The organism is Vreelandella sp. L-15 (assembly GCF_056857635.1).
Genome location: NZ_JBSXNN010000062.1, coordinates 1 through 56,409, shown reverse-complemented (window position 1 = coordinate 56,409; position 56,409 = coordinate 1). Strand labels below are relative to the sequence as shown.

Here is a 56,409-nt window from a genome sequence, read left to right as displayed (position 1 = left end):
CCGCCGCTACGACCGCGGCTACGGTCATTTTACGACGCGCCAAAACCTGCAGCTCAACTGGCCTGCGCTGGAAGACGTGCCAGATATCTTAGCTGAGCTGGCCAAAGTACAGATGCACGCTATTCAAACCAGCGGCAACTGTATTCGTAACACCACTAGCGACCAGTTTGCTGGTATTGCCAACGATGAAGTGGAAGACCCACGCCCCTGGTGCGAGCTTATTCGTCAGTGGTCTACCCTGCATCCGGAATTCGCCTATCTGCCACGCAAATTCAAAATTGCCGTGAGCGGTGCTGCCCAAGATCGCGCGGCTATTCAAGTGCACGATATTGGCCTGCGCCTGTGGCGCAACGATGACGGCGAGCTGCGCATTAAAGTGCTGGCCGGTGGTGGTCTGGGCCGCACGCCCATGATTGGCGATGTGGTGCGCGAAGACCTGCCCTGGCAGCACCTGCTGACGTATCTTGAAGCCTGCGTACGGGTTTACAACCAGTTCGGCCGCCGGGACAACAAGTTCAAGGCGCGCATTAAGATATTGGTGAAAGCGCTAGGCATTGAAGAATTCCGCCGCCGGGTTGATGAAGAGTGGGCCTACCTGAAAGATGGCCCGCAGACCCTTAACCAAGCAGCGGTCGAGGCAGCCAAGGTGCACTTCCCTGAACCCGAGCGTCGCCCGGTAGCAGCGGGCGCCACGGAAGATTTCGACAAGCTACGCAGTGAAAACCGCAGCTTTGCGCGCTTTGTGACCAATAACGTGACCGACCACAAAGTGCCGGGCTACAAAGCCGTCACGCTGTCGCTGAAGCGCCGTGAGCACGCACCGGGGGATGTCACCGCTGACCAGATGGAAGCCGTTGCTGATTTGGCTGACCGCTACAGCTTTGGTGAAGTGCGTGTTACTCACGAGCAGAACTTGGTGCTATCAGATGTGCCGGTTGACGAGCTAGAAGCGCTGTGGAAAGAGCTGGACGCGCTCGGCATGGCCAACCCCACGGTTGGCACGCTGAACGACATTATCTGCTGCCCCGGTGGCGACTACTGCGCCCTTGCCAATGCGGTCTCTATTCCAATTGCCCAGGCGCTTCAAGAGCGGTTTGAAGACTTAGACTTCCTTTACGACCTTGGCCCGCTGGACCTGAACATTTCAGGCTGCATGAACGCCTGTGGTCACCACCACGTCGGCCACATTGGTATTTTGGGGGTCGATAAGAAAGGCGAAGAGTACTACCAAATCTCGATTGGCGGTAACTCCACCGATGATGCCTCACTGGGTAAAATCTTGGGCCCCTCTTTCTTCCGTGAAGACGTGCCGGGCGTGGTTGAGAAAGTGCTGGAAGTCTACGTGGCCGAGCGTCACGAAGATGAGCGTTTCTTGGATACTTATCGCCGCATTGGCCTAAAACCCTTTAAGGAGCGTGTTTATGCCCAGCAATGACACCCAAACCGAAGTGGTTGAACAAACCCCGGTTCATGTAGATCATTTAATTGAAAACGGTGAGCTGGCCGCTGAAAATGCCTGGTGTGTCTCATACGATGCCGAGGCGCTACCCGAGCAGCGCCCTGCGTTTGTTCCATTGGCGTTATGGCAGGCGAACCAGGACGACAACGAACTCGCCCCTCTGCTCACGAGTGACACTGAACTCACTACCGAGCTTGGCAGCACGTTGAAAGGCGCTTCTGCCATTGCCGTAGACTTTCCGGCATTCACCGATGGTCGCGGCTACACCATCGCTCGCCTGCTGCGCGAGCGTTATGGCTATACAGGCGAAATTCGTGCGGTTGGCGATGTGCTGGTGGATCAGTTGGATTACATGCGCCGCTGTGGTTTCTCCGCCATGGCACTGCGTGATGACCAGCATCCAGAGGATGCCCTTCGCGCTCTGAACGCCTTTAGCGTACGTTACCAAACCGACGTTGAAGAGCGCCAAGCGCTATTTGAAAAGCGTTTAACGGCTAGCCATTAAACCGCTCTACTGCACTACAAACGCCGACAGGGGCCAGCCCTTGTCGGCGTTTTTGGTTTAACCACGCCGTTTCTGCTGGCGCTCGCGATTATTGGCTTTGGCGCGATCACTTTTACGCAGCATCACCCAGGTTGCGCCTAATCCCCCTTCGGAGGGCTGAGCCGATACATAGGCTTGCACCTCATCAAACTGAGTGAGCCACTTGGCAATATAAGAGCGCAGTACGTTGGCCGGGCTATCCAGCTCCCGCCCACGGCCGTGAACGATTAATACCGAGCGCAGGTCGTGCGCATAGGCCTCTTGGATGAAGGGAAACAGCATTCGCCGGCACTCTGCCAGCGGGCGCCGTAGCATGTGCAGTTGCGCCTGCACACTGTAGCCACCGTGCTTTAATTTATCGACGACCCCTTGTTGAATGCCCTCTCGGCGAAACTCAATAGGATCAAACGGGGGCAGCAGATCAACAAAGTCGTCGGATAAAAAATTACGCTCATCTAAGCGCTCTGCAGCGCTTTCACGTCTGGCCAGCTGGGCTTCTGAGGGCCGTTGACGTTGGGGGCCTGTGTCTGCACGGTTACGCTGGGGAAGTGGCTTCACATCGCCAACGAGTGCGCGGAAATCCATCTCATCACGAAGTGACTGGCTCATAACAGGCTCCTCCGATAGGGTCCGATGCTTAGTCTGATGCCTAAGCGACGATGCTTATCGTAGCAAAATCACCGACACTGCTTAAGACTTGTCTTACGGCGGTCAGTTCTTCACCCTAGATAGCCATTCGTTGCCTAGGACATCAGCATGATTTGGTTAAAGCGGTTAGTGGTAGTCTCGCTACTCTGCCTAATGGGAGTGGCCACTTGGCTATGGTTGACCATGCTTAGCCCATGGTTCTACGAACGCCCGGAAGAGCTGCCGGACATCGAACAGCGCACGCACCAGGTCTTTGTTTATGGCACGCTACGTTACTTGCCCATTCGATGGGTGGTGATGGGCACCTCAGGCTCGCCTAAGCCTGCCCGCCTAGACGGATTTGAACGCCAAGGGCTGGATCTTTCCCGCAACGCAGACAGTCATGTCGATGGCTTACTGCTGACCGTTTCGCCCGAGGCCTTGCAGCGGTTGGACCGCTACGAGCGGCTGGGCATTCGCTATGAACGCGTTGAACAGACACTCGCGGATGGTAGTACTGCCTGGGTATACGTGCGACTCCCCATGGTAAGTGAGCTCGACATCCACCCTCCTGCCCACCAGATAGCTCTGGTAACATACGACTAGTTTTTTGTGGCCGTAGAGTCCCACCGACGGTCGCCACCCCTACTGTTTAGGACACGCCATGAGTGAAGCCACGCCGTACGTATTAATTCTGTATTACTCCCGTTCAGGAGCCACTGCAGACATGGCACGCCAACTAGCTGCGGGCGTTGAAAGCATCCCTGGTATTGAGGCGCGCTTGCGCACCGTGCCAGCAGTGTCGCCAACCTGTGAAGCGGTGGATCCAGAGATCCCAGAGGAGGGGGCTGTTTATGCAGGCCTGGATGACTTGCGCCACTGCAGCGCGCTAGCGTTAGGTAGTCCGACGCGGTTTGGCAATATGGCAGCACCGTTAAAGTATTTTCTCGACACCACCAGTAGCCTCTGGATGAACGGTGCGTTAATTGATAAACCCGCCAGCGCCTTCACCTCCACGTCCAGCTTGCATGGCGGCCAAGAAAGCACGCTATTGACGATGCTGGTACCGCTACTCCATCACGGCATGGTGTATGCGGGCATTCCCTACAGTGAAACCGAGCTGCTGAACACTCAGCACGGCGGCACGCCTTACGGGGCTAGCCATGTGTCAGGGGCGCGCAGTGATCGTCCGGTAGACGAGCACGAACGGGCTCTGTGCAAGGCACAAGGTAAACGGCTCGCGAAACTAGCGCTGGCAATGCACAAGATGCGCCTGGAGGAAACACCATGAGGCAGTGGTTAGAGGGGCTTGAGGAGAAACACGGGCTCGATAAATTAACTCGACAAGCACGACAGTTAGTAATCATCAGCTTTGTGCTGCTACTGCTACTGGTGATTTATCGTGGCTTCTTTGTACAGGGCGATACGTTTAACTGGCGGCCAGTCGTGGCGTTTGTGCTTCCACTGGTGCTGTTCTTGCCGTCTATTATTGGCCAGAGAGCTCGTGGGCACGCTTGGCTTGCGTTCGTCAGCCTGCTCTACTTCACCCAAGGCGTTATGTTAGCCACGCTGCCGGGGCAAGGCATGCGCGGCGTTCTGGAGGCCTTAGTAGCCCTGGCGCTATTTACCGGCTGCATGGGCTATGCGCGCTTTCGTAGCCGCCGGCAGCGCCTTAACGGCTAGCCACTGCTAATAAAACCAGAGCCAGCCACTCACGCCTGCTGCTACCAGCAACGCGCCAATCGCATAGCGCCTTTGTGCACGGTAAGCGGCAGGCTTTTCATCCGCTGGCGCGTTTGAAAAGCGCTTCATACCCGTCAGCATAGCGGGTACTAAGCGCTCGCCCTGCAGGGTATGCCAAACCAAACCCACCAGATGCAAACCAATCAATATCAGCAACAGGTCGCTATTCAACGAATGCAGCCGGGCTAGCACGTCACCTACTGATGGGCCCAAAAGCCCATACAGCGGTGCCTGAAAGAAAATATCATCGCTCAGAAATAGCCCGCTAAGCGCTTGAAAACCCAGTGACACTAGTAATAGCACCACCATCCATCCGCCTACCGGGTTATGGCTTGCATAGTGCGGTGCGCGCCGTGTTATCAGCGCTTTGGCGTACCCGGCCGCTTTCTTCGGGCCGTATAAAAAAGTGCTAAACCGAGCGTAGGGCGAGCCTACCAACCCCCAAATAAAACGAAATACCAACAGGCCAATAATGATGTAGCCTGACTGAGCATGCACTTCGATAGGAAATAAAAACGGTTGCCCCGTGGTTTTGGTGGTGTAAAACGAAATCACCACCGCCGCCAACAGGGACCAGTGAAACAAACGAATTAACTTATCCCATACGGCTATGCGTGTCGTGCGACTCTGCATCAAGCTATCCTCTAACGTCATACTGGTAGAGTTTCTCATTTATTGCTGTTTTCTCATAGAACGATTCAGCGCGCCTGCTAACGCTTTGCTACTGCTCTTATCGTTTGCAACCACAAACCGAACAACACTTGAGCTTTATCGGTAGACCAGCGAACATGACAATAATGCAACTTATCACTGCAAGGGAGCTTCACCGATGACACGAAAGATTGCCGACGTCAGGCGTGACTATGAGGGTGGGCGTTTAGAAGAAGCGCAAACCCCAGATAACCCGTTTGTCATGTTTGATGAGTGGTTCAGCTTAGCGTTAGAAAACGAGGGCAAAGATGGTAATGCGATGACGCTTGCCACGGTGGATAGCCAAGGTCGCCCGCATGCTCGAGTGGTGCTGCTGAAAGGATTCGACGAGCGAGGAATGATGTTTTTCACCAACTACCATAGCCATAAGGGCAGCGAATTAAACAACGTGCCTTATGCTGCTTTGACGTTCTGGTGGCCCTCCTTATCACGCCAAGTACGCATCGAAGGTCCGGTGGAGCAAGTGTCTGCAGAAGAGTCGGATGAGTATTTTGCCAGCCGCCCGCGCGGCAGCCAGTTAGGGGCTTGGATCGCGACCCAAAGCGTGGTCATTCCAGATCGTAACTGGATTGAGGAGCGTCAAAAGCGCTTTGAACAGGCTTACGAAGGCCAGGATATTCCGCGTCCGATCCATTGGGGCGGCTACCGAGTAAATCCTGAAATGATCGAGTTTTGGCAAGGGCAACCCAGCCGTTTGCACGACCGCCTGCGCTATGAGCGCCGTGATGGCGGTGAGTGGAGCCGGTTCCGTTTAGCCCCCTAATCATCTAGCGCGACATGTCATTCAACAAATGGCCTGCCGGTAAATACCGGCAGGCCATTTGTTTGAGCGTGGCTTAGGCTTAATCCGGCTGGCTCTCCAAGCGGTGCCGCTGCCACTCGCTGTCGGGTTCGTTTAGCCGTAACACTGCATCAATCACCTGCTCTTCCATGTTGTACCGACAGCGGAAACCAAGGTGCTTCATCAGTGCCCGCATCGGGTGGTTATCCACCATGATCTTGCCGATCATTTCGAGCGTGCCGATGCTGGTGCAGTAGTCGATCATCTTCTTCATCAGCAGGCTGCCAATGCCCAGCCCCTGAAGATCATCCCGAATGATAATAGAGAACTCAGTGCGGATATTGTCTGGGTCATTCCAAACCCTCACCACTCCCAGCATCTCCTTACTGCCATCATCGTGCTGATGCTCGGCAATAAATGCCATTTGCCGGTCATAGTTGATATGCGACAGGATGGAGAGGTCCCGCTGGGTAAGGTTCGACTTGTTGTGGAAGTAGCGAAAACGAATGCTCTCTTCCGATAGCTGGCGGTGGAAGGTAGTAATGAGCGGAGCATCCTCGGCGCGAATAGGCCGCACCTCCACCTGCCAGCCGTTATTGAGTGTGACCCACTCCCTGAGCTCTTCCGGGTAAGGCATGATCGCAAAGCGTGCGGGGTGCCCCAAATCCATCGCAAAATCGACTGCCAGCATGCCGTCACGGTTTAGCAGCAGCGGGTTGAGCTCCAAACCACGCAGATCCGTCAGGTCAGAGGCCATTTGTGACAGCTTAACCAGCAGTTGGCAAAGGTGCTGAATATCTCGCTCGGGGTCGGCAGAGTGCTCACGAATCAATGACGCCGCATGAGTGCGGCCCACTACATCTGAGGCGAGGCTCATATTGAGCGGCGGCAGCGCCACTTGGCGGTCGGCAAGTACGTTAACCTTGTAACCGCCAATACCGAAGACGATCAGCGGCCCAAACACGGGGTCTCGCGTGATGCCTGCACAAATTTGCATAGAGTGTTTGCCACGCTGCATGGGCTGTAAGCAGTACTCACGAATGGCGTGTTCGGGAAATTTCTCTTGTACTTTATCGCCTAACCGCCGCACGCCCTCAGCGACTTGCTCCGGCGTTTCCAAGTCTTGCAGCAGCCCAGCGGAAATTTTATGCGGGTGCTTGCGATAGCGATAAGGCCGGCAGTTACCCTCATGAACCACTTTCAGCGCCTTGGGTCCCGGAAAGCGCTCGGCGACCACCAAAGCCTCTTCTGGCGAGTGCACATAGGCGCTGGTGGCGGTAGGAATGCCGTAAGCCTCCAACACTTGTGCGGTTTCAGAGTGGGTGAGTGTCTGCCTGCCCTGCTCTTTTGCTTGCTTGATCAGTGCCCGGCATTCTGCACGTATTTCCGGGCTGGTAGAAAACGGCAGGCTGGGGGGAATTTCATGCAGCAGCGCCTGCACACGCTGGTAATCCACCATGTGCATAAACGCCTTCACTGCCTTTTCAGGCGAGGTATAGGTAGGAATCCCTGCCAGGTTGCAGACATGGCGAGCATTTAGCGCTTCTTTCAAGCCCATCCAGCTAGTGAGTAAATTACGCTTAAAGGTTTTACGGTGATCGATCAGCGCTTGGGCGGTGACCTGGGAAGGCGCTAACCTCGTGGGGGCATGCACTACCAGCACGGCATCCACATTAGGGTCAGCGGTGACGATTTGCAGCGCCTCCACAAAGCGCTCTGGCGTCGCGTTACCGCCTAAGTCCACAGGGTTTTCACCCGGCTTACTCATATCCACTTGGCTTTTATGCAGCGCCGCCTGGGTGTCTGGGCTGAACTCAGCGAGCTTGCCACCCGCGCTAATCAGCTTATCGATGGCCAGCATGGCAGGCCCAAGCCCGTTGGAAACAATCGCCAAACGGTCGCCGTGTAGTGGCTTCATGCGTGATAGCGTTTCAAGCGCATCAAGCATTTCGTCAGAGTCGTTTACCCGAACCACGCCCGCACGGGCGAAAGCAGCATCGAACACCACGTCGCGATTGGCGATTCCCGGTGTAGGGGGCATGCTGGAAATATCCGACTGCGGCGTGCGGCCGCTTTTGATCGCCACCACCAAACGGTTACGGGAAGCATCCCGTACGGAGGTCATAAAGTGCTGGGCATCCGTTACCCGCTCCAGGTGCAATAAGATGGCCTGAGCAGGGGAAAACTGGTTCACATAGTCGATCAAATCAGGCAGCAGGACATCAACGCTGTCCCCTACGGTAATCAAATGGGAGAAGCCAACATCGCGACCCGCTGCCCAGTCGATCATCGCGTTGGCCAGCATCCCTGACTGGCCTAGGTAGGCGACCCTGCCGGCTTTAACCGGCTGGCTGGCGTAGGAGGCATTGAGCTTTTTGCCGGGCACAATCAGCCCCATACACTCCGGACCAAGCACACGAATGCCTGACTCCCGGGCAGCTTGCAGCATGCGTTGGCGAATAGAGCCTTTATTGTCCTCATCACGGTCAAGGTAGGCTCCACCAGAGAGCACCAAAGCTGCTTTTACGCCAAACTTTCCGAGCTTTTTAATCAGTTTGGGGACGCCCTCAATAGGCGAACACACTACTGCAAGGTCTGGCACTTCCGGCAGCTCATCAACCGTACGCACACAGTCAACGCCAAACACCGTCTCGTAGCCCCTCAGGTTAACGGCCCAGAGCTTACCTCTAAAACCACCCTCTTGAAGGTTGCCCAAAACCAAACCACCCAAGGACTCAGGCTTTTCAGAGGCACCGAACACGGCCGCCGAACGAGGTTCGAAAAAATGATGCAAAAAACGTGTGCTCACGAATGTGCCTCCCCTGGAGTGAATGACTACTGTGTACGACTTATTGACACTGTCGCGCAAGTCCCCGTGGCGATTAAGGTAGCTTTATTGTTATCGGAGCGCTTGCATGATCACTGCCTACCTTACCCACCCCGACTGCGCATTGCACCACATGGGGCCAGAACACCCTGAAAGCCCACTGCGGCTGGAGGCAATTCGTGCGCGCCTATCACTCTCTGGGCTATTGCAGCAAACCATGCAAGCCGATGCGAAAGAAGCCTGCGATGTGGCCTTGGCAAGAGTACACCCCCTTCGCCACCTAAATGCGCTGGAAAAGTGCCTTCCCAAAGAGGGGATTGTCACGCTGGACAGCGACACTATGATGAACCCAGATAGCCTAAAAGCCGCACGAGTAGCCGCAGGTGCAGTCGTGCGTGGTGTTGATCAGGTGTTTAAACGCCAGGCAGATAACGTATTTTGCGCCGTTCGTCCGCCTGGGCACCATGCAGAAGCTGCGGATGCGATGGGCTTCTGCTTTTACAACAACATTGCCGTGGGAGCCGCTCACGCAAAGGCCAAATACGGCGCTAAGCGCATCGCCATTCTCGATTTTGATGTGCATCAATGTAACGGCACTATCGATATTTTTAAAAATGACCCCGAAGTACTGATTTGCACTAGCTTTCAGTACCCCTTCTACCCGTGGCGTTACCTGCGCAGCGAATGGCAGAACGTAGTGAACACGCCGTTAGAAGTAGGCACGGCAAGTCAGGAGTACCGTCGCGTGATAGAGCATCAGTGGCTGCCCGCACTGCACGCGTTCAAACCCGATCTCGTGATGCTATCGGCAGGCTTTGACGCACATAAAGATGACCCTATGGGCGACATCTGCCTAGAGGATGAAGATTTCTACTGGGTAACACACTTGGCTATGGAAATCGCGGCGCTCTACGCCGATAACAGAGTCGTGTCTGTGTTGGAGGGTGGCTACAATCCCACGTCATTGGCTAGCGGTGCCGAAGCACACCTGAAAGCGCTCTTGGGCCTGCCCTTCACCAATGTTCCCTAGCCGCACCCGCGGTTAGGGAGCTGTGGTACTATGCAGCCACTATGTTGGCCTCCATTCTACGTGACCGTTATGACCGCCACTTCTGAAGAGCACGCAGCGCTGCGCATCGCGTCAGGGCGCAAACCTTTTGTCGAGCCGTTACGCCTGGGCGAGCGCCTCAAGCAAATTCGCCTTGCCAATCAGTGGACGTTGGAAGATGTGAGCCAGCGCACCGGCATTGCTCGCTCCACGCTCTCCAAAATCGAGAACGATCAGGTGTCGCCGACGTTTAGCGTGGTGCAGAAACTGATTAGTGGTCTCAATATCGACCTGCCCCAGCTCTTTACGCCACCCAAACGCGAACGCTACACCATGGGTAGGCGCGATCTCACGCGGAAAGGAAAAGGGCAGTTGCACCCTACTCCCACCTACGAGCATGAGTTGCTGGGCCATCAGCTTGCGCAAAAGCGCATGATTCCGTTTAAAACCATCGTACGGGCGCGTAGTTTCGAAGAGTATCACCAGTGGGTGCGTCACGATGGCGAAGAGTTTTTGATGGTGCTGCACGGCGACATCATGCTTTATACAGAATTCTATGCGCCGCTGGTACTGGCCGAGGGCGACAGCATCTACTTCGATAGTGACATGGGCCACGCCCTAGTCTCTACCAGCCAAGACGATGCTGTCGTGCTATCGGTGTGTACCCGAGGGGATTTGGTTTAGCGCTAAGGTTGCTTACTACAAGCAGTTCGTCGGCTTCGGCAACCCAGCAATACGAGCCAAACGTTTCGGCGGGCTGCCGGGGAATAGGCTCATTAAATAGACCGAGCGCCCTTTTTCCTCGCCTAATGCTTGCTTGGTGGCTTTGACTAGCGGTCGCATCGCTGGTGCCATTTCATAGCGGGCATAAAAATCCCGCACCACGCGAATGAGCTCCCAGTGCTCCTCTGTAAGTGTTAGCTCTTCATCCTTAGCTAACAAATCGGCAACCCCCTCGTCCCAGTCCCCTTGCTTTACTAAATACCCCTCAGGGTCGAGTTTGATTTGTTTATTAGCATCAAGATAACGGTATAAATTTTCATCACTCATTGATTTAGTACCATGACAGAATCTTAGTATGCTGCTCAGTCAGTTCGACAAAGCCTTCCATATCCACCAGGATTGCTTGGCTATTGAGCGCAGCTCCGCTTAAGCCGCGAGAAGCCGCATCCTCTTTTAGCACACACACGCTCACATCAGCCGCCGCATCCCAACCTTGCCAATCAGCATGCAGTAACGCCTGTACGGCATCTTCAATCAGTAAAATACCATCGCCCTCCGCAACGGTAGAGAGCATCTGCGCGGCCGCTTCGCTGTGCGGGGGCTTGTTCAGAATATGTAACATGTTGCTGCCCGCTTAAAAATTCATGACATAGGAGTGACGCTGTACCAATTCGGGTAAGGTATCGTCGGCCACCACCGTGGCCCCATCCACTAGTTGGGCTGCTTGCAAGTTCAACGCATCCAGCGCGCTTTGAGGCACTAGCAGCTGGTCGATATCATACATCTCCAGCATATCAATGGTCGGTAGCGTTGCCTTTTGTCCTGGCGCACCGGCTGCCTGCTCTTTGAGAAGCGCCAGCACTCCCTGGCCAAGAAACAATAGACTAACCGTTTGGCCAAAAGCCGCAGCGACCAGCGCTACATCTAGCCCTTCTCTCAAGGCATTGGAGCTATAGGGGGCATGGCGAATAATCACTAGCCGCTCGTGTTCATGACTCATTGGGCGCTCTCTCTAGGCAAATGTGATTAAACGGTCACAGCGCTGCTGAAGCGTCAGCAGTTGCCCTAACCCGGTTAACTCAAATGGCGCATCCAGATTAAAGTGCGCTTGCCCATGGCGTTTTGCCTCAGCTTCACTCATTACGCCACGGCGCAGCGCCGCCGCAATGCACACGTCCAGCATCACGCCATGCTCATGATGCAGCGCTATCCAAGCGTCGCGCATGTTGAGTTCATCCTGCGGAGGTGTCATTAAGCTGGAGGCGTTATGAATCCCTTCTTGATAGAAGAATACGCCCGCCACTTGATGGCCTCGGCTGATCACTGCTTTAGCAAAGCGCAGTGCCGAATGAGGTGCCGCACTTGTGTAGGGGGCACCCATGACTAATAAGCCGTACTCCATTGCATCATCTCGTGCCAATTCAACGAAAAAAAACAGACCCTACTGAGTAGGGTCTGTCATTGATGTCACTTCGATCAAGTGATCGCGTTCTTGCTACCCAATCAATCGTTGCTCATGATGCCCAGAATAGACAGCAGGCTGACGAACAGATTGTAGATAGAAACGTACAGCGTCACGGTAGCGAGGATGTAGTTGGTCTCGCCAGCGCGGTGCACAATTTCGCTGGTTTGATAGAGAATCGCGGCAGAAGCAAACAGCACGAAGCCTGCAGAAACCATCAGCGACAGCGCAGGAATGTTGAAGAAGATGCCTGCAACCATCGCCAGAATCAACACGATGGCACCTGCCATCAGGAAATTGCTGAGGAAGCTGAAATCTTTCTTCGTGGTCAACGCAACCGCAGAGAGGCCAATAAACGTCAGGCCGGTCATAGCCAGCGCATTCATAATCAGCGCACCGCCATTAGGCAACGTTAGGTACGCAGAAATAATTGGGCCCAGGGTAAAGCCCATAAAGCCAGTAAACGCAAAGGTCGACAGCAGTCCAACTGCGGAGTTAGCTGTTTTGTGAACCAGGAACATCAAGCCGTAAGCACCGATGAAGAATACAAAGATATTCATCTGCTGGATGCCCATCGCCACTGAGGCACCCGCGGTGACGGCAGAGAACAGCAGCGTCATTGCCAGCAGCGCGTATGTGTTGCGTAACACCTTATTGGCGCTCGCACTACTCACCGAACTGTGTGTTTGCGTTCTTGCCATATTCGAATCGTTAAAAGCCATGTATCTATGCTCCCTAGTAGTCATACTATCAACGGACAAGCATGCCGTTACCTAGTTCCAGACGCAAGTCTTTGTCTTCCACGCAATTCGCACGTTTTTACGCATCTCCTCTCGGCATGCTTTAACTCCCACATCGACTTGGACACTACAATGCGCTTTAAAATCCCCACTCCCCTCTCAGTAACGGGTATTTCTACACTTTCTGCCCTTACCTTTTCCACCTTATTACTTTCCACAACGGTCTATGGCTATACCCCTAGCGGCAAAGACATCACTTACGGCCTGAATGGCGAGAGTTTTGAAGGTTATTTGGTCTCCGCTGGAGAAGACGCTAAAGGCAGCGTGCTCATCGTGCCTCAGCGCTGAGTAGCTCGCCCCTCAAACGGCAACCGGCTGCCAGCCTTCTGGCGAATAGCGCTCAAGGCCGTTATCCCCCATCCGGGTGAGCCACAGCCAGCGGTGGTTGATTAAATCGGCCACCACCGGCTGGCGTTCAATAATCGCTTCGATGCGTTCTCTGGGCGCGTCGATCACCACGGTTAAGCGCAACGGCTCGTGATGAAGCTTCTCGCCATCGCGCAGCGACTGCTCCGGCAGGCCAATGCGCAGTTGGGGCGAATTACCTTCAATAACGCCCACATGGCCACCCACCACTGAATGCAGCAGCTTATTGCCAGCGCCGTACAGCCCAGGCACCACGGTAGACGCGTAGTACTGCAGGTTGATCCAACTGGCCACCAGCATCGGTGCCATCATCAGCCCTTCTAACACCTTGCCTTCTGGATCTTGCTCTGGGTGGTAGTCGTGCAAGAACGCGCGCCCTTCCAACGCTTTCCCTTGGGTACGCGCCCGTGGCGCTAAAATAAGCGCGGCGTTATTTACCAACCCCCACTCAGGCCGTGGTTGCGACCAGTCGGCACCGCGCGTAGCGAAGGTTTTCAGGCGCTCAATAGGGTCGGCGTCATCCACCCCCAGGTCAGGTGCCCGCTCTAGACGAGTAGCCTCACCCGCCACGTGTACACCGCTTTCAAATGCGGCCAGCGCGTCTTCTAGCGCTTCGGGCATCTGCTCATCCCGATAGACGTGCACGCGGTCGGTGAGCGTGCAGTGGGTGGCGGCCAATACGTGAAAAGGGCTGGGCAACGTCATACCTGCGTGTTGTACGGCCTGCTGTACTTCTAGGTCGTTCAGCAGCGCAGCGGCCACTCGCGCATTCATGCCGCCGCCCTGCCCGCCGCAGGCCCCGCAGGTCAGCCCGGCGTGATGCGGGTTGTTTTCGCTTTGGGAGTCGTGGCCCACCAGCACCAGCAGCGACGCCGTGGGGGTTCCCAGCAGCGTTAGCAGGTTTTTCGCCAGCGCTATTTTTTCATGGCGGGCAATTGGCTCGCCGTCGTAGGTGTGAAAAAGCCCGGCGGGCGCTTCGCACTGGGGCACGGTTGCCTGTTTACGCAGGCTGTCTTTAATCAGCTTCCAGCCCCAGGCAATGCCGGTTGTTTCCACCAGGGTAAAGGTTGAAAGCGGCGCGTACTTCGCATGGCGCACGCTTTGGCGCTGGCTCTCTTTTTGATAGCGCTGAACGCCCCGCTGCTGCGGCTGCAACGAGCCCACCCGATAAGTCGGTTTTAACAACCCCGGCACGCGGGGCTGGGCACGCCCAGGCCCTGTAGCCGCATCGGCCACCGGCATAGCGAAGAACCCCGCGACGCCTAATGTGGCAACGGTAGGGGTGGCCTGCTCTAAATGGCGACGGAACCGCTCAGAGCGTACATCGATACAGAACGCAGCCTGTACCTTGGGAGCGGAGGAAAACTCGGCACTCGGCGCGGCTAACGTTATGGCTAGCGTCCGCTGATAACCCAACTCATAGGCGTGCTGCCAGCACCACAGCGCCTCATGCGGAGAAGTAATGGCGGCACCGGCGGTTTGCCACTGGGCAAACCACTCGCTCTGTTGGGTGCTAGTGAGCTGCACAACGCCTATCCACTCCCATGCCAGTACCATGGCAGCCAGCTGGGTGATGCCCGCCTCTGCCTGCTGGTGGGCAGTATGCCAACCAATGCCTTGGCACCAGGAAGCCCAACCGTTAACCCGTAGCAGCAGCGTGTGGGCTAGCGCCTCAAACGCTTCTGGGGTGAGCGCCCAATCCTCGGCTATTTGCGCAACCGCTGCGGCGGGGTCATCTGGCAGAGTGTGTAGCGCCTGGCGCTGCGCTTTAGGCCAGCGCAGATCGTGCTGTGCCGCCGTTTTCCAGAAGTGATAAAGCGAAGGCACAGCACGGCTTGCCCAGCGCTGTTGATGGTGATCGAAGTAGCTCGCACAGCTCTCCGCCAGCGGTTCAAACCCGTCATGCCCTGCCAGGGAATCCCAGGCGCTGCGTAGCGGCGTTACCGGCTTCGGCGGTGTTGCCAAGTAGCTCACTAGGCTCTGCTCGGTATAAGCGTAGCCGCCTTGGCGCAGCGCCTGCTGTAGGTCTTGCGGGGTAATCCGGCCCGATTCCCAAGCGTTACGATAAAACTCGGCAGGCATGGTCATCGGCTGCCCGGCCCGGCGGCTGAGCGCTTGGCTCACCTGCTCAATGGGCTGATGCTTCAGGCCCCACCAGGGGTTGACCGCAATCCACTGGTCCAGCGGCCACACCGGGGCAATGGCATCGGTCGCGCGCTTTAGCGCATCGCGATACTGCTCTGGCGACGGCACTGACGAATGGTGTGAGGATGTGTCTACGGCAATAGGCTGACTCATGACCACTCTCCTTTTAAACCAGGGGCAAGCGATGAGGGACCCGTCCAGGCACGAATGGGGGCTACCGCATCCACCGCACGCTGAAACGGCAGTGCCAGGTAAAGCCCCTGGCTAAAGTGAACGCGCCAGCGGGCTACCCAGGCAGCCTGAGGGAACAGCGTGACGGCTACAGCGGCCAACACTAGGCTTGCCAGCATCAGTGTTCCTAAAAGTCCTGCCGTGAGTGTTAAGGGCGTGTAGGCGCTGGGCAGTGCAGGTGCCAACACGCTGTGTAGTAAGGCATACAGCGGCACCAGGGCAAGCGCCATTCCTACCAGCGCTAAACGCTTGGGTTTGGCGGTGCCCACCGGCATGCCCAACAGCGTGCTGCCCACCGCCAAGCTAAGCAGTGCACCCAGCAGCGGATTATGGCTAACCAGCGAGGGCCACAGCATCAGTACCATCGCCGCGACAGCGGCCGCAGGCAGCGCAAGAGAAAGACGCTGACGCAGCGGTGCAAGCGGCAGGCGCTCACAGCGCGAGGCCCTCACGGTACGGCCAGACGCCAAGAAGGAGTGGGCTTTGTAAAGCGAGTGCGCCAGCAGGTGGGCTAGCGCCAAGGTGTACGCCCCTACACCAATTTCAAACAGCATAAAGCCCATTTGCGCGCAGGTAGACCACGCCAAGGCATGCTTCACGGAGGTTTGGGTCAGCATTGTCATCACCGCGACCAGCGCGGTAAAACCGCCCACCGTAATCAGCAGGTAGTGGCCTAGCATTAGGCCATCAAACACCGGGAACAAACGCAGCCACACAAAGCCCCCCAGGTTAATCACCCCCGCATGCAGCAGCGCGGAGACCGGCGTGGGCGCTTCCATCACTTTGATCAACCAGCCATGCATCGGCACCTGGGCGCATTTGCACAGCGCCGCGATGGCCAGCGCCACCGAGGCAGCCTCCACCTGCCAGCCGCCAGAGGACGCCGCAGCGGCCGCAAACAGCTCAGGTAGCTGAAAGGTACCGAAACGTGCATATAAAAGCACTACCGCTACAATCAGCGCCGCATCGCCTATACGGCTAACCACAAATTTTTGCCATGCCGCCCGTTGGGCTTCCACACGCTCAGGGTAGAGCGTTAATAAGTGGTGCAGCGCCACACTCACGCCCACCCAGGCAATCAGCATCACGACTAGGTGATGGGTAAAGACCAGCAGCATCACGCTTGCCAGCACCACCAAACACCAGGGCAAAAACCGACGCTCGCCACGGTCGCCCTTTAGGTAGTTCTCTGCAAAACGCAGCAGCACCGTGCCTAACAGGCTGATGAGTAGCGCCATCCACACGGCCAAACCATCCGGATACAAGCCCAGCGGCTGCGCGGCTTCGGGCAGGCCAGTGGGTACACCCAGTGCATCCAGCACCAGCAGCCCGCCCACCGCTAGGCTCGCGACCAGCGCGCTTGCCGTTAACCAGCGGCCTATTTGCCAAGCGCGCTTCAGCGATGCGGGCGTGCTGGCCCGTGCGCTGACGCCCGCCATCACTAACAGCGAAACCGGGACCAGTAACCACAGCGCTAGCAGTGATAGCACCGTTATGTTGATGAAATGTGGCATAGCCTTTCCCCTTCAGTCGTATGCCACAAACTATGCCCAGCTCGCCACCATATAAAAAATAGTTTATTTTTAAAGAATCGTTCTTTAAAACAGAACAAATAGCCAACACGCAGCCTGAGGCCCCTCTGCCATGAAGCTCAACTACCATCACCTTTACTATTTTTGGCAAGTGGCGAAATCAGGCCACCTGACCCGCACGGCCGAAGCGCTGCACGTGTCACAGTCGTCGCTTTCCCAGCAAATTCGTCAGTTAGAGGAGCGCCTAGGCCAAGCGCTGTTTATTCGCGAAGGGCGGCAGCTGCACCTTTCCGAAGCGGGTAGGATGGCGTTTGATTACGCGGAAATCATCTTCACCCAAGGCGAAGAGCTGAGCGCGCTGTTTGCTGAAGGCGGCCACGCCCATCGCGAAGTGGTACGCGTCGGGGCAGTGGCCACGCTATCGCGCAACTTTCAGGAAGGATTTGTACGGCCGCTGCTGGGCCGAGACGACCTAGATTTGATACTGCAAAGCGGTGGTCTGGATGACCTGCTAAGGCGGCTTTCGGTCCACAAGCTAGACGTGGTGCTCTCTAACCAACCCGTGCGTGGCGATAGTGAACACCCCTGGCGCTCCCAACGGTTAGCGCGCCAGCCGGTAAGTTTAATTGCAGCACCCCACCTCTCGCCGCCCCCTGCTTTTCCCAAAGGCTTAAACGGCCACGCGTTTATTCTGCCTGGGGTTGAAAACGCCACTCGCCACGCCTTCGACCAGCTGTGCAGCCACTACCGGCTAACGCCCAAGATTGCCGCCGAAGTCGACGACATGGCAATGATGCGCCTACTGGCGCGGGACACGCAGCACATTGCCGTTATGCCCCCCGTGGTAGTACGTGACGAGCTGCACAACGGCACGCTAAAAGATTACGGCGCGCTGCCCGGCGTATGGGAAGAATTCTACGCCATTACCATTCAACGCCGGTTTGAATCCCCCAGCCTAAAAGCGCTGCTCACTCGCTCTGGCGAATCGCTGCTGGATTAGCGCGTAGGCAAGCGCTCTACTTAGCCAACAAGCCCGCCACACCCCGCTCGGCGGCTTCAATGGCACCGGCTAAATATCCGGCATACTGTTCGCCCCATTCGCTACCAATGCCAGTTAAGCAAAGCTGCCAAGGCCCATCGCAAGCGCGAGCAGGCGGTGCTATCCCATGATGCTCGCTGGGCTGTTGATCGGTGTGGGTAGCGGTGAACGTCTCCTGCGCCCAATCTTTAATCACATCCCGCGTTGGGTTAGCCACCTCAGGGCCAACAACCTGGCGAGCTGAGCGCGGCAGTGCTGGCGCAAGGCTTCATCGCCCACCTGCGCTCGTACACGCTCAGCCCCCGCAACACACTAAGGTAGGTGGGCGCTTTACCTTCCCCGGCTTGCCCGCTTTCAAGCGGTGGCCAGGCAGCCCAAGCTAATAACGGAATACCCTACCCCAGCAAACAACGGCGTAGCTATGACCCTAGCGCCAGCTAGATAGAACTTTCCTTTCTCTCTTTTTGTCCATACAATTAAATAACATGATAATCGACTTTGACCCGAACAAAAGCGCTCGCAATGAGGAGGAGCGCGGCTTACCTTTCACAGCGGTTGAACGCTTTGACTGGGACGGCGCGCTATTCCATGAAGATGACCGCTATGACTATCCAGAACAGCGCTTCATCGGGTTGGGCAAGATCGGGCAAAGGGTACACGTGGTGTGCTTTACGCCCATTGAAGGCGGCATACGGGTTATCAGCCTGAGGAAAGCCAACACACGGGAGGTAAGGCGCTATGAAAACGCGGCTCACGAATAAAGACGGTGAAGTAAGAGAACTCACAGACCAGGACGTTAAGCAGATGCGCCCTATGTCTGAGGTGTTGCCCACTAACCTACAACGCGCCATTGGTCAGCGTGGCCGCCAGCAGGCACCCACCAAGGTAAAGACCTCCATCCGCTTATCTCCGGAAGTGATCGAGCACTTCAAAGCGCAAGGGGAAGGCTGGCAACGGCGCATAGATCAGGCGCTAAAGACTTACATTCAAGAGCACAGCCACAGCCGCTAAGGTAGCGTGTGGCTGTAATTCCGACTCTCTGAAGGAATTACGCTAAATCAATATGTTGCCTACGGTGCCAGCGTAAAAGGTGTCTCAGTGACACAATTACGCCAAATCAATGCGTTACCCATCGTTTCAGCGTAAAAGGTGCGGATCGTCACCTTTTACGGCTGGCTATGGCCACCACCTCCACAGCGTCGAATGCGTGAGGCTTCGGCTAAACAACAACAATCAACCGCACCCGGTGCGGCTCGCTCACATTAATTTCAGCACTACTTGTCACCCGCGCGCACTACCCCCAGCGGGAGTTCGGCGGGGCGTGTCGGCTGACTAGCGGCGGGATCGGTGGCGCTCGCTACAGCGCGGCGGCCCATATCGGTTAGGTGCCCAGCAGAATGAAAGGCTAGAAAGAAGGTCAGGAGGGGAACCGACTTTTCACCATGAAACTGGAAATCTATCCAGTATAACTACCTGAGAATAGCTCTCAAAAAATGGTTAGAAAAAGTGGTTAGAATACAAAAAATCAAAGCCCGTAAGTCATTGACTCACGGGCTTTTTTGATAATGGCGGAGGGACAGGGATTCGAACCCTGGATAGGCTATTAACCTATGCCGGTTTTCAAGACCGGTGCATTCAACCGCTCTGCCATCCCTCCGGCTTATGGGTGCGTATACTAACAGCTTCTCCTTGTAAGTCAACGCCTTTTGAATAAATTAGTAGAGCCTTAAGCCTACCCGGGTAATGTCGCCGCCTTCCATTTCACTGACGACCCAGTGAATGCCGTGCCAGTCCACGTCGTCCCCCACCACTGGGTGGCCGCCTACCCGCAGAGAGACGAACTCGGCCAGGGTCATCTCCTGCTCGCCGGGGCTCAGAGTCAAGCCGTAGGCTTGAGCGATGTCTTGCATTTGGGCGTTGCCGTCCAAAGTAAAGGTGCCAAAGAAGGCGCGCTCTTGCTTGAGCTTGGCATCGCCATTGAACAAGCGATTCAGGGCCACCAGGTCTTCACTGCGACCAATCACGCAGACCACATCCCCCAGTTTCAGTCGGGTGCTGCCTTTGGGGTGGAGCATGACATGGTTGCGGAACAACGCCGAGATCAAGGCGCCGGAGGGAAACCGCAGCAGCCGGATAGGCACATCGTCCAAGTCCTGGTTTTCTACCGTGTAGACGAACATTTCAAAATCGTTTTCCGGCAGGATGCCCAGTGGACCGCGACGGTTGGGCATGGTACCCGCGGGTACTTCTACTTTCAGCCAGCGGGCCATGAGGGTGAGAGAGCCGCCTTGAATCAGCAGCGACATCAGCACCACCGCAAAGGCGACATTAAAGTAGAGCGACGCGTTTTCGACTCCGCCAATCACTGGAAAAATGGCGAGCACGATCGGAACGGCTCCGCGCAGGCCGACCCAGGCAATGAAGAGGGTTTCGCGCCAACGGAATTTGAAAAAGGGTTTAATGCTAATCAAGACGGCCAGCGGGCGAGCAACGAAGATCAACGCCAACGCAACGAAGCCAGCGGGCAGGGCCACGTCCCAAAGCTCGCTGGGCGTCACCAGCAATCCCAGCACCAAGAACAAGCCAATTTGGCTCAACCAGGCCAAACCATCGTGTACGGGCAGGATGAAATTGAGGTGGCGGCCTGGCTGATTACCAATCATCAGGCCCGCTAGATAAATCGCTAAAAAGCCGCTGCCTCCCAGCACGCTGGTCAACCCGAACACGCTAAAGCCAAGTGCCAGCGCCAGCATGGCATAAAGACCAGGTGCCAAGTCCAGCCAGCGGAGCAGTTTAGCGCTAAGCCATCCGCCCCCAATGCCGACGGCCAACCCAATACCAAACTGAGAAACGAAGAACAGCAACGTTTCGCTGACAGCGCCGATGTCACCGACCAGCAGCTCTACCAGCATCAGTGTTAGAAAGATCGCCATCGGGTCGTTGGTACCCGATTCGATTTCCAGCGTCGCCCCTACCCGTTCGTTAAGGTTCACTCCCCGTCCGCTTAACATGGAGAAGACCGCCGCAGCATCGGTAGACCCGACGATGGCACCTACCAGCAGCCCTTGCACCAAGGAGAGATCAAATACCCACATGGCAATGACGCCGACGATGGCGCTGGTAATGAAGACACCGAACGTCGCCAGAGAGAGCGCAGGACGAAACCCGACTCGGAATGTTTTGAGACGCGTGCGCAACCCACCATCGAGCAGAATCATGGCGAGCGCTAGATGGCCGATCGTAAAGGCCATGGAATAGTCATCGAACTCGACGCCTAGCAGGCCTTCCTCTCCGGCCAACATCCCGAGGCCCAAGAAAATCAGCAGTATCGGTACGCCCACCATGGAAGAGAGACGACTCGCGAGGATGCTGAGCGCCATTAGGGAACCACCCACTAGGAAGAACGTATAAATTGCGTCCATGTCTCTCCATCTCTACATTAATGCCGTTCTATTATTGCATATCGTTGCTGAATTTACTGAGCGTGTTCGCTAGGTTTATGCAAGGGACTAGCCAGATGCTTTGCCTGACAGCTAAACTCCGCCGTCCTACCATCGGGAGTTGAGGTTATGTTGAACGCTTTTTGGCGTGAACGTTCATTTCTAGCACTGTCACTGTTCTTTTTTTTATTATTTTCATTTTCAGCAACTTACGCAAACGAAGAGCGTGATTCAGGAAACCTCGACGCCCCTCTTTCTTTAGAAAGCGATGTAGCGCTTCCTGAAGGGCTGTGGCCCGCAGGCGATAACAGCGCAGCTGAAGTACCTGAAGAAGCGCCCAGTATGGCGGTGATTCCCCCGCCCCCTCTCGATCCGCCGCCACTGAAACAGCTAACGCTGATGCTAGATTGGTACTTAAGCCCCCAGCATGCCGCCCTCATCGTGGCGAAAGAGCGGGCCCTGTTTGCTGCCCAAGGGCTTGAAATCGAGCTATTAACCCCAGCCGACCCATCCATTGCGATTAAGCTGCTGGCGGCCGGAGAAGTTGATTTAGCGCTCACCCGCCAGCCGCTGCTACATTTACATGCCCACGATGGCGCGCCAATTACACGCATCGCCACGCTGATAGAAACACCGTTAAATGCAGTGATCGTGTCAGGTGAAGCGCCAGCACCCGCAGCGGTTGCCGACGCCCTAGCCGATTTACACTACGGTTATTCCACCCGCGAGGGGCGTGATGTGTTAGTGGAACAACTTCTGCCCCGTTCAGTGCGCCAAGTCGATGACTTCGTTGCGCCTGAAAGCGTCCATTTTGATGCCGCCGATGCACTACGTTCGAGCAGAGTAGACGCCGTGGCGGATGGTTTTTTTCATACGCTACCCCAGCAGCTCGCCTCCGATGGCATCGTCACTCATACCGTGCGCTACAGCGACATCGATATCCCGCGCCACGATGGGCTGATTCTATTAGCCAATAGCGACTCCGTTGCTCGTCAGGCCACCACCTGGTCGCGGGTGCTAATCGCTCTGGAAGAGGCCAGCAACTGGATGATTGAGCACCCTGAAGAAGCCTGGACGCTGCTGGTCACAACACACCCCGTACTGGATAACCCCATCAATCAAGAGGCGTGGGATGACCTGCTCCGCCGCGTTGCGTTAAGCCCTGCGGCACTAGACGAGCGGCGCTATGCGGCGTTTGAAAGCTACTTGCAGAGTGCGGGCGTCACAGAAAATTCAATTCCCGTCACGCGGCTGGCGGTGAACCCCCACTTACTGATGGAGCGCTAACCCGCACGCCGTAATTACGATTGCGCCGCTATAAAGGCGTCGATCGCTTGCTGAAACGCATCAGGCTGGTCGGCATGCAGCCAGTGGCCAGCGTTTTTGAGGGTGACCAGCCGCGCCCGAGGCAGCACTTCACGCAGCGCTGGCAGCATATCGTCGCTCACGTAGTGGGAATTGGCACCGCGCAGTACCAGCGTCGCGCCTTCAAACGGGGAATCACCATCGGGCTCACCGATAATGGCCTCGTAGCCGCGTTGGATTTCATCCAGGCCAACCCGCACGCCCATAATGCCCTGCTCATCGCGCACGAGGTTGGTGGCCAAAAACAGCCGCGTAGGGCGCGAATCGACGTGCTCTGCTAGCAGGGCGTCTGCTTCGCGGCGATCGGTTGGCTTGCCTTTTCGTACTTGCTCCAGGGCAGCAAACACATCGTCATGGCCGTGCTGATAGGCCACCGGGGCAATATCGGCCACCATTAGCGAGAGGCAACGCTGCGGCGCTTGGCGCGCCAGCGTAATGGCTACCTTGCCGCCCATGGAGTGGCCTAAAATATGCGCTTGCTCAATACCCAGCTTATCTAACGCTGCCAGCACATCCTGGCTCATGGCGCTATAGCTCATGCCTTCTGCGTGTGGGGAGCGTCCGTGATTACGCAGGTCCACCGCCACTACCCGGCGCTTGCGCTGCCATACTTTCAAATGCGAGCGCCAATTATCGGCACTGCCGAGCAAGCCATGAATCACGACCAGCGGCTGGCTATCCGTGTCGGCGTCAGCAGGCAGGTCAATCGCGTAAAGATCCACGGGGACATTGTCGGTCATGCTATTTCCTTATCGGTTAAGCGGTTCGCGGCGCAGCATCGCCCTGCCCTGTCCATACCACCAAACGACGCGTTAGCCATGCGAGCAGCAGGCCATAGAGGGGCAGGAAGAACAGCAGGCTAATGCCCAGCTTAATGGCGTAGTCAACGGCAGCAATTTCTACCCAGTGCTGAGCCATAAAGGGGTCAGGACTGTTATAGAAGGCGGTGGCAAAGAAGGCAAACGTATCGGCAAGATTGCCCACAATGGTCGAGCACACAGGTGCGACCCACCACGCCCACTGGCGCAGGCGGTCAAACACCTGCACATCGAGCAGTTGCCCCAATACGTAAGCAAGGAAGCTGGCAACTGCAATGCGGGCAACAAACAGGTTCCACTCGCCGAGTGCCTCAATGCCGGCAAAGCTGCCGCGTGGGAAGATCACTGACACCACGTAAGACACCAACAGCGCCGGAAACATCACGCGTAGGATAATCGTGCGGGCTGGCCCTTTACCAAATAGGCGCACCGTTAAGTCGGTGGCTAGAAAGATAAACGGAAAGCTGAACGCACCCCAGGTGGTATGAAACCCAAACAGCGTAAACGGTAGCTGCACCAGATAGTTACTGGCAGCAATGATGGCGATATGGAAGGCGACCATTACCATGAGGCAACGGCGATGCTGAGCGTCGGTTAAAGCAAACATACAGATTGGCCTTTTTTTGGTTGATAGAGGGGTTAGGGAACCCTCGAAAAAGCGCGTTGAGCGCCACTGGGGCGCGCATTATACGCGTTCCTCACGGCAAACGCACAAAGCCGCTCATGGGGTTGGGCGGCTTTGTGCGTGGTTTGAGCGTGGCAGAGAAGATGCTTATTAGCTATCGGTGGAGGTTGCTTGATCGGCAGCACCCACGTTGCGTTCACGCATCGCGGCATGTACATCTTCCAAACTAGTGGGGTCATCAATGGTAGAGGGAATGCCGAAGGGTTTTCCATCGGCGATATTGCGCAGCAGTTTGCGCAGTATCTTGCCCGAGCGGGTTTTGGGCAACCGGTTCACTACCAGCACCTGCTTAAAACAGGCGATGGGGCCGATATGTTCACGCATGCGCTCAATCAGTTCTGCTTCCAGGGTTGCTTCGTCGCCGTTAAAGCCATCTTTGGGAATCACTAGCCCCACTGGTAGCTGCCCTTTTAGTTCATCATGAATGCCGATTACCGCACATTCCGCCACTGCCGGATGCGCGCCTACTACTTCTTCCATCTCACCGGTAGAAAGGCGATGACCCGCTACGTTAATCACATCATCGGTGCGCCCCATGATGAACAGGTAGCCCTCCTCATCAAAGTAGCCGCCGTCGCCGGTTAGGTAATAGCCAGGGTAAGCGGCCATGTAGGCACTGTGAAAGCGCTGCGGATCACGCCAGACACCCACCAAACACCCCGGCGGCAGCGGCTGCTTGATGACGACGCTGCCTTGCTGCATGGCGGGCGCTTGTTCGCCGTCGCGGTCCAAAATCTGCACGTTGAAACCAGGCACAGGGTAAGTAGCAGAGCCTGCTTTAGTGGCCGCTGCTTCAATGCCCGGCAAGTTGGCGGCAATCGGCCAGCCGGTTTCAGTTTGCCACCAGTGGTCGATGACCGGCACATCGAGCAGGTCATCCAACCAATGAAAAGTCGGTGGATCTAAGCGCTCACCAGCAACATATAAGTGCTGCAGGCTGCTAATATCGTACTTTTCTAGCTGCTTGGCCTCAGGGTCCTCTTTTTTGATGGCCCGAAACGCTGTTGGGGCGGTGAAAAAACTCTTCACTTTGTACTCATCAATCAAACGCCAAAACGCCCCTGCATCCGGTGTTTTCACCGGTTTACCTTCATATACTACCGTGGTGCAACCGCGCAGCAGCGGCGCGTAAACGATATAGGAGTGCCCTACTACCCAGCCCACATCCGAAGCGGTAAACATCACATCGCCTGGATTAAGGTCGTAAATCACTTCCATCGAATAGGCCAAGGCGACCGCATAGCCGCCAGTGTCTCGCACCACGCCTTTGGGCTTGCCAGTAGTGCCGGAGGTATAGAGCACATACAGCGGGTCGGTGGCTTTCACGGGTACGCAATCCACAAAGGGAGCATCCGCCACCAGCTCGTGCCAGTCCACATCGCTGGGTTGTAACTCTGCACGATGCGCTGCGCGCTGAAATACCACGCAAGCATCTGGCTTGAAGCTGCTCAGCGAGATAGCTTTTTCGACAATGGGCTTATAGGGCAGCACTTTATCAACTTCGACTCCACAGGAAGCAGCAATCACTACTTTCGGTTCGGCATCTTCAATGCGAGCTGCCAGCTCGTGGGGCGCAAAGCCGCCAAACACTACCGAGTGCACCGCGCCTAAACGGGCGCAGGCGTACATGGCAATCAGCGCCTCAGGCACCATGGGCATATAAATAATGACACGGTCGCCTTTGGTTACCCCCATCTTGGCAAGACCGCCAGCAAACCGCGCCACCCGGTCGCGTAGCTCAAGGTAGCTAATGGTTTGCTTGGATTGAGTAACCGGTGAGTCCCAATAAATGGCGGGTTGATCACCGCGCCCTTGCTCAACGTGGTAGTCAATGGCGGCATAGCAAATATTCAGTTCGCCATCGCCAAACCAGCGAGCGTGCTGCTGGTCGTCATAGGTAAGGATGGTGCTAGGCGGCGTGTACCAAGGCAGCTTTTTGGCCTGCTCGACCCAGAAAGTCTCAGGATGCTCAATAGAGTGCTGGTAGGTGCGCTGATAGAGGCTCATGGTGACCTTGTGATTATTGTGTCGGTTGATAAGCATCTTCGAAGCAAAGATGGATTGTTGACACTTTATAAAGTAACCATCAATCTCACCCTCATACTATGGGATAAAACGCGACCAAAGCCGTAGCCAAACGCAGGCATTGTCGACAAAAAAGCCCTCACTACCATTGATAGAGCGTTAAACCCATATTTGGACAAAAACCGCTAAATTACTGATCATTAAACAACCCAATCCTCGCGACGCGACGATGGCTACATAATCTATAACAACGCTGTCACTACAGTGTAGGCAAGGAGATCCTCATGTCTGCTTCTACTAGCGCCGCTGCACGTCTTCTGGAACATAACTGTCATGCCATTGAGGCAGGCGCTAACCTGCTCAAAGCGTTGGCGAATGAAAAACGCCTACAGATCCTGTGTTTGTTGGCAGAAAAAGAGCTGTCGGTAACGCAAATTAATCAGCAGCTTTCATTGAGCCAGTCGGCGCTTTCTCAGCACTTGGCGATTTTGCGTCGCGACCAGTTGGTCAATACGCGGCGGGAGTCTCAAACCATCTATTATTCACTCAGCAGCGAAAGCGCCAAGGCAATTATTAACACCCTGGCGCAACACTATGCTGCCTAGTATTGGGCACTCAGTCTTGGCTACTTAGCACTCGCTGTTCAAGCGAATCTAACGACGTTGCCAGCCCGCCGCGTCGATCACGCCCAGAGCCTTCACCATGGCATGCTCCACGCCCGCCGATATCGCTAGCCCGACTTTGCGGCTAATGGTTTTCGGCGGCTCTAGCTTCACACGATACACCTGGGCTTGGGCGATACGCTCTACTAAATAGGCCTCGCTGGTTCCCACGCTATCCACCAGCTTCTGCTCTAACGCTTCACTGCCGTACCAAATCTCTCCGGTGGCAAGTTTTTCAATATCCATGTCGGGCCGGTGCTTAGCCACGTAAGTTTTAAATAGGTGGTGGGTGTTTTCTAGGTCATCGATAAATTTCTCACGCCCTTCTTGGGTGTTTTCCCCAAGTACGGTCAACGTGCGCTTATATTTACCGGCAGTAAGTAGCTCAACATCGATATCGTTGCGTTTGAGAAGGCGATGAATATTGGGCACCTGGGCGACCACGCCAATAGAGCCAATCACCGCAAACGGGGCGGCTTTAATGTGGCTGGCGGTACAGGCCATCATGTATCCACCGCTGGCGGCCACTTTGTCGATGCATACCGTGGTGGTGAGCCCCGCCTCTCGCAGCCGGTCCAATTGAGCAGCGGCTAAGCCATAGGCGTGTACCAGACCACCTGCTGATTCCAAACGCACAATGACTTCATTATCAGTGCTGGCCACCTCAATCACCGCCGATACCTCTTGGGCGAATTGCTCGGCTTGCGAGGCTTTAATATCGCCATGGAAATCCAGCACCCATACTTTTTGTTGGGCGTTTTGGGCCTCGCTCTTGTCTTTCTTGGCCGCCTTTTGCCGAGCTTTCTCTTCGTGGCGAAACGCTTTAACCAGTTTTTTACGCGCCCCCTGGGCAGTTGTGGTGACACGTAACCGCCGGTTACGCGCTCGGCGCTGATCATTCAGAGATTCAACATGCAGTTTTAGGCCATGTTCGTTGCTCTCTTTACCACGCGGCACCAGTAAAACCAGCAGGCCAGCCGCCAACATTACCAGGGTTGTTTGCAGTAAGAATGTGCCCATTTCTGCGAGCCATTCAGCCATTGTCACTCTCCTATTACGGTGTTTAAACGTTTAAAACAATTACCTTTTTTTACTATCTGGCACGCATACTCTACATACGTTGCACACGAGGCTTGATTAAAACAAATGTTTGAAATAGTCTCGTCTTAGGCATTACCTGATGTTTCCCATTAACGCTTAGGAACTTACCTATGTCATCCACTACGATTGAAAAGTTGCAGTCCCGCTTTAACCCAGAGGCTGCAAAAGGTATGAACGAGGTTTTCCAGTTTCATTTTTCTGACGCCGGTAGCCACTATCTGGATATTCAGGACGGCACACTCGGGGTACACGAAGGCGAACACGATGATCCGTCGGTCAGCCTAAGCATGAGCACCGACACGCTAAAAGGGATTATGAACGGTGACATTAACGGCATGACAGCCTTTATGACTGGCAAGCTTAAAGCCACCGGCAACGTAATGCTGGCGACTAAGCTCACCAGCTTGTTCCCCAGCCAGTAAGCCTGCCCTGCTAGCGCCATCGCGCCAGGTGGGTTTCAATTAAGTCACGCGAAATTGTGTAAGGCGGCGGCAGCGACGGCAGCTGCCGCGGTGAAAACCACGCGGCGTCACTAATTTCTACGCCATCAATTTTGATGCGCCGCGTGGTGGCTTCGGCAAAAAAGCCAAACATCAGCGAATGCGGAAAAGGCCACGCCTGACTATGGTGGTAACGCAGTTGGTCCACATGCACGCCCACCTCTTCAAATATCTCTCGATGCACGGCCTCTTCCGCCGACTCCCCAGGCTCAATAAACCCTGCCAAAGTAGAGTAACGCCCAGGTGGAAAACGCGGGCTACGGGCTAGCAGCATCGCTTCACCACTGGTTACCAGGGTGATGATACAGGGCGAAATACGCGGGTAGTTGCGATGTCCGCAGGCATAACAGTGCATCGCAAACTCTGCTTCAAGCTTGGTGGCCTTTTCACCACAGCGGCCACAAAACCGGTGGTTCTCTAGCCAAGCACCGACCTGTAATGCAGTCGAGAGCAGACCAAACCAAGAGGCAGGCAGTTCCCCAAGCCACTGGCGTCCGTCAATCCAGTCATCGCCCGGCTTATTCTCCACCAGCAGCGCCACGGGCTCATCGTGCCAGTAGCACAGCGGCTGCATGTGTTCGTTCCAGGGCTGAAACGGCTGGAGCGGGCCTAGCTCTCCGGTTAATGGCGCTGGCGCAATATGGCTACGAGAAACGCGGATCACCCGCCCTTCTCTAGCATGATGGGGAATCTCACGTTTAAGCATCGGCAGCTGTACCGTCTAACGATTCTTGAAACCAGCGCAACTGATGCGCTTCGCATTTGGCTTGATGAGCGGCGTGCTCTTCAGCAGTTGGCCTCACCACCCGAAGTTGGCCTGGGGTTAGCGAGAGGCGCTGTATTGAAAGCCCTTCGCTCGCCTGATTTTGCTGTTTTTTGTCACCACCACTTTCTGCATCTAACGTTAGCGCCGTTTGGCCGCCGGTCATTGCTAGGTAAACATCAGCAAGAATCTCGGCATCCAACAGTGCGCCGTGAAGTACCCGGTGACCATTATCGATGTCGTAGCGCTTACACAGCGCATCCAGGCTATTACGCTGGCCTGGGTGCATCTCCCGTGCCATGACTAGCGTATCCAGAATACGGCAGTGATCTCGCACCGGGCCTAACGCGGGTGCCTGGCGGCGCTTATTGAGCATGCCTAGCTCATGGTCAATAAAGCCGACATCAAAAGGCGCGTTATGGATAACCAGCTCGGCCCCTTCAATAAACGCCCAGAACTCATCTGCGATCTCGGCAAAGACCGGTTCATTAGCCACTTTGGCATCGTCAATGCCGTGTACCGCGACCACTTCCGCGTCGATGTGGCGCTCTGGGTTGATGTACTGGTGGTAGGTGCGCCCGGTAAAGCGTCGATTAATCATCTCGACGGCACCGATCTCTACCAGTCGGTGGCCATCTTTGGGGTCAATGCCGGTGGTTTCCGTATCTAGGATGACTTGGCGCATGCCGCTCTCCTCTGGTGTTCATCGATGGCTTCATTAGCCAACTCATCTGCACGCTCATTACCAGGATGACCACTGTGCCCTTTTACCCAGTGCCACTCTACTTGATGCCGCTGGGTTTCTTCGTGGAGGGTCTTCCAGAGCTCAGCATTTTTCACGGGCTGCTTGGACGCCGTTTTCCAACCGCGCTTAATCCAATTATGGATCCACTGGGTAATGCCCTGGCGCACGTATTGTGAGTCGGTCCATAGCGCCACTTCGCAAGGCTTATTGAGGGTTCGCAGTGCCATGATGGCAGCCATTAGCTCCATACGATTATTGGTCGTATCTGCTTCATAGCCTTTTAAGGTTTTCTGATGAGGGCCGCTTTCCAGCACCACCCCCCAGCCACCCGGGCCTGGATTACCTCGGCAGGCCCCATCGGTATATACCGTCACACGGGGCAGCCCCTCGGCGGCTTGCTTACTCACGTTCACTATCCTTTTTTAGACGACGTTGACCTGCCGGATACCGCATAGGCGCACCCGTGCGTGTGGCCCCTAACGATGAGGGCGACACAGGCGCGCGTAACCCAAATTTCACACGCTGAACCGGTGCATGGCGCTGGCGACGCTGCGCTTGAATCATATAACTTTCGCCCAGAGGAAGATTATGCCGACGCCCTAACGCCTCCCAGCGCTCTCCGCAGGCGGTGCTCATCGGGCCACGAAAGCAGCAATAGTCTACGCGCTCCACCTCAAAATCGACAAACGCCAGCCAATCCTTGAGCCGGCTCGCAGAGCGCCAATGGCCGCTCCAAGGGAAGTCTGCCTGCTGCTTGCGCCAGCGCTGGGTCAGCCCGTTCAAGCCTAGCGGGTTAAAGCCAAACAGTACCAACACGCCATTATCCGCCGTAACGCGCGCGGCCTCTTGCAGCGTGTAGTGCGCATCGGAAAGATGTTCTAACCAGTGATGAATGACAACGGTATCGAGGCAACAGTCGGGGAGCGCCAAACGATCCGGTGGGCATACCAACGTCGAGTCGCTGTCTTCCAACGCAAGGCTGGGTGCCCAGCGAATCGGGTGAGCGATTGCTGACATTGTCATTAATGCCGGCCCCATACCCATCTCTAGGCTATGCCTGCCCTTACGGCCCTCAACCACCGGGCCAAGGCAGGCCCGCTGGGTTTCCCATAGCGCGCGTCCTGCCTCTGTTTGCCAGTACGCCTGCGCGTTGGTCATGCGCTGGGCGAGGCTGGTGGCCTTTGGCGAATTTGACATAAACAGCGCTTCCCTCCACAGTAACGTCTTTTTAACGTCGTTATGCGCCTAGCTTCCGCGCGCACAGCCCGTCATTTTGAACCTTAAAGGATCTCGCCCATGCTGAGCGTGACACCGATTCCTGCCCTAAGCGATAACTATATTTGGCTATTAAGACAGGATACCAGTCAAAGTGTTTGCGTGGTGGACCCCGGTGAAGCCGCGCCTGTCATCGAGTTCCTCGAGCGTGAATCGCTCACTCTGGATACCATTCTGATTACTCATCATCATCAGGACCACACTGGCGGACTAGATGCGCTAGCCAAGCGCTATTCACCCCGTGTGATTGGTCCTGACAACCCCAGCATCAAAGGAATTGATGAGCGAGTGGGCGAAGGGGACCAAGTACGCATTATGGGGCGCCTGTTTGAAGTTATGGCCACTCCTGGCCATACGCTTGATCACATTAGCTACTTTACGCCGGGTATTCCTGGCCTGCTTTTCTGCGGCGACACGCTATTTTGCGCCGGTTGCGGACGCTTGTTTGAAGGCACCCCAGAGCAGATGTTTACTTCATTGAACCGCTTTGCGGAACTACCTGAAGATACCCTGGTCTTTGCAGCACATGAATACACGCAGGCGAACCTGACGTTTGCACGTGCTGCCGACCCTGATAATGATGCTGTTACGCATGCACTGCAGGAGTGTGAGAAGGCACGGATGTTAGACCGGCCTACTTTACCCAGCACGATAGGACGCGAGCTGAAAATCAACCCCTACCTGCGCGTGGGCACCGATAGCGTGCGCCAAGCGGCAGGCTCTCAGGGGGCAAACGATGATGACCTCGCCACGTTCACCACTCTACGGGAGTGGAAGAACCGTTTTTAAGAACGCTATCGAATAGAAACGAACCAAACTATGACCTATCGAACGATTCGCCAGCGCTTACTGTTAAGCGCTGGCAGTACCGTAATAATGGGCCTTTTTCTGGCCGCAGCGGCAAACTCTCAAGCCTCTGCCACTGACACAAACCGCACCTATACCCCTGTTAATGACGCATCGATGGACGACGGCAACCAGAAAAATGCCAATCGTTTTCAGCCTACTGCGTTGCATCACCACTTCTGGGAAGCCCTTGTGCTTGAACCCCAGGATGCCTGGAGTTCACTACGCTCAAGCTTCCAATGGCAGGAAAAAAAATTGCCTGCCGATGCTCAGGCTAGAGTCGATGAGTGGATTGAGTACTACCGCTCCAGCCCGCATAACATCGCGGCTATTACCGAGCGCGCCACCCCTTGGCTTGCCTGGATTGCGCAGCAGGTCAGCGACCGCGGTCTGCCCGGCGAAATTGCCCTGATTCCTTTCGTTGAAAGCTCGTTCGACCCCAGTGCGCGCAGTCACTTAGGTGCTGCTGGCCTGTGGCAGTTTATGCCAGGCACCGGCGATGCCTTAGGGCTGGTGCGTAACGGCAACTATGATGGCCGTTTGGATGTAGTGACTTCGACAGAAGCCGCTCTGGATTATCTAGAGATGCAGGCAGACCAGTGGTACGAAGGGGACCTGATGCTATCACTGGCAGCCTACAATGCTGGTGCCGGTACCGTGAACCGGGCTCAGCGCCAAGCACAGAGCCAAGGGTTGGATGGCAAATACTGGGATCTTTCCCTCCCCCACGAAACCATGCAATACGTGCCTAAGCTCAAGGCAATTGCGACGATTATTAATGATCCCGAGAAGTACGGTGTCAGCCTGCCGGATATCCATCCAGACCCCGCGTTTGCGAAAGTTCAATTGGAACAGCCGGTGAGCTTAGCCCAAGCCTCCCAGTTGTTGGATGTCAGCCAGTCCGCGCTGGCCGAGCTAAATCCTGGCCTGCTGAATGGCAGCCTCGACCCACGCAGTGCACAGACGCTTCTAGTGCCTGAAGAAGTTGATACTCAGGTATTAGCTCAGCTTTCGCAATCAGACGATACTGCGCTGGCCTCAGCCAGCACGCCTGCCGTGCACCGCGTTGAAAGAGGCGACAATCTTTCCGCCATTGCCGCGCAGTATAATCTTGATCAGCAAGACTTAATCAGGTGGAATGCTATAGATCGCCCGGAAGCACTGCAGCCAGGACAGCTGCTGTCGCTCTCTGGTCGTTAATACTCTTTGGCTACTAACGCATCAGATCAGTAGTTTAGAATTAAGGCTTTGCAAGGTGTTCACCTAGGTTTTGTTACTACAGGAAGTTGCCAATGCCACGTGGTGTGATGTTCACTAAAACGCTTTTGCTAATAAGCGGCTTGCTGCTGAGTTTGTCGCTATCTGCTTCAGATGAGACCGTTGACACCACCACTACTGCTGTTGAAACGGTGCATGGGCTATCGCTTTACGATAGCCCGGAATTGCCGGAAGATTTCGCCTACTTTCCCCACGTTAATCCGCAAGCTCCCAAAGGCGGCTCCATTACACACACCGCCGTAGGCGGTAGCTTCGATTCCACCAATCCTTTTATTATTCGCGGAACGCCCGCCACCGGCATTTCTCAAATTTATGACACGCTGATGGCCAGCAACCCCAATGAGCCGTTTAGCCTTTATGGCTTACTAGCGAAAGGCGTGCGCCTGGATCCTGAGCGCCGCTGGATTGAGTTCGACCTACGTGAGGAAGCCCGCTTTCAGGATGGCGAGCCGGTCACTGCCTACGACGTAGTATTCTCCTTTGACTTGCTACGTGAAGAGGGTAACCCCTTCTATGCCAGCTATTATGCGGGCGTTGAGCGAGTCATCGCTATAAACGAACATCAGGTACGCTTCGAGTTCAACGATACCGAGTCTCGGGAGCTGCCGCTGATTGTGGCCCAGCTCCCCATTCTTCCCCGCCACTATTGGGAACCCCGCGACTTTAGCGCCCCAACCCTGGAAGCACACCCAGGTTCCGGCCCCTACCGGATAAGCGAAGTGGATCCAGGGCGGCGCATTGTGTACCAGCGCAACGAGAACTACTGGGGCAAAGATCTGCCGGTCAACGTCGGCCGTTACAACATCGACCGCGTGGTATACGAATACTATCGAGACCGGGATATCGCCTGGGAGGCGTTTAAAGCCGGGTTAACAGATTTCCGTATTGATGCCCGCGCAGCCACCTGGGCCATTGGCTACAACTTTCCCGCCTACCAAGATGGCCTGATTAAGCGCATCACCGTTCCTGATGTAAACCCGTCGATGATGCAGGCGTTTGTCTTCAATCTCCGCGAAGAGAAATTTCAAGACCCACGGGTGCGTGAAGCCTTGAGCCTGACGTTCGACTTCCCCTGGTTAAACACCAATATTTTCTATAACACCTACGCTCGCACGGAGAGCTTCTTCCAAAACTCGGAAATGGAAGCCATCGGCGAACCCTCCGAGGCTGAGCTGGCGTTGCTCGAACCGTTTCGTGATGAGCTGCTGGCATCTCATCAGTCAGAGCGACTTTTCACTGATCCACTCCCCATTGAGCATCCGGTGGAGCTTCGTGAACGCTTAAGGCTAGCGCTTGAGCTTCTGCGTGAAGCGGGTTACCGCGTCGATGATGGCGTACTGGTTAATGCCGAAGGCCGCCCACTCTCGCTGGAGGTACTGCTTTACGACTCAGGCTTAGAGCGCGTTGTGCAGCCCATGCTGCGGAACATGGCGCGCTTGGGTATCCAGACCTCCCTACGCATTGTCGATATCAACCAGTACCTTAACCGCGTACGGGATTATGACTACGACATAGTGATCAGCCACTTCCCGCAATCCAATAACCCCGGTAACGAACAGCGGGACTACTGGACCAGCGCCGCCGCCGAAGCGCCGCAAAGCCGCAATCGGATGGCACTGGCCCACCCCGCCGTTGATGCCCTGGTGGAAGAGATCATTCGGGCAGAAGACCGCGAGTCGCTGGATACCGCTACCCGCGCCCTTGATAGGGTGCTGCGCTGGGGCTTTTATGTGATCCCCCACTATCACTCCGGCGAGACACGCATTGCAGTATGGGATAAGTTTGGTTACCCGGAACCATTTCCCGCCTACGCCATGGATTTAGATGCCTGGTGGGTAGATAGCGAACGTGAAGCAGCGCTGCAGCGACGTAATCGTCGCCGCTAGCGTTTGTCGTTGCGGCTGACCTTCGTTTATCACAATCGCTCACAACAATAGCCTGTTTACATCATTTCGTGGAGTGCACTGTGGCACGTTATACCCTACGCCGACTGCTACTAATGATCCCGACTCTGTTCGGGATCATGCTGCTTAACTTCATGATTGTGCAAGCCGCCCCCGGCGGGCCGATTGACCAAATGCTGGCGCGTTTTGAAGGCGCTAACGCCATGGCCAGCACACGGCTGGATATGGGCGGTGCCGATGTACAGATCAACGATGACTCCCGCGGGGCGCGCGGTATCGACCCGCGCTTTATCGAACAGTTGGAGCAGCAGTTTGGCTTTGATAAGCCTGCCCATGAACGCTTCATCGGCATGATGGCGGACTATCTCACCTTGGATTTCGGCACCAGCTTTTTTAGAGACAGGCCGGTGATTGACCTGATGATCGAGCGGCTGCCGGTGTCGATCTCCCTCGGTTTATGGACCACCCTGCTGGTCTATGTGATTTCCATTCCGTTAGGCATTCGTAAAGCCCTGCGCCACGGTTCACGCTTCGACGTATGGACATCGGGGCTGGTCATTGTCGGGTATGCGATTCCTGGTTTTCTGTTCGCCATTCTACTAATCGTACTGTTTGCTGGCGGCACCTACCTGGACTGGTTCCCGCTACGCGGGCTGACCTCGCCGGATTTTGCCGAGCTATCCGCTTGGGGCAAAGTGAAAGACTACTTCTGGCACATCACCCTGCCGGTTATCGCGGCGGCCATTGGTAGCTTCGCCACCCTCACCATGCTAACCAAAAATAGCTTTCTGGATGAAATCCATAAGCAGTATGTACTCACTGCCCGAGCCAAAGGCGCCGATGAGCAGCGCGTGCTGTATGGGCACGTCTTTCGCAATGCCATGCTAATTATTATCGCGGGTCTGCCCTCGGCAATGATCGGTATTTTCTTTACCGGCGCGCTGCTGATCGAGGTGATTTTCTCCCTGGATGGGCTGGGCCTGCTGGGCTTTGAAGCGGTCGTGCAGCGTGACTATCCGGTAATCTTCGGTACGCTGTTTCTCTATACCGTCATCGGGCTGCTGCTCAAACTGATCTCGGACTTAACCTATGTGTGGGTTGATCCGCGTATCGATTTCGCGTCGAGGGAGTCTTAATATGCACGTTCTTACCTCACGCCTCTCGCCTATTACCTTGCGCCGACTGGCAGCGTTTAAAGCTAACCGCCGTGCACGTATCTCGCTGTGGCTCTTTGGCATCCTGTTTATCATTAGCCTGTTTGCCGAGCTGGTCGCCAACGACAAACCTATTGTGATGCAGTATGACGGCCAGTGGTACGTGCCGCTGCTGGTGGATTATCCAGAAACCGAGTTCGGAGGTTTCCTCCCTACCCGTGCCGATTACCTGGACCCGTTTATCCAGCAGCAGATCAGCGACCACGGCTGGGCGCTCTGGCCGATCATTCCGTTCTCCTATCAAACCCTGGATATGCAGATGACGCAACCCTCGCCTGCGCCGCCAGATAGCCGCCACTGGCTGGGCACCGACGACCAGGGCCGCGACGTACTGGCGCGGGTGATTTATGGGTTCAGGCTATCCGTAGCATTTGCGCTAGTGCTCACCGCTGGGTCATTGGTGATTGGCGTTTTTGCTGGCGGGGTACAGGGCTACTTCGGCGGCAAGGTGGATCTCATTGGCCAGCGAGTTACTGAAATTTGGTCGGGGCTGCCGGTACTGTTTTTATTGATTATTTTGGCCAGTTTTGTACAGCCTGGCTTCTGGTGGCTGCTGGGTATCATGCTGCTTTTCTCCTGGCTGGGGCTTGTGGATATTGTTCGTGCCGAGTTTTTGCGGGCCCGCAACCTAGAGTACGTTCGCGCCGCCAAAGCCATGGGGCTTCCTTCACGGCTGATTATGTGGCGGCACGTACTGCCTAATGCCATGGTCGCCACGCTGACGTTTATTCCCTTTCTGTTCACTGGTGCCATCGGCACGTTAACCGCACTGGACTTCCTCGGCTTTGGGTTGCCACCGGGCGCTCCATCGCTGGGTGAGCTAGCCGCCCAGGGCAAAAATAACCTGCACGCCCCTTGGTTAGGGATCACCGCCTTTATGACCCTGGCGATCATGCTTTCCCTGCTGGTATTTATTGGCGAAGGCCTACGCGACGCCTTCGACCCACGCCATGTTAAACAGCGTCCTACTTCTATCCAGCAAACCTCTGTCCAGGAAACGTCTCATGTCTGAGCCTACTGCCAAACCGCTACTGCAACTTAATGAGCTAATGGTAGCCTTTGACGGCAAGGTTGTGGTGGAGGCGCTGTCGCTCACGGTCAACGCAGGGGAAACCTTGGCCATTGTAGGCGAGTCAGGCTCAGGAAAATCGGTCTCTGCCCTGGGCGCCATTGACCTGCTGCCCAGTAACGCAGAGGTACGCGGCGAACGCTGGTTGGAAGGAGCCGATCTTAACAAGCTAAGCAAACGCGACTGGAACGGCATTCGCGGCAATCGCGTGGGGTTTATTTTTCAAGAGCCGATGACCTCGCTTAACCCGCTGCACCGCATTGGCAAACAGATTAGCGAAACGCTGCGGCTACACCAAGGGCTGAGCGGTTCAGCCGCTCGCAGCAAAGCAAAAACGCTGCTTGAGCAAGTCAAACTGCCTCGCCCTGACGAGTTGCTGGATGCTTGGCCTCATCAGCTCTCTGGCGGGCAGCGCCAGCGGGTGATGATTGCCATGGCGATTGCCAACAACCCCGCGCTACTGATTGCCGATGAACCCACCACCGCACTCGATGTCACCGTGCAGCAGGAGATTCTCGCGCTGCTTAAAGAGCTGCGCGACCAGCACGGCATGGGCGTACTGCTGATTAGCCATGACTTAAACCTGATACGCCGCCACGCCGACCGCATCTGCGTGATGTATCAGGGCAAGGTTCAGGAAACCGGCCACGTTGCTGAAGTGTTTAGCAACCCACAAAGCGATTACACCAAAGCACTGATTGCCGCCGAACCCGAAGGCCGCCCTGCAGAACCCGCAAACACAACGCCTCTGCTGACAACACAGCAACTGCGGGTAAGCTTTAAGCGGCCTAAAACGGGGCTGTTTCAGCGCCAGCCTCCCGCCTTTGAGGCGTTAAAGGCCACCAACCTGACTATTGCCCCCGGTGAAACCCTGGGCATTGTTGGAGAGTCGGGGTCCGGTAAAACGACACTCGCCTCGGCGATTATGCGTTTGGTCGCCAGCCAGGGCGAGGTGCAGCTTGGCGATACACCGCTCAGCCAGCTCTCGGGTGACGCGCTGCGCCGCCAGCGCCATCGTCTGCAGATGGTGTTTCAGGACCCCTACGGTGCCCTTTCACCGCGGATGCCGGTATTCGATATTGTCAGTGAAGGCTTGCGCTTTCACTATCCAAAGCTTACCGATGCGGAAGTGGCCGAACGGGTACACCGCACCTTGTGGGAAGTCGGCTTACCGGAAAGCTGTGCGGCCCGCTACCCTCACGAGTTTTCCGGCGGACAGCGCCAACGCATTGCCGTAGCCCGAGCGATTATTTTAGAGCCGGAACTGCTGGTGCTAGATGAGCCCACGTCCGCCCTTGACCGCACCGTGCAAAAGCAGCTGGTTGTGCTGCTGCGCGAACTGCAAGCCCGCCGCCAGCTTAGCTATCTGTTTATCAGCCACGACCTTGCCGTGGTACGGGCGATGGCCCATCGGGTCATGGTGCTAAAAGATGGCGAAGTGGTCGAACAAGGCAACTGCTTGGACGTACTTGCTGCCCCTCAACACGCCTATACCAAAGCACTCATCGAAGCTGCGCACTTGCACTAAGTGCCTGCTTAACTTTTTATTTAAGCAATTTTTCGGATGTTCTGCTGCCTTTAGTCGAAACAAGATAACGGTATAAAATATAGTATTTTTACACAAACAAGATACCGCAATGGACATCTAGTCCATTGCGGTATCTCAACGGAAAAAGGTCGCTTAAAAGCTGGCGATCTCTTCCGGGGTAAGCTCCCGCCATTCGCCAGGAGCAAGGTCATCGGGCAGCAATACATCACCAATCGAGCGGCGATGTAGCGCGTTAACGTGGTTGCCTAAAGCGGCAAACATGCGCTTCACCTGATGGTAGCGCCCTTCGGTAATGGTGAGTTCCGCTTGTTGCGGGGTGATAAAACGCAGCATGGCGGGCTGGGTAGGCGTTTCCTCACCTTCCAGTAAGATACCCTCAGCCACCTGTCCTATCGCCTGCTGGGCGGCCTCGCCTTCCATCGGCTCAGCCAACTCCGCTATATAGACTTTGGCACAGCGGTGGCGTGGCGAGGTAACTCGGTGCGACCATTGGCCATCATCGGTCAGTAACAGTAGGCCCGTGGTATCCACATCTAGCCGCCCTACTGGCTGCAGCCGCTCCACTTTAGGTAAGTCGATAATGTCGATTACCCGCGGGTAGAGACCGCGGCGGGCCGTACACTCCACATCCACCGGTTTATGCATCATCACGTAGCGCAGCCCCACTAGGGCGAGCCGTTCGCCGTTAAGCTTCACTTCGTCGTGTTCGGTATCTACCTGGGTGGCCGCCTGCTTGATCGGCTCGCCGTTGAGCGTCACTTCACCGTTTTTGAGCGCCCGTTTTGCGAGGCTGCGGGTTAGTGGTGTGGTCTCACTTAAAAAACGATCAAGGCGCATTATTGCCCCACTCCTGGCAGCAACGAAAAGCGGTCGGCATCTTGCCAGGCAGGAAATTTTTCACGAAAGGCATCTAGGTCCGTTTTATCTAACGTCCCCGTTTCAATAAACGGAGTATGGGCGGGATGGTCGATCAGCGGTTCGCCTTTAAAATCGACCAGCATGGAGTCGCCGCTATAGGCCAGCCCCTTGGCATCTTCACCCACGCGGTTAACACCCACCACGTAGGCGAGGTTTTCCACCGCGCGCGCCTGTAGCAAGGTTCGCCACGGATGCCGCCGAGGAGCGGGCCAATTAGCCACGCACAGGATGGCATCATACTCGAAATGCTCGCCCTCTGCTGGCTGCTGGCGCATCCATACGGGGAAACGCAGGTCGTAGCACACGCTGAGCTGCAGCTTAAAACCGTTGAGTTCTACGATGTGGCGCTGCTTGCCCATGCCATAGCGTTCATGCTCCCCGGCCATGCGAAACAGGTGGCGTTTGTCGTAGTAGCTCACTTCTCCCGTTGGCGTTGCCCACACCATACGGTTGTAGTACTGGCCGTCGTCAACAATGGCGACGCTGCCGGTCACCACGCAGCCCCTTGCCTTCGCCTGGGTTTGCAGCCAGGCAACGCTTTGGCTCTCTTTCATGGGCTGCGCCATTTCCCGGGAATTCATCGTGAAACCGGTGGCAAACATCTCTGGCAGTACAATCAGGTCAGTGTCGCGACTATCTAAATCACCCAGCAGTGCCTCTAAATGCGTGTGGTTGGCTTGGGGATCTTCCCAGCGTAAGTCGCACTGCACCAGGCTAGTTTTTAATTGACTCATGCCACGTCTCCTTTGCATCGGTGTCTTTATCAATTGTGTGCTAGATTAGCATTTTTACTTAATGAGGCTGCTATGCTTCCATCAGCTCCTCGGGACCCTGAAGCGGTCAAAGGCGTCATGTTTGGCTTAACCGCCTACACCATGTGGGGGTGTTTCCCGCTGTTTTTTGCCCTCTTTGACGGGGTTCCGGCCTTTGAGATCTTGATTCACCGCATTTTGTGGTCGTGCCTATTCCTGGTGGGGCTGATTAGCGTGTTGGGCCGCTGGTCACCGGTCGTGGCTGCATTGGTGCAGCCTAAGCGCTTGGGCCGAGTGTTAGCCTGCGCGCTGCTGATCGCCTTTAACTGGGGCATCTATATCTATGCGGTGGAGAGCAAACAGGTGCTGCAAGCCAGTTTAGGCTACTTTCTCACCCCGTTGGTGAATGTAGCACTGGGCATGCTAGTACTTCGGGAAGTCATGGCGAAGCTACAGCTTGTGGCGCTGGGCCTCGCCAGCCTTGCCATTGCGATTCAATTTATCATGCTGGGTGAATTACCGTGGCTTAGCTTGCTGCTTGCTCTTAGCTTCGGCAGCTATGGGCTGTTTCGTAAGCAAGTGCCACTGGATGGACTGTCAGGCCTCTTCGTGGAAACGCTGCTGCTATTCCCGCTGGCGCTAATGGCGCTTACCTGGATGAGCTGGCAGGGCGAGTCACATTTCCTCCACGATGCGCCCATGTCCGCGCTGTTAGTCGTGAGCGGAGTCTTAACTGCCCTGCCGTTGATGGCCTTTGCAGGCGCGGCGCGTCGCTTACGCTTGGCCACGCTGGGGTTCTTAATGTATATCAACCCCAGCATTCAGTTCCTAATTGCCTTGACGATTTTCGGTGAGCCCCTGGGCATGATCCAACTCGCTACGTTCTTGATGATCTGGACCGGTCTTGCGCTCTACTCATGGTCATCATGGCAATCACGCCCGCGTCAAGCGGTGGTTTGACGAAGCAGTCGGTAACGCTGGCTGCTCTTTATGGGCCACACTGGTTGCGGTGTGTTTTTCCGGCTGGTAGCCAACACGGAAACCGCCCCAGTGCTTGCCATTAATATAAATCGGCACTGAGAGGTCGTGCATGATCTCGCCAGTATCACGCTTGTAGGTTTGCAGTAGCAGCGGTTTCTCGTGGGCACCGCAGCGACTACCGGTAGGATCGTCGAAAATACGCTTGCTGCGGCAATACTTCAGATCGTGATCATAATCGCCAGTTGGCGGGCGGCTTACCGCAGCATTGTGGGTAGGCACGTAGCCGTTACGGTCACAAGCAATGGCATAGCTCAAGCTATACTCGGTAAGTAGTGGCTCCTGTAAGGTAGGAAGATGCTGGTCTGTAAAGGTGTCAAAGCCCGTATGGTAAAGCGGCGGCCGGGTGCCGCTGATGGCAGCGTAGTCCGGTTGGAACAACGCGCTTTCCGATAGCTCGCCACGGATAATGGCTTTTTCAAACAGCTTGCCGATGCGGTCAGCGGTTTGGCGGGCAACCAGAAAGACGGTTTGATGCCGCCCCTGTAGACGCTGCTGCGCCAGTTCGCCGTCAACACCTTCTGCGGCATCCATGAGCGCACGCGCCTGAAGGGCCAACTCGTGCATGTTGCGGTTGCCTTCATCTACATCGTCCTCCAACTGGCTCAGGCTGTCGGCCACCGTTTGGCTATGTTCTTTAGTACTGGCCATAGCATCGGCAACGCTGGTGATCTCCTGCTGGACTTGATCAAACTCTTCGGTCATCGTGGCTAAGCTGCTGCCTACTCGTTGCATCCCCTGGGAGCGTTCGCGAACCCGCGTCATCAAATCCCCCATGGTGGCCACCACGCTCTGACCGCTCTGATGCATATCTTTGACCAGCTCATCAACGCTTTGCGTCGCCGTCGAAGTCTTCAAAGCGAGGTTACGCACTTCTCCTGCGACCACAGCAAAGCCCCTGCCATGCTCACCTGCTCGAGCGGCTTCAATGGAGGCATTCAGTGAAAGCAGATGGGTCTGTTCGGCAATGCCTTCAATCATTGAGGTGACGCTGCGCACACGCTCAATTTTATCGTTGAGTGCAGTCAGCATATCCAGCGCTTGGTTAGAGCGCTCAGCCACATCGGTCATATCATGGATGATAGCAGTTAGTTCATCGTGATTATGATGGCTAGCTTGCTGAGCATTATCGGCAAGGGCAGCCACCTGGGTAGCACTGGCACTGACCTGCATAATGGCAGCATTGATAGCGCTCATACTAGAGGATGCTTCGCTAGCCATAGTCTCCTGTTTGCCCAGCCGCTGAGCCATCAAGTCAGCGTAATGGGACACTTCCGCCGAGGCAATGGCCGTGCTACTGGCACGATTCATTAACCGGTAAGCCATAGCGCGCAGCGAGCCATAGTCTCTCAGGGGTTTTAGCCCGCGCACCGATTGCTTCAACCGGTGCTGATCAGCGCTATAAACACTATATAACCCGACAGCCATCACCCCCATACCACCCAATGAAGCGCACAACACAGCGAGGTATTTCCAAGCACCTGGCTGAGACACTAGCCCGATAGAGGCTATCAGTAGTAGCAATGGCACCAGCCAACGAAGTAGTCGCATGTGAGGCACTCTTTTTTTAGTTGACGTTGTTGAGTTGGAAAGCGCTGCGATGTAGGAGACCCCTCTTTCTCAGTAATCTTAACGGGTTATGCTAATGAAAGAAGTAGCACTTTGGGGGAAGAGCGATGTGTATTGCTGGCAAGGAAACGGCAAATGCCGTAATTATCGTTATAACGCGCTAAACTATTGCCCTTATTTTCAATGCTGCCCTTATGCACACTCGGCCTAAGCCATAGGAGCTTATGTTTAAGCGCTATTTGCCTATTTTTACCTGGCTGCCCCACTACCATAAGCGTTTGCTTGGAGCCGACCTTCTGGCGGGCTTAATTGTGACCGTTATGGTCATACCTCAATCGCTAGCTTATGCCCTGCTTGCGGGATTGCCAGCCGTGGTAGGCCTCTATGCGAGTATTCTGCCGCAACTGCTGTATACCTTTCTTGGCACCAGCCGCACTCTGGCGGTAGGGCCAGTCGCCATCATCGCGCTGATGACTGGGGCCGCGCTATCCTCGGTGGCTGCGCCTGGTACCCCCGAGTACCTGCAGGCTGCGCTGGTGCTCTCGCTGCTCTCAGGTGCCATTTTGGTGGCCATGGGCGCGCTAAAGATGGGCTTTTTCAGCAACTATTTAAGCCACCCGGTTATTTCGGGCTTTTTAACCGCTTCGGGAATTTTGATTGCCGTTAGCCAGTTAGGCAGCCTGCTGGGCGTTTCAAGCAGCGGTTTCACTCTGGTAGAGCGCCTGATGACGCTACTGCCTAACCTGCCTACGTTTAACCCTTATACAGTTGCCATTGGCGGTGGAACGCTGCTGTTTCTGGTGTTAATGCGCCGCTATGGCAAACAAAGCTTGATAAAGGTAGGCCTTCCCGCAGCACTCGCTGATTTAATGACCAAAGCAGGGCCCGTCTTTGCCGTGGTGGTCACTACGTTGGCGGCGTGGCACTGGCAGTTGGCTTACGAGCATGGGGTAGCCGTGGTCGGCACTATTCCCAGCGGTCTGCCCGCACTTAGCTTTCCCTGGGGGGATGCGTCGTTATGGCGAGCACTATTAATACCCGCCATGTTGATTAGCCTAGTGGGGTTTGTCGAGTCGGTTTCTATGGGGCAAATGCTGGCAGCAAAACGGCGCCAGCGTATCTCCCCCAACCAGGAGCTGATTGGCTTAGGGGCCGCCAACTTAGCGGCAGGGTTTACCAGTGGCATGCCTGTCACCGGCGGCTTATCCCGCACCGTCATCAACTACGATGCGGGCGCACAAACGCCTGCTGCTGGGGCCTTTGCCGCGCTCGGCATTGCACTTGTGACCATGGCATTTACCGGCTGGCTCTACCATCTACCCATTGCAACGCTGGCGGCCACCATCACGGTGTCTATTTTGACCCTGGTGGATATCCCCATGCTGCGCCAAACCTGGCGCTACTCCCGTAGCGACTTTGCCGCCATGGCGGTCACGATTCTATTAACACTGGTGGAAGGCATTGAAGCGGGCATTATTGGTGGGGTAACACTTTCCATTGCGCTCTTTTTATACCGCACCAGCCGCCCTCACAGCGCTTTAGTGGGCCGAGTGCCGGATACCGAGCACTTTCGTAATGTAGAGCGGCATGATGTGGAGACGGTGAGCAACGCAGCCCTACTGCGCATCGATGAGAGCCTCTACTTCGCCAATGCCCGCTATCTCGAAGACACCGTCTACAACTTGGTGGCCAGCCGCCCAGAGCTTGAGCATGTCGTGCTGATCTGTTCAGCAGTCAACCTGATTGACGCCTCGGCCTTGGAGAGTCTGGATGCCATCAATGCTCGCTTGAAAGATTCCGACGTCAAACTGCACTTATCAGAGGTGAAAGGCCCGGTGATGGACCAGTTGAAAAAAAGCGACTTCCTGGATGCGTTAACCGGGCGGGTATTTTTAAGCACCTACGCGGCATGGCGGCAATTCTCTTAGCTTAGGAACGCATAAACCACTGAAAATCCAGGCAACCGCCTGGCTTTTTTTGTGAGCCTAAGGACTATTTTTGACTGCCCACCAGAACAGCGTTGACAGCCTCTCTAGCCTTACCTACTATCACTCGACCACTTAGCAAAACCAAATACCGCATAGCAAAACATAAAGTAACTGAACGTAACGAGCCCAAAAGCAACAATCACAATAGAAGCAACCACAATAAAGGAGCATTTCAATGCGTCCGTTTGCTCACCGCCTACTCATCGCCGCACTTCCCCTTTCTTTATTGAGTGCATCAATCAGCCATGCCAGCGAGGTAGAACTCCCTGGCACTATGGCCTGGACGGCCTACGGCACCAACTCTAGCGGTTACGCCCAAGCCGTTGCGATTGGCAATATGCTGCAGAATAAGTACGACTCTTCTGTGCGCATTCTGCCTGGTGATAACGATGTTTCCCGTATGACGCCCCTTAAACAGGGTCGCGTTGACCTGTGCGCTTGCGGTATCGCCAGCTACTACGGCGCTGAAGGGGTCATGATGTTTGCCGACCGCGATTGGGGTCCGCAGCCGCTGCGCGTGATTACCACCTCTACCGCGTCGTTTGGTCTGTCGCTGGCTGTGGCGGGTGATTTGGACGTTGAAACCCCCGCCGATTTAGCAGGCAAACGCATTGCTTATATTCGCGGTGATGATGCCCTGAACAAAGGCACTGAGGCGTACCTTGCCTTCGGCGGCCTAACCTGGGATGACGTTGAACGCGTTGACTACCCCGGCTATGCCCGCTCTTTCGACGGCATTATTGCTGGCGATGTGGACGCCTCGTTCACTACCACCGTTACACCGCCCGCTCAGCAGCTCGCGAGCAGCCCACGGGGCGTTAGCTGGCCGGTGCTTGACCCTAACGATGAAGCTGGCTGGGAACGCATGGCGGCGGTGGCACCCTACTTCCGCCCCCATGAAGTCACCGCCGGTGCAGGCGGCATTAGCGCCGACAACCCGGTACCCAGCGCCAGCTATCCCTACCCCATTGTGGTGGCGAATCAAGACCTTGAAGACAATGTCGCTTACGGTTTAATCAAAGCGATGCAGGAAAACTACGACGACTACAAAGATAACGCGCCGGGTGCAGTGGGCTACGCGCTGGAGTACCAGGATCTACAGTGGGTAATCCCATTCCACGACGCAGTGGTGGAGTACTACAAAGAGATCGACGTGTGGACCGATGAGATGCAGGCCCACCAAGACCAACTCGTTGAGCGTCAAAACGTATTAATGCAGGCCTGGGAGCAGTTTATGCAAGACGCATCCAGCGATGCCGATACGTTTACTACTGACTGGATGGCCGCCCGCGCCACGGCGCTCACCGATGCTGGGTTCGAGCCGATCTTCGAGTAACTCGCCACGGGGCGGCGCTCGCCGCCCCTGCTGATTGATGGAACGCCCTATGACCACCGATACCGCACCTGCCAGCACGCCGCAGGTTAAAGAAAAGATCAGCCAAATCCGCGAGCTGCCTCTGGCGCTTCGTTGGGTGCCTGCCACCGTCACCGTATTACTGATGATGATGACGCTGGACTACCTGTTTAACTGGGGCTTGCTCACGTTCGTGACCGGGCTGGAAACTCAGTTTTACTATGCAGTGGTGGCACTGCTTCTGCCGCTCGTGTTTCTGCTATGGCCCATGCGCAGCAGCCAACAGGAGCAATCCATTCCCTGGTATGACTACCTGCTTAGCGCTGTCACGCTGATCGTGGGTGGCTACTTTGTGTATAACGCTGTTCCCATTCTGGAGCGCGGCTGGGCGTTTGCAGCTCCGGATATCGCCATTTATTTCAGCTATGCCTACTGGTTATTGATTATCGAAGCCGCCCGCCGAGCCGGCGGTTTGCCGATTGCCATCATTGCCGGGGTGTTCTCGCTTTACCCCTTAGTAGCCGATATCGTTCCTGGCCCCATCCAGGCATTCCCTTCTAGCCTGCCTGAAACGGCGATGTACCACACCATGAGCACCGAAAGCATCATGGGGGTTCCGCTACAGGCGTTTGCGGGCCTGGTGATTGGCTTTCTGGTGTTTGGCGTGGTGCTGCAAAAAAGCGGCGGCGGCAAATTCTTCATTAATTTAGCCTTTGCGCTTTTAGGCCATGTACGCGGCGGCCCGGCTAAGGTGTCGATTTTTTCCAGCGGCCTGATGGGTTCCATGAGCGGCAGCGTGATCAGTAACGTGCTGACCACTGGGGTGCTCTCGATTCCGGCCATGCGCCGCATTGGCATGAGCCGCTCGTTTGCGGGCGGTGTGGAAGCCTGCGCCTCAACCGGTGGCGTATTGATGCCCCCAGTGATGGGTGCCACCGCCTTCGTGATGGCCATGTTCCTGGATATTCCCTACTCAGCGGTGGCGCTGGCAGCGGTCATTCCCTCAATTCTCTATTTCCTTGGCCTGTTCATTCAAATTGATGCCTATGCCGCGCGCAATGACATCAAAGGCCTGCCCGCCATAGAGCTGCCGTCGATTAAGCAAACCCTGAAAGAGGGCTGGTACTTTATCTTCGTCTTCGGCCTGCTGGTATGGATGCTGCTGATCATGCAGCGCGAAGCGGTTGCCCCGTTCTATGCGACCGCCCTGCTGTTAGTGCTCAACCAACTCTCTAAGCAGAACCGCTGGGGTTGGAAGGATGTCACCGAAACGCTCTCGTCAGCGGCCAAGCTATTTGCCGAACTTATCGCCATTCTGGCGGGCGTTGGTATGTTGGTAGGCGCGCTCTCCATGACCGGCCTGTCGGGCACCATTGCCAACGACTTTATCAATATCGCCGGCGGCAGCGTGCCATTGCTGCTAATTATGGGCGCGGTCACCAGCTTTGTGTTGGGCATTGGCATGACCGTGACAGCAGCCTATATCTTCCTGGCGGTGGCGCTCGCCCCTGCGCTGATTCAAGGCGGCGGTCTGGACCCCATGGCGGTGCACATGTTCATTCTCTACTGGGGCATGCTCAGCTTTATCACGCCACCCGTGGCACTCGGTGCTTTTGCCGCCGCTACCGTGGCCGGTGCCCGTCCTATGGAAACCGGCCTGCAGGCCATGCGTCTAGGCAGCGTGATTTACTTTATCCCCTTCCTGTTCGTACTGAATCCCGCGCTGATCATGCAGGGCGAACCATGGATGATCATTGCCGTGTTTATCCAAGCGGTCATCGGCATCATCCTGTTTGCCTCCGCGATGCAAGGCTACCTGATGGGCGTGGGTCGTTTGGGTTACGGCGCGCTGCAGGAAATCGTGATTCGTGCGCTGGTACTGATCGCGGGGCTACTGCTCGCCCTACCGGGCGGCGGCATGGTACCGCTAAGCCAGTGGGAGTTGATTGGTTTAGCCGCTGTGGCGCTGCTACCCGCCGTGGTGCTTGCCCGCCTTAGCCAGCGCCATCACCAGCGTTCGCTCACTGCCAACGCTTAATGCCACCCTCGAGGATTCTTATGAGCACAAAAACAAATCTCACCCTCGTACTCGGTAGTTTAACGGCAGGCCTGCTGGCGGCTGGCAGCGCCAGCGCCATGCCTAGCACGCTGAACTGGACCGCGTATGGCACCGGCACCAGTGGCCATGCGCAGATTATGGCCATCAGCCAGCTGCTACAGGAGGAGCACGGCACTCAGTCCCGCGTCATCCCGGGTGAAAACGACACCATGCGCATGACACCGCTGAAAACTGGCCGCGTGGATCTCTGCGCATGCGGCATTGCCAGCTACTACGGCTCTGAAGGCGTGATGATGTTCGCCGGGCCGGACTGGGGCCCGCAGCCCATTCGGGTGATTTCTACCTCCATGGCCAGCTTTGGGTTAGGTATGGCCGTGGCAGGCGACGTAGAGATGGATTCCATCGCCGATCTGGAAGGTAAACGTCTAGCCTACCTGCGCGGCGACGACGCGCTGAACAAAGCCGCTGAAGCCTACCTAGCTTTCGCGGGTTTGACCTGGGATGACGTCGAGCGCGTTGACTTCCCCGACTACAACGCCGCCTTCGACGGCATTATCAGCGGCCGTGCCGATGCCGCTATTACCACCACCGTGACACCGGCGGCGCAGCGGTTAGCGGCTAGCCCTCGTGGCTTACAGTGGCCAGAACTGCCCACTGACGATGAAGCAGGCTGGGCACAGATGCTGGAGGTGGCCCCCTACTTCCAACCCCACGACGTCACTTCAGGCGCAGGTATTAACGCTGACCACCCGCTTGCCAGCGCCAGCTACCCCTATCCGATCATGGTGAGCAACGCCGATTTAGCGCCAGAAACCGTCACCGGCTTGATCACCACGCTAGTGGAGTCCTTCGACGACTATAAAGATAACGCCCCAGGGGCTAGCGGCTATGCCCTTGAGAATCAAAACATGACCTGGGTGGTGCCTTTCCACGATACCGTGGTGGCGTACTACCAAGAAAGCGGTGTATGGACCGATGAAATGGACGCCCACCAGAACGCTTTGGTGGAGCGGCAACAGCTGCTAATGGACACCTGGGAAGCCTATCAAGCCGATGCGCCCGAAGACGAAGCGGCGTTTATCGACGGCTGGATGGAAACCCGGCGGGCTGCCTTACAAGAAGCTGGGTTAAACCCCGTTTTTTGATGTTGCTTCAATCACGACGGAAATCATTACCTAAGGCCGCCTCTGCGCGGCCTTTTGTTTAGCCAACAACGTTCCGCAATGCAGAACGTTGTTTTGCATTATTGACTCCAACGGCGTCTTTCGCCATGATCACCTAATTCCGAATAACAACTTTAAATTTCATATAGCGAAATACGGGAGCCACTATGAGTGTTCACTACCAGCGACATGGCGAGGTCGGCGTCATTAGTATCGCTAACCCGCCCGTCAACGCATTGAGCCAAGCGGTGCGTAGCGGTTTGCTCAGCGCCCTTGAAGAGGGGTTGGCCGACCAGCAGGCCCAAGCACTGGTGGTGATAGCAGAGGGGCGAACCTTTATCGCCGGGGCCGATATACGTGAATTTGGTAAGCCGCCCCAGGCACCGCTGCTACCGGATGTCATTACACAGCTAGAAGCCTGCCCCAAACCGCTCATCGCATCGCTACACGGCACTGCGCTGGGAGGCGGCTTAGAAGTCGCGCTGGGTTGCCACTATCGAATTGCGCTGACAGGCACCCGCGTTGGTTTACCGGAAGTGAAGCTTGGCTTACTGCCCGGCGCAGGCGGTACCCAGCGGCTGCCCCGTTTGGTAGGTGTTGAAAGATCCCTAGAAATCATCACCAGCGGGCGCTTTGTAGACGCCGCTGAAGCGCAGGATATCGGCATTATCGATGCCATCAGCGATGCCCAAACACCGCTGGAAGCGGGTTTGGCAGCGGCAAAAGAGGTATTAGCGGGACAACAGCAGGCGCGCATCACCGGTCAGTTACCCGCTCCAGAGGCCAACCCCCTGGCCATTGCTGCCATGCGAGAGCAGCTTGAAACCAGCGTACCAGCTCTGTTCTCTCCGTTTCGCATTGTGGACGCCGTTGACGCCTGCACCAAAGCCACATCTCTGGAAGAGGGTTTGCGCCGCGAGCGTGAGCTATTTCTTGCCTGTATGGACTCCCCGCAGCGCGCAGGGCTGATTCACCTCTTTTTTGCCGCTAGAAATCCCCATGTCGTCCCTGGCGTAGACAATGCTGAGCCCTTTGCGCAGATCGCCCTCATCGGTGAGCACACGCTGTTTGAGACGTTTCATACCGCCGCCCAGCGCGCCAACATAACGCTTACCGATACCCCAAACGATAGCACCGAGCTGTGCCTGCTCGCCCCTGGCGAAGATGTCAGCACCTGCCCTTCTCAAGCCGTCACCGTAGCGCTGCAGCCACTCACCGACAGTGCCTCAGCCACACTCCTAAGCCTAGTACTTGCCGAGCGCGGCCCGTTCCATGAATTGGTGAATCACCACGCCAGCGCGACCGACCAGCAGCGGGCTGCCTTAACGCTCAAAGCGCTGCGGGCCAACGTGGTGGTTAGCAAGTCGCCTAGCGTATTGAGCACGCTGTATAACGCCGCAAAGCAAGCGCCCGACAACGACGCTCAGTCAGCCATGGAGCAGGCGAGCCTGACGCTAGCGCAGCAAGGTGCCTGCTACCGCGAGAGCGATATTGATCTGCTGGCAGTGGAAGCGTTGGGCTACCCCCGCCATTTAGGCGGGCCGCACCGCCATGCCTCTCTGCCATCCCATTTATCGACTCACAAAAAGACGCCTTCCGAGGATGCACACTCATGAACCTGACGTTTAGCCCCGAAGAGCAGGCATTCCGCGAGGAAGTCCGCCGATTTTTAGCCGATGCACTGCCGAGCGACATCCGTGAGCGCGTGCGCCTAGGCCGCCATCTACCCGCCGATGACCACATCCGCTGGCAGAATATTCTCAGCGATCAAGGGTGGCTTGCCGCCAACTGGCCTGTTGAACACGGCGGTCCAGGCTGGGGCCCGGTGCAGCGACATATCTTCGATGAAGAGTGCGCCGCCGCCCACGCCCCTACGGTGGTGCCCTTTGGCGTCAATATGGTCGCGCCAGTGATTATGAAATTCGGCAGTGTGGAACAGCAACAACACTACCTGCCGCGGATTCTTAATAACCAGGACTGGTGGTGCCAAGGTTATTCTGAGCCGGGCGCTGGCTCGGATTTGGCGGGCTTATCCACCCGCGCCGTGCTCGATGGCGACCACTACATCGTCAACGGGCAGAAAACCTGGACGACCCTGGGCCAGCACGCCAATATGATGTTCTGTTTGGTGCGCACCGACCCCCACGCGAAAAAACAGGCGGGTATCAGCTTCTTGCTGATCGATATGCAGACCCCCGGCATTACCGTACGGCCGATTATTACCCTCGACGGTGCTCATGAAGTCAACGAAGTGTTTCTCGATAATGTGCGCGTGCCAGTAGAAAACCGCGTGGGTGAAGAGGGCCAAGGCTGGACCTGCGCCAAATTCTTGCTTACCCACGAGCGCACCGGCATTGCCGGGCTTGGCCACGCTAAGCAGGCACTGCGCCATTTGAAGTCCCTCGCCTCCCGTATGCAGCATCGCGGCAAGCCGCTTTTATCGCTCCCCAGCTTTCGCCAACGAGTGGTCAAAGCAGAGCTTGAGCTGATGGCGCTGGAAGTGACCAACCTGCGCGTGATTGCCGCAGCGCGGGATGGCGGCGTGCCGGGTGCAGAGAGCTCGCTGCTAAAAGTGCGTGGCTCTGAGCTGCGCCAAGAGATCAGTGAGCTCACCCGCCGTGCGCTTGGCCCTGCTGCCCTGCCATTCTTCCCCGAGTTTCTCCATGGTGATGCGTCGCTAGATGACGAATACGCCCAAGGCGCTGCCGCCAGCGCCCAGTATTTTAATCGTCGCAAGCTGTCGATTTATGGCGGTGCCAACGAAATTCAAAAAAGCATCGTCGCTAAAACCATTTTAGGTATGTAAGGGAGTCACCATGGATTTTGCACTCACCGATGAGCAGCGCATGCTCGAAGAGACACTGACACGCTTGGTGGCCGACCAGGTAACGCCCGAGCAGCGCCGCGCTATGCTGGAAGCGCCAGCCCAAGGGGCCAGCCCGCTATGGCGCACGTTTGCCGAGCTGGGCCTGCTGCATATGCCGTTTAGCGAAGACGTAGGCGGGCTAGGCGGCGACGGCACCGATGTAATGATTATTATGCAAGCGTTGGGGCGCTGCTTGGTGCCGGAAGCGTACCTGTTTGGGTTAGTCATGCCCGGGCAGCTGCTTGCGCTATGCGCCAACCCCGCACAGCAGGAGCGCTGGCTGGCTCCGCTGTTAGAAGGTGAACACCAGCTCGCCTTGGCTTGGCAAGAACACACCGCCCGCTATGACGCGTTCGACATTTTGACCCAAGCGAGCCAACACGATGGCCAGTGGCAGCTTAATGGCCGCAAAGATGTCGTAATGAACCTCGGCAATGCCGCCGCCACGCTGGTGACCGCCCAACTGCCTACCGGCAAGCTAGGCGTGTTTATCGTCACTGCCAATACTCAAGGCGTCACCTCACATACCTACCGCACGATGGATAACCAGCCCGCCGGTGACCTAACGTTGAACAGCGTGACTCTGCCGCTAGAGAACTGCCTAAGCGAAGACGCAGGTGACGCATTGGCAGAGGTGCTGGCCCTGGGCCGCGCCGCACTTTGCGCAGAAGCCATTGGTGCAATGGAAACTGCCTGCGACCAAACCCTCGCCTACTTAAAAGAGCGCAAGCAGTTTGGCCTGCCGCTGGCCACGTTCCAGTCACTGCAGCACCGCATGGTGGATATGCACCTCCACCTGGAGCAGTCGCGCTCCATGGCAATTCTCGCCGCCACCAGCCTCTCGCTGCCTGCTGACGAGCGGGACTATAAAATCGCCGCTGCCAAGGCCTACTGCGGCGAGTCCGCGCGCTTTATTGCGGAACAAGCCATTCAGCTTCATGGCGGCATGGGTATGACCGAAGAGTGCTACGTGGCCCACTACGCCAAACATCTGGTGATGTTTGATCACTACCTGGGCGACAGCGACTATCACCTTGAGACGGTGAGCGAAAAGCTCGACGCCGCCTAAGGAGAAGCTCATGCACAGTGAAGAAACGTCACTTGTACGCGTTGAGACTACCGAGGGCGGTATCGCCGAAGTGACCATTGCGCGCCCTGCGGTGCGCAATGCCCTCAACGAGCCTACGGCCCTGGCGCTCAATGACGCATTAGCCACCGTGGCGGCTGACCCGCAGGTACGCTGCGTGATCCTCAGCGGTGAAGGTAGCGCTTTTTGCGCCGGTGCTGATTTAGCGGAATTCGAAAAGGCCTCCACCCAGCCCGCAAGCCAACGTCTGGCAACGCTTTTTCTGCCTGCGCTGCGCAGCATGATGACGATGGAAAAGCCCGTGATCGCCGCGGTGAGCGGCGCTGCCGCGGGGATTGGTGTGTCCTACGTGCTGGCCAGCGATATGGTGGTGATGGGCCGCTCGGCTTACCTAAAACTGGCCTTTATCAATATTGGCTTGATTCCCGACGGCGGCGCTTGCTGGCATTTGGTACGCAAGCTTGGCCACGCCCAAGCTTTTGAGATGGCGGCACTGGCTACCCCAATGGATGCCGAGCGCTGTGTGGCGCTGGGCTTGGCCAACCGGGCAGTGGAAGATGATCAGGTGTTAGCGGAAGCACGAGCGATGGCACAGGCCCTGGTGGCTCAGTCACCTCAAGCGCTGGGAGCAACGAAACGGGCCATGCGACAGTCAGCGAACCTGTCGCTTGACGACACGCTAACGCTTGAAGGCGCACTGCAGGATGAGTGTAAAGCCACCGATGATTTTCATGCTCGCGTGGCTGCTTTTCGTCAGCGCCGTCGTAACTGATCCAGTGCTTGCTGATAATCCGCACGCAGCGTGGCTATTTCATCGGCCACGCTGTTCAGTGTGGTAATACCCCCCACCCCTTGCCCGGCACCCCAAATATCCCGCCACGCTTTTGCCTTACTGCTGCCGCCTGACCCATAGCGCATGGCGCTTTTGTCACCCTCAGGCAGTGCCTCTGGGTCCATCCCTGCCTGCTCGATGCTTTGGCGCAGGTAGTTACCGTGCACGCCAGTAAATAGATTGGTATAGACGATATCCCCCGCAGCGGCTTCCAATACCATCTGCTTGTACGCGGGCTGAGCATTGGCTTGCTGGGTGGCAATAAAGCGCGTGCCCATATACACCATGTCCACGCCCAGCGCCTGAGCGGCAGCGATCTGCTCACCTTTGGTAATCGCCCCTGCCAGCACCAGCGGGCCATCGTAGAACTGCCTGACCTCCGCCACAAAGGCGAAGGGGTTAAGCCGCCCCGCATGGCCGCCTGCCCCATGGCAGACCAAAATTAGCCCATCCACCCCGGCATCGATGGCTTTTTTAGCGTGCCTGAGTGTGGTCACGTCGTGAAATACCATGCCGCCATAAGCGTGCACTTGCTCGACCACCCGATTGGGCGCATGCAGGCTGGTAATGATCAGCGGCACCTTGAACTCAGCGCATAGCGCCACATCGTGATCCAGACGGTCATTGGTGGGGTGCACGATCTGATTCACCGCAAACGGCGCGGCGGGCTGCTGCGGATTCTGAGCGTTATAGTCGTCTAAGGTATCGGTAATCTGCTGCAGCCACTCCCGAAGCACTTCCGCAGGCCTGGCGTTCAGCGCCGGAAACGCGCCAATAATCCCCGCCTTACACTGGGCAATCACCAGCTCAGGGCCAGAAACGATAAACATGGGAGAGCCGATAACCGGCAGCGTCATGGAGGCAGTCAGTTGGGTTAGCATACGTGGCTCATTATCATTGTTTGTAAGCCCATCAGCGTAAAACCCCAAAAAAAGGGGTTTTAAAGCATGGCCAAAATAGCTGGCATGGCCGGAACAGCCCGTAGCGGGGGTCTTTCGCCAGGGATGGCGAAAGTAGCGCCCATGGACGGGTTTACAGCGCCCCCGCCTAGGGCTATTCCGGACAGCCTCCTAAACTTACAGCTTGCTTTCCAGCTCAGGAAGAATCTCAAACAGATCCCCTACCAGGCCGTAGTCGGCCACCTGGAAGATCGGCGCTTCGTCGTCTTTGTTGATGGCGACGATCACCTTGGAGTCTTTCATGCCCGCCAAGTGCTGAATCGCACCTGAAATACCCACCGCAATATAAAGCTCAGGCGCGACGATCTTACCGGTCTGGCCCACCTGCATGTCGTTAGGAACAAAGCCCGCATCGACCGCCGCACGCGAAGCGCCAATGGCCGCGCCCAGCTTGTCGGCAATGCCATCCAGCAGCTTGAAGTTCTCGCCGTTACCCATGCCACGGCCACCGGAGATGACGACCTTGGCACCGCCGAGTTCCGGGCGGTCGCTCTGGGCCAGCTCTTCTTTGACAAAGCTGGATTGACTGTTGTCAGCGGCGAACGCT

General features: G+C 56.2%; 55 protein-coding genes and 1 tRNA gene (1 of these 56 only partly in view). 30 read left to right on the top strand and 26 right to left on the bottom strand.

Annotated elements, in window-relative coordinates:
• Both AC13CY_RS09265 and AC13CY_RS09260 read left to right on the top strand, forming a co-directional pair.
• Positions 1-1,435 carry the 3' portion of a nitrite/sulfite reductase gene (locus tag AC13CY_RS09265; RefSeq protein ID WP_483052482.1) on the top strand. Its footprint begins 224 nt before the window's first position, so 1,435 of the gene's 1,659 nt are visible here — the last part of the coding sequence; its start codon lies beyond the left edge, outside the window; the stop codon is at positions 1,433-1,435.
• Positions 1,422-1,964, top strand: coding sequence for a DUF934 domain-containing protein (locus tag AC13CY_RS09260; RefSeq protein WP_044629120.1), 543 nt, complete (start codon positions 1,422-1,424; stop codon positions 1,962-1,964). The genes AC13CY_RS09265 and AC13CY_RS09260 overlap by 14 nt, the downstream gene beginning before the upstream one ends.
• A gap of 57 nt (positions 1,965-2,021) precedes the next feature.
• On the opposite strand, the gene smrA is transcribed toward AC13CY_RS09260, so the two are convergent.
• Positions 2,022-2,612, bottom strand: coding sequence for a DNA endonuclease SmrA (gene smrA, locus AC13CY_RS09255; RefSeq protein ID WP_044629121.1), 591 nt, complete (start codon positions 2,610-2,612; stop codon positions 2,022-2,024).
• Positions 2,613-2,759: 147 nt separating this feature from the next.
• Here smrA and AC13CY_RS09250 point away from each other — a divergent pair, with 147 nt between their 5' ends.
• Genes AC13CY_RS09250 through AC13CY_RS09240 form a run of 3 tightly spaced genes read left to right on the top strand, consistent with a single transcriptional unit; the run spans position 2,760 to position 4,313 of the window.
• Positions 2,760-3,236, top strand: a complete 477-nt coding sequence (locus AC13CY_RS09250; protein ID WP_253027608.1) for a gamma-glutamylcyclotransferase family protein — start codon at positions 2,760-2,762, stop codon at positions 3,234-3,236.
• A gap of 58 nt (positions 3,237-3,294) precedes the next feature.
• Positions 3,295-3,921: an NAD(P)H:quinone oxidoreductase gene (wrbA, locus tag AC13CY_RS09245; RefSeq protein ID WP_253027609.1), complete on the top strand. Its 627-nt coding sequence runs from the start codon at positions 3,295-3,297 to the stop codon at positions 3,919-3,921.
• Positions 3,918-4,313: a DUF2069 domain-containing protein gene (locus tag AC13CY_RS09240; RefSeq protein WP_483052481.1), complete on the top strand. Its 396-nt coding sequence runs from the start codon at positions 3,918-3,920 to the stop codon at positions 4,311-4,313. The genes wrbA and AC13CY_RS09240 overlap by 4 nt, the downstream gene beginning before the upstream one ends.
• Before the next feature lie 6 nt (positions 4,314-4,319).
• Here the strand turns inward: AC13CY_RS09240 and AC13CY_RS09235 are convergent, their stop codons facing one another.
• Complete coding sequence (locus AC13CY_RS09235; RefSeq protein WP_474789759.1) at positions 4,320-5,006, bottom strand: cytochrome b/b6 domain-containing protein; 687 nt, start codon at positions 5,004-5,006, stop codon at positions 4,320-4,322.
• Positions 5,007-5,202: 196 nt separating this feature from the next.
• Here AC13CY_RS09235 and pdxH point away from each other — a divergent pair, with 196 nt between their 5' ends.
• Entirely contained in the window at positions 5,203-5,847 is a 645-nt protein-coding gene (pdxH, locus tag AC13CY_RS09230) for a pyridoxamine 5'-phosphate oxidase (protein ID WP_172514471.1), read from the top strand.
• Between the two features lie 79 nt (positions 5,848-5,926).
• Here pdxH and AC13CY_RS09225 read toward each other — a convergent pair whose 3' ends face one another.
• The gene (locus AC13CY_RS09225; RefSeq protein ID WP_172514472.1) at positions 5,927-8,674 is read right to left on the bottom strand and encodes a bifunctional acetate--CoA ligase family protein/GNAT family N-acetyltransferase; all 2,748 of its coding nucleotides are present in this window, start codon (positions 8,672-8,674) and stop codon (positions 5,927-5,929) included.
• A gap of 106 nt (positions 8,675-8,780) precedes the next feature.
• Here AC13CY_RS09225 and AC13CY_RS09220 point away from each other — a divergent pair, with 106 nt between their 5' ends.
• Together AC13CY_RS09220 and AC13CY_RS09215 are read left to right on the top strand one after the other, a co-directional pair.
• Complete coding sequence (locus AC13CY_RS09220; RefSeq protein WP_074210578.1) at positions 8,781-9,722, top strand: histone deacetylase family protein; 942 nt, start codon at positions 8,781-8,783, stop codon at positions 9,720-9,722.
• Between the two features lie 69 nt (positions 9,723-9,791).
• Positions 9,792-10,424, top strand: a complete 633-nt coding sequence (locus AC13CY_RS09215; protein ID WP_044629172.1) for a helix-turn-helix domain-containing protein — start codon at positions 9,792-9,794, stop codon at positions 10,422-10,424.
• 15 nt (positions 10,425-10,439) lie between these two features.
• Here the strand turns inward: AC13CY_RS09215 and AC13CY_RS09210 are convergent, their stop codons facing one another.
• The 5 genes from AC13CY_RS09210 to AC13CY_RS09190 all read right to left on the bottom strand — a co-directional run bounded on the left by AC13CY_RS09210 (position 10,440) and on the right by AC13CY_RS09190 (position 12,647).
• A complete protein-coding gene (locus AC13CY_RS09210) occupies positions 10,440-10,790 on the bottom strand; it encodes a TusE/DsrC/DsvC family sulfur relay protein (RefSeq protein ID WP_044629128.1) in 351 nt (116 codons plus the stop codon).
• 4 nt (positions 10,791-10,794) lie between these two features.
• Entirely contained in the window at positions 10,795-11,085 is a 291-nt protein-coding gene (gene tusB, locus AC13CY_RS09205) for a sulfurtransferase complex subunit TusB (RefSeq protein ID WP_062361177.1), read from the bottom strand.
• Between the two features lie 12 nt (positions 11,086-11,097).
• A complete protein-coding gene (gene tusC / locus AC13CY_RS09200; protein WP_062361175.1) occupies positions 11,098-11,463 on the bottom strand; it encodes a sulfurtransferase complex subunit TusC in 366 nt (121 codons plus the stop codon).
• 12 nt (positions 11,464-11,475) lie between these two features.
• Entirely contained in the window at positions 11,476-11,865 is a 390-nt protein-coding gene (tusD, locus tag AC13CY_RS09195) for a sulfurtransferase complex subunit TusD (protein WP_044629131.1), read from the bottom strand.
• Positions 11,866-11,966: 101 nt separating this feature from the next.
• The gene (locus AC13CY_RS09190; protein ID WP_044629132.1) at positions 11,967-12,647 is read right to left on the bottom strand and encodes a Bax inhibitor-1/YccA family protein; all 681 of its coding nucleotides are present in this window, start codon (positions 12,645-12,647) and stop codon (positions 11,967-11,969) included.
• 150 nt (positions 12,648-12,797) lie between these two features.
• Here AC13CY_RS09190 and AC13CY_RS09185 point away from each other — a divergent pair, with 150 nt between their 5' ends.
• On the top strand, positions 12,798-13,013 hold the full coding sequence (locus tag AC13CY_RS09185) for a hypothetical protein (protein ID WP_044629133.1): 216 nt from the start codon (positions 12,798-12,800) through the stop codon (positions 13,011-13,013).
• A gap of 12 nt (positions 13,014-13,025) precedes the next feature.
• Here the strand turns inward: AC13CY_RS09185 and AC13CY_RS09180 are convergent, their stop codons facing one another.
• Together AC13CY_RS09180 and AC13CY_RS09175 are read right to left on the bottom strand one after the other, a co-directional pair.
• Entirely contained in the window at positions 13,026-15,389 is a 2,364-nt protein-coding gene (locus tag AC13CY_RS09180; protein WP_172514474.1) for a putative inorganic carbon transporter subunit DabA, read from the bottom strand.
• Positions 15,386-16,981, bottom strand: a complete 1,596-nt coding sequence (locus tag AC13CY_RS09175) for an NADH-quinone oxidoreductase subunit L (RefSeq protein WP_232068243.1) — start codon at positions 16,979-16,981, stop codon at positions 15,386-15,388. Before AC13CY_RS09175 ends, AC13CY_RS09180 begins: the two co-directional genes overlap by 4 nt.
• A 130-nt stretch (positions 16,982-17,111) precedes the next feature.
• Between AC13CY_RS09175 and AC13CY_RS09170 the strand changes: the two genes are divergently transcribed.
• On the top strand, positions 17,112-17,999 hold the full coding sequence (locus AC13CY_RS09170; RefSeq protein ID WP_483052480.1) for a LysR family transcriptional regulator: 888 nt from the start codon (positions 17,112-17,114) through the stop codon (positions 17,997-17,999).
• 16 nt (positions 18,000-18,015) lie between these two features.
• On the opposite strand, the gene AC13CY_RS09165 is transcribed toward AC13CY_RS09170, so the two are convergent.
• A complete protein-coding gene (locus AC13CY_RS09165; RefSeq protein WP_483052479.1) occupies positions 18,016-18,255 on the bottom strand; it encodes a hypothetical protein in 240 nt (79 codons plus the stop codon).
• Between the two features lie 268 nt (positions 18,256-18,523).
• On the opposite strand from AC13CY_RS09165, the gene AC13CY_RS09160 reads away from it, so the two are divergent.
• Together AC13CY_RS09160 and AC13CY_RS09155 are read left to right on the top strand one after the other, a co-directional pair.
• Positions 18,524-18,799 (top strand): BrnT family toxin, encoded by a 276-nt coding sequence (locus tag AC13CY_RS09160; protein ID WP_044629137.1) that lies wholly within the window; start codon positions 18,524-18,526, stop codon positions 18,797-18,799.
• A complete protein-coding gene (locus AC13CY_RS09155) occupies positions 18,777-19,049 on the top strand; it encodes a BrnA antitoxin family protein (protein ID WP_162217297.1) in 273 nt (90 codons plus the stop codon). Before AC13CY_RS09160 ends, AC13CY_RS09155 begins: the two co-directional genes overlap by 23 nt.
• 555 nt (positions 19,050-19,604) lie before the next feature.
• Here AC13CY_RS09155 and AC13CY_RS09150 read toward each other — a convergent pair.
• Together AC13CY_RS09150 and AC13CY_RS09145 are read right to left on the bottom strand one after the other, a co-directional pair.
• Positions 19,605-19,695: transfer RNA gene (locus AC13CY_RS09150), tRNA-Ser, on the bottom strand.
• A 58-nt stretch (positions 19,696-19,753) separates the two neighbouring features.
• Positions 19,754-21,460, bottom strand: a complete 1,707-nt coding sequence (locus tag AC13CY_RS09145; RefSeq protein ID WP_054641126.1) for a potassium/proton antiporter — start codon at positions 21,458-21,460, stop codon at positions 19,754-19,756.
• Between the two features lie 147 nt (positions 21,461-21,607).
• On the opposite strand from AC13CY_RS09145, the gene AC13CY_RS09140 reads away from it, so the two are divergent.
• Positions 21,608-22,765: an ABC transporter substrate-binding protein gene (locus AC13CY_RS09140; RefSeq protein WP_062361169.1), complete on the top strand. Its 1,158-nt coding sequence runs from the start codon at positions 21,608-21,610 to the stop codon at positions 22,763-22,765.
• Between the two features lie 14 nt (positions 22,766-22,779).
• Here the strand turns inward: AC13CY_RS09140 and AC13CY_RS09135 are convergent, their stop codons facing one another.
• The 3 genes from AC13CY_RS09135 to AC13CY_RS09125 form a co-directional block, all read right to left on the bottom strand.
• Positions 22,780-23,583 carry an alpha/beta fold hydrolase gene (locus tag AC13CY_RS09135; protein WP_483052478.1) on the bottom strand — a complete coding sequence of 268 codons (804 nt, stop codon included), beginning with the start codon at positions 23,581-23,583 and terminating at the stop codon, positions 22,780-22,782.
• Between the two features lie 16 nt (positions 23,584-23,599).
• On the bottom strand, positions 23,600-24,268 hold the full coding sequence (locus AC13CY_RS09130) for a 7-cyano-7-deazaguanine/7-aminomethyl-7-deazaguanine transporter (protein WP_483052477.1): 669 nt from the start codon (positions 24,266-24,268) through the stop codon (positions 23,600-23,602).
• A 168-nt stretch (positions 24,269-24,436) separates the two neighbouring features.
• Complete coding sequence (locus AC13CY_RS09125; RefSeq protein ID WP_390624438.1) at positions 24,437-26,404, bottom strand: propionyl-CoA synthetase; 1,968 nt, start codon at positions 26,402-26,404, stop codon at positions 24,437-24,439.
• A 251-nt stretch (positions 26,405-26,655) separates the two neighbouring features.
• Between AC13CY_RS09125 and AC13CY_RS09120 the strand changes: the two genes are divergently transcribed.
• Positions 26,656-26,976 (top strand): ArsR/SmtB family transcription factor, encoded by a 321-nt coding sequence (locus AC13CY_RS09120; RefSeq protein ID WP_089674480.1) that lies wholly within the window; start codon positions 26,656-26,658, stop codon positions 26,974-26,976.
• Between the two features lie 48 nt (positions 26,977-27,024).
• Here AC13CY_RS09120 and sohB read toward each other — a convergent pair whose 3' ends face one another.
• Entirely contained in the window at positions 27,025-28,074 is a 1,050-nt protein-coding gene (sohB, locus tag AC13CY_RS09115; RefSeq protein ID WP_074210568.1) for a protease SohB, read from the bottom strand.
• A gap of 170 nt (positions 28,075-28,244) precedes the next feature.
• On the opposite strand from sohB, the gene AC13CY_RS09110 reads away from it, so the two are divergent.
• The gene (locus tag AC13CY_RS09110; RefSeq protein ID WP_074210567.1) at positions 28,245-28,556 is read left to right on the top strand and encodes an SCP2 sterol-binding domain-containing protein; all 312 of its coding nucleotides are present in this window, start codon (positions 28,245-28,247) and stop codon (positions 28,554-28,556) included.
• A 10-nt stretch (positions 28,557-28,566) separates the two neighbouring features.
• Here AC13CY_RS09110 and nudC read toward each other — a convergent pair whose 3' ends face one another.
• Genes nudC through AC13CY_RS09090 form a run of 4 tightly spaced genes read right to left on the bottom strand, consistent with a single transcriptional unit; the run spans position 28,567 to position 31,339 of the window.
• Positions 28,567-29,340 carry an NAD(+) diphosphatase gene (gene nudC, locus AC13CY_RS09105; RefSeq protein ID WP_348664865.1) on the bottom strand — a complete coding sequence of 258 codons (774 nt, stop codon included), beginning with the start codon at positions 29,338-29,340 and terminating at the stop codon, positions 28,567-28,569.
• Positions 29,333-30,082, bottom strand: coding sequence for a DNA polymerase III subunit epsilon (gene dnaQ / locus AC13CY_RS09100; RefSeq protein ID WP_348664866.1), 750 nt, complete (start codon positions 30,080-30,082; stop codon positions 29,333-29,335). The genes nudC and dnaQ overlap by 8 nt, the downstream gene beginning before the upstream one ends.
• On the bottom strand, positions 30,064-30,549 hold the full coding sequence (rnhA, locus tag AC13CY_RS09095; RefSeq protein ID WP_058577914.1) for a ribonuclease HI: 486 nt from the start codon (positions 30,547-30,549) through the stop codon (positions 30,064-30,066). Before rnhA ends, dnaQ begins: the two co-directional genes overlap by 19 nt.
• The gene (locus AC13CY_RS09090) at positions 30,542-31,339 is read right to left on the bottom strand and encodes a class I SAM-dependent methyltransferase (protein ID WP_228168453.1); all 798 of its coding nucleotides are present in this window, start codon (positions 31,337-31,339) and stop codon (positions 30,542-30,544) included. The genes rnhA and AC13CY_RS09090 overlap by 8 nt, the downstream gene beginning before the upstream one ends.
• Positions 31,340-31,438: 99 nt before the next feature.
• Here AC13CY_RS09090 and gloB point away from each other — a divergent pair, with 99 nt between their 5' ends.
• The 6 genes from gloB (at position 31,439) to AC13CY_RS09060 (ending at position 39,256) form a co-directional block, all read left to right on the top strand.
• Entirely contained in the window at positions 31,439-32,206 is a 768-nt protein-coding gene (gene gloB / locus AC13CY_RS09085) for a hydroxyacylglutathione hydrolase (RefSeq protein ID WP_074210562.1), read from the top strand.
• Positions 32,207-32,236: 30 nt separating this feature from the next.
• On the top strand, positions 32,237-33,463 hold the full coding sequence (locus tag AC13CY_RS09080; RefSeq protein ID WP_228168454.1) for a transglycosylase SLT domain-containing protein: 1,227 nt from the start codon (positions 32,237-32,239) through the stop codon (positions 33,461-33,463).
• A gap of 92 nt (positions 33,464-33,555) precedes the next feature.
• A complete protein-coding gene (locus AC13CY_RS09075) occupies positions 33,556-35,427 on the top strand; it encodes an extracellular solute-binding protein (protein ID WP_172514481.1) in 1,872 nt (623 codons plus the stop codon).
• 80 nt (positions 35,428-35,507) lie between these two features.
• Positions 35,508-36,581: a microcin C ABC transporter permease YejB gene (locus tag AC13CY_RS09070; protein WP_483052476.1), complete on the top strand. Its 1,074-nt coding sequence runs from the start codon at positions 35,508-35,510 to the stop codon at positions 36,579-36,581.
• 1 nt (position 36,582) lies between these two features.
• Positions 36,583-37,671, top strand: a complete 1,089-nt coding sequence (locus tag AC13CY_RS09065; RefSeq protein ID WP_287837125.1) for an ABC transporter permease — start codon at positions 36,583-36,585, stop codon at positions 37,669-37,671.
• The gene (locus tag AC13CY_RS09060) at positions 37,664-39,256 is read left to right on the top strand and encodes an ABC transporter ATP-binding protein (RefSeq protein WP_483052475.1); all 1,593 of its coding nucleotides are present in this window, start codon (positions 37,664-37,666) and stop codon (positions 39,254-39,256) included. The genes AC13CY_RS09065 and AC13CY_RS09060 overlap by 8 nt, the downstream gene beginning before the upstream one ends.
• 153 nt (positions 39,257-39,409) lie before the next feature.
• Here the strand turns inward: AC13CY_RS09060 and AC13CY_RS09055 are convergent, their stop codons facing one another.
• A complete protein-coding gene (locus tag AC13CY_RS09055; RefSeq protein ID WP_172514484.1) occupies positions 39,410-40,114 on the bottom strand; it encodes a pseudouridine synthase in 705 nt (234 codons plus the stop codon).
• Positions 40,114-40,929, bottom strand: a complete 816-nt coding sequence (locus tag AC13CY_RS09050) for an amidohydrolase (protein WP_044629157.1) — start codon at positions 40,927-40,929, stop codon at positions 40,114-40,116. Before AC13CY_RS09050 ends, AC13CY_RS09055 begins: the two co-directional genes overlap by 1 nt.
• A 72-nt stretch (positions 40,930-41,001) precedes the next feature.
• On the opposite strand from AC13CY_RS09050, the gene rarD reads away from it, so the two are divergent.
• Positions 41,002-41,907, top strand: coding sequence for an EamA family transporter RarD (gene rarD, locus AC13CY_RS09045; protein WP_172514485.1), 906 nt, complete (start codon positions 41,002-41,004; stop codon positions 41,905-41,907).
• Here the strand turns inward: rarD and AC13CY_RS09040 are convergent.
• Positions 41,881-43,536, bottom strand: a complete 1,656-nt coding sequence (locus tag AC13CY_RS09040) for a methyl-accepting chemotaxis protein (protein ID WP_172514486.1) — start codon at positions 43,534-43,536, stop codon at positions 41,881-41,883. The genes rarD and AC13CY_RS09040 overlap by 27 nt on opposite strands.
• Before the next feature lie 242 nt (positions 43,537-43,778).
• Here AC13CY_RS09040 and AC13CY_RS09035 point away from each other — a divergent pair, with 242 nt between their 5' ends.
• The 8 genes from AC13CY_RS09035 (at position 43,779) to AC13CY_RS09000 (ending at position 54,843) form a co-directional block, all read left to right on the top strand.
• Complete coding sequence (locus AC13CY_RS09035; protein WP_062373838.1) at positions 43,779-45,482, top strand: SulP family inorganic anion transporter; 1,704 nt, start codon at positions 43,779-43,781, stop codon at positions 45,480-45,482.
• 235 nt (positions 45,483-45,717) lie between these two features.
• On the top strand, positions 45,718-46,878 hold the full coding sequence (locus AC13CY_RS09030; RefSeq protein WP_287837116.1) for a TAXI family TRAP transporter solute-binding subunit: 1,161 nt from the start codon (positions 45,718-45,720) through the stop codon (positions 46,876-46,878).
• Positions 46,879-46,927: 49 nt separating this feature from the next.
• Positions 46,928-48,934 carry a TRAP transporter permease gene (locus AC13CY_RS09025; RefSeq protein ID WP_074210555.1) on the top strand — a complete coding sequence of 669 codons (2,007 nt, stop codon included), beginning with the start codon at positions 46,928-46,930 and terminating at the stop codon, positions 48,932-48,934.
• Between the two features lie 20 nt (positions 48,935-48,954).
• Complete coding sequence (locus AC13CY_RS09020) at positions 48,955-50,100, top strand: TAXI family TRAP transporter solute-binding subunit (protein ID WP_483052474.1); 1,146 nt, start codon at positions 48,955-48,957, stop codon at positions 50,098-50,100.
• Between the two features lie 185 nt (positions 50,101-50,285).
• Positions 50,286-51,734, top strand: a complete 1,449-nt coding sequence (locus AC13CY_RS09015) for an enoyl-CoA hydratase/isomerase family protein (protein ID WP_228168460.1) — start codon at positions 50,286-50,288, stop codon at positions 51,732-51,734.
• Complete coding sequence (locus tag AC13CY_RS09010) at positions 51,731-52,924, top strand: acyl-CoA dehydrogenase family protein (protein WP_044629165.1); 1,194 nt, start codon at positions 51,731-51,733, stop codon at positions 52,922-52,924. The genes AC13CY_RS09015 and AC13CY_RS09010 overlap by 4 nt, the downstream gene beginning before the upstream one ends.
• A 10-nt stretch (positions 52,925-52,934) precedes the next feature.
• Entirely contained in the window at positions 52,935-54,053 is a 1,119-nt protein-coding gene (locus AC13CY_RS09005) for an acyl-CoA dehydrogenase family protein (RefSeq protein ID WP_230834188.1), read from the top strand.
• 10 nt (positions 54,054-54,063) lie between these two features.
• Positions 54,064-54,843, top strand: coding sequence for an enoyl-CoA hydratase/isomerase family protein (locus tag AC13CY_RS09000; RefSeq protein ID WP_230834187.1), 780 nt, complete (start codon positions 54,064-54,066; stop codon positions 54,841-54,843).
• Here AC13CY_RS09000 and AC13CY_RS08995 read toward each other — a convergent pair.
• A complete protein-coding gene (locus AC13CY_RS08995) occupies positions 54,825-55,784 on the bottom strand; it encodes an NAD(P)H-dependent flavin oxidoreductase (protein WP_044629168.1) in 960 nt (319 codons plus the stop codon). The two genes, AC13CY_RS09000 and AC13CY_RS08995, sit on opposite strands and share 19 nt — an antisense overlap.
• Before the next feature lie 195 nt (positions 55,785-55,979).
• A partial coding sequence (locus AC13CY_RS08990) for an FAD-binding protein (RefSeq protein WP_483052473.1) occupies positions 55,980-56,409 on the bottom strand: 430 nt, incomplete at its 5' end.

Coding starts and splice junctions, on each gene's coding strand:
- AC13CY_RS09260 (WP_044629120.1), top strand. CDS start 1,422: ATGCCCAGCAATGACACCCAAACCGAAGTGGTTGAACAAACCCCGGTT.
- smrA (WP_044629121.1), bottom strand. CDS start 2,612: ATGAGCCAGTCACTTCGTGATGAGATGGATTTCCGCGCACTCGTTGGC.
- AC13CY_RS09250 (WP_253027608.1), top strand. CDS start 2,760: ATGATTTGGTTAAAGCGGTTAGTGGTAGTCTCGCTACTCTGCCTAATG.
- wrbA (WP_253027609.1), top strand. CDS start 3,295: ATGAGTGAAGCCACGCCGTACGTATTAATTCTGTATTACTCCCGTTCA.
- AC13CY_RS09240 (WP_483052481.1), top strand. CDS start 3,918: ATGAGGCAGTGGTTAGAGGGGCTTGAGGAGAAACACGGGCTCGATAAA.
- AC13CY_RS09235 (WP_474789759.1), bottom strand. CDS start 5,006: ATGCAGAGTCGCACGACACGCATAGCCGTATGGGATAAGTTAATTCGT.
- pdxH (WP_172514471.1), top strand. CDS start 5,203: ATGACACGAAAGATTGCCGACGTCAGGCGTGACTATGAGGGTGGGCGT.
- AC13CY_RS09220 (WP_074210578.1), top strand. CDS start 8,781: ATGATCACTGCCTACCTTACCCACCCCGACTGCGCATTGCACCACATG.
- AC13CY_RS09215 (WP_044629172.1), top strand. CDS start 9,792: ATGACCGCCACTTCTGAAGAGCACGCAGCGCTGCGCATCGCGTCAGGG.
- AC13CY_RS09210 (WP_044629128.1), bottom strand. CDS start 10,790: ATGAGTGATGAAAATTTATACCGTTATCTTGATGCTAATAAACAAATC.
- tusB (WP_062361177.1), bottom strand. CDS start 11,085: ATGTTACATATTCTGAACAAGCCCCCGCACAGCGAAGCGGCCGCGCAG.
- tusC (WP_062361175.1), bottom strand. CDS start 11,463: ATGAGTCATGAACACGAGCGGCTAGTGATTATTCGCCATGCCCCCTAT.
- tusD (WP_044629131.1), bottom strand. CDS start 11,865: ATGGAGTACGGCTTATTAGTCATGGGTGCCCCCTACACAAGTGCGGCA.
- AC13CY_RS09190 (WP_044629132.1), bottom strand. CDS start 12,647: ATGGCTTTTAACGATTCGAATATGGCAAGAACGCAAACACACAGTTCG.
- AC13CY_RS09185 (WP_044629133.1), top strand. CDS start 12,798: ATGCGCTTTAAAATCCCCACTCCCCTCTCAGTAACGGGTATTTCTACA.
- AC13CY_RS09180 (WP_172514474.1), bottom strand. CDS start 15,389: ATGAGTCAGCCTATTGCCGTAGACACATCCTCACACCATTCGTCAGTG.
- AC13CY_RS09175 (WP_232068243.1), bottom strand. CDS start 16,981: ATGCCACATTTCATCAACATAACGGTGCTATCACTGCTAGCGCTGTGG.
- AC13CY_RS09170 (WP_483052480.1), top strand. CDS start 17,112: ATGAAGCTCAACTACCATCACCTTTACTATTTTTGGCAAGTGGCGAAA.
- AC13CY_RS09160 (WP_044629137.1), top strand. CDS start 18,524: ATGATAATCGACTTTGACCCGAACAAAAGCGCTCGCAATGAGGAGGAG.
- AC13CY_RS09155 (WP_162217297.1), top strand. CDS start 18,777: ATGAAAACGCGGCTCACGAATAAAGACGGTGAAGTAAGAGAACTCACA.
- AC13CY_RS09145 (WP_054641126.1), bottom strand. CDS start 21,460: ATGGACGCAATTTATACGTTCTTCCTAGTGGGTGGTTCCCTAATGGCG.
- AC13CY_RS09140 (WP_062361169.1), top strand. CDS start 21,608: ATGTTGAACGCTTTTTGGCGTGAACGTTCATTTCTAGCACTGTCACTG.
- AC13CY_RS09135 (WP_483052478.1), bottom strand. CDS start 23,583: ATGACCGACAATGTCCCCGTGGATCTTTACGCGATTGACCTGCCTGCT.
- AC13CY_RS09130 (WP_483052477.1), bottom strand. CDS start 24,268: ATGTTTGCTTTAACCGACGCTCAGCATCGCCGTTGCCTCATGGTAATG.
- AC13CY_RS09120 (WP_089674480.1), top strand. CDS start 26,656: ATGTCTGCTTCTACTAGCGCCGCTGCACGTCTTCTGGAACATAACTGT.
- sohB (WP_074210568.1), bottom strand. CDS start 28,074: ATGGCTGAATGGCTCGCAGAAATGGGCACATTCTTACTGCAAACAACC.
- AC13CY_RS09110 (WP_074210567.1), top strand. CDS start 28,245: ATGTCATCCACTACGATTGAAAAGTTGCAGTCCCGCTTTAACCCAGAG.
- nudC (WP_348664865.1), bottom strand. CDS start 29,340: ATGCTTAAACGTGAGATTCCCCATCATGCTAGAGAAGGGCGGGTGATC.
- dnaQ (WP_348664866.1), bottom strand. CDS start 30,082: ATGCGCCAAGTCATCCTAGATACGGAAACCACCGGCATTGACCCCAAA.
- AC13CY_RS09090 (WP_228168453.1), bottom strand. CDS start 31,339: ATGTCAAATTCGCCAAAGGCCACCAGCCTCGCCCAGCGCATGACCAAC.
- gloB (WP_074210562.1), top strand. CDS start 31,439: ATGCTGAGCGTGACACCGATTCCTGCCCTAAGCGATAACTATATTTGG.
- AC13CY_RS09080 (WP_228168454.1), top strand. CDS start 32,237: ATGACCTATCGAACGATTCGCCAGCGCTTACTGTTAAGCGCTGGCAGT.
- AC13CY_RS09075 (WP_172514481.1), top strand. CDS start 33,556: ATGCCACGTGGTGTGATGTTCACTAAAACGCTTTTGCTAATAAGCGGC.
- AC13CY_RS09065 (WP_287837125.1), top strand. CDS start 36,583: ATGCACGTTCTTACCTCACGCCTCTCGCCTATTACCTTGCGCCGACTG.
- AC13CY_RS09060 (WP_483052475.1), top strand. CDS start 37,664: ATGTCTGAGCCTACTGCCAAACCGCTACTGCAACTTAATGAGCTAATG.
- AC13CY_RS09055 (WP_172514484.1), bottom strand. CDS start 40,114: ATGCGCCTTGATCGTTTTTTAAGTGAGACCACACCACTAACCCGCAGC.
- AC13CY_RS09050 (WP_044629157.1), bottom strand. CDS start 40,929: ATGAGTCAATTAAAAACTAGCCTGGTGCAGTGCGACTTACGCTGGGAA.
- rarD (WP_172514485.1), top strand. CDS start 41,002: ATGCTTCCATCAGCTCCTCGGGACCCTGAAGCGGTCAAAGGCGTCATG.
- AC13CY_RS09040 (WP_172514486.1), bottom strand. CDS start 43,536: ATGCGACTACTTCGTTGGCTGGTGCCATTGCTACTACTGATAGCCTCT.
- AC13CY_RS09035 (WP_062373838.1), top strand. CDS start 43,779: ATGTTTAAGCGCTATTTGCCTATTTTTACCTGGCTGCCCCACTACCAT.
- AC13CY_RS09030 (WP_287837116.1), top strand. CDS start 45,718: ATGCGTCCGTTTGCTCACCGCCTACTCATCGCCGCACTTCCCCTTTCT.
- AC13CY_RS09025 (WP_074210555.1), top strand. CDS start 46,928: ATGACCACCGATACCGCACCTGCCAGCACGCCGCAGGTTAAAGAAAAG.
- AC13CY_RS09020 (WP_483052474.1), top strand. CDS start 48,955: ATGAGCACAAAAACAAATCTCACCCTCGTACTCGGTAGTTTAACGGCA.
- AC13CY_RS09015 (WP_228168460.1), top strand. CDS start 50,286: ATGAGTGTTCACTACCAGCGACATGGCGAGGTCGGCGTCATTAGTATC.
- AC13CY_RS09010 (WP_044629165.1), top strand. CDS start 51,731: ATGAACCTGACGTTTAGCCCCGAAGAGCAGGCATTCCGCGAGGAAGTC.
- AC13CY_RS09005 (WP_230834188.1), top strand. CDS start 52,935: ATGGATTTTGCACTCACCGATGAGCAGCGCATGCTCGAAGAGACACTG.
- AC13CY_RS09000 (WP_230834187.1), top strand. CDS start 54,064: ATGCACAGTGAAGAAACGTCACTTGTACGCGTTGAGACTACCGAGGGC.
- AC13CY_RS08995 (WP_044629168.1), bottom strand. CDS start 55,784: ATGCTAACCCAACTGACTGCCTCCATGACGCTGCCGGTTATCGGCTCT.